General features: G+C 44.1%; 49 protein-coding genes, 6 tRNA genes and 1 rRNA gene (1 of these 56 running past the window's edge). 42 read left to right on the top strand and 14 right to left on the bottom strand.

Features of this window, described 5'->3' with window-relative positions:
* From rrf to BM329_RS04490, 3 genes are all read left to right on the top strand, one after another.
* A 5S ribosomal RNA gene (rrf, locus tag BM329_RS15280) occupies positions 1–87 on the top strand; the annotation flags it as partial.
* Positions 88–142: 55 nt separating this feature from the next.
* A tRNA-Asp gene (locus tag BM329_RS04485) sits at positions 143–219 on the top strand.
* A gap of 8 nt (positions 220–227) precedes the next feature.
* Positions 228–303: transfer RNA gene (locus BM329_RS04490), tRNA-Trp, on the top strand.
* A gap of 152 nt (positions 304–455) precedes the next feature.
* Here the strand turns inward: BM329_RS04490 and hdfR are convergent.
* Positions 456–1,292, bottom strand: a complete 837-nt coding sequence (gene hdfR / locus BM329_RS04495; protein WP_092549531.1) for an HTH-type transcriptional regulator HdfR — start codon at positions 1,290–1,292, stop codon at positions 456–458.
* Between the two features lie 116 nt (positions 1,293–1,408).
* Between hdfR and BM329_RS04500 the strand changes: the two genes are divergently transcribed.
* Positions 1,409–1,747, top strand: coding sequence for a MaoP family protein (locus BM329_RS04500; RefSeq protein WP_092549534.1), 339 nt, complete (start codon positions 1,409–1,411; stop codon positions 1,745–1,747).
* A 56-nt stretch (positions 1,748–1,803) separates the two neighbouring features.
* On the opposite strand, the gene BM329_RS04505 is transcribed toward BM329_RS04500, so the two are convergent.
* Positions 1,804–3,330 (bottom strand): YifB family Mg chelatase-like AAA ATPase, encoded by a 1,527-nt coding sequence (locus BM329_RS04505; protein ID WP_092549537.1) that lies wholly within the window; start codon positions 3,328–3,330, stop codon positions 1,804–1,806.
* 602 nt (positions 3,331–3,932) lie between these two features.
* Here BM329_RS04505 and ilvL point away from each other — a divergent pair.
* The 6 genes from ilvL to ilvA all read left to right on the top strand — a co-directional run bounded on the left by ilvL (position 3,933) and on the right by ilvA (position 10,506).
* A complete protein-coding gene (gene ilvL / locus BM329_RS14365; protein ID WP_143101210.1) occupies positions 3,933–4,028 on the top strand; it encodes an ilv operon leader peptide in 96 nt (31 codons plus the stop codon).
* A gap of 137 nt (positions 4,029–4,165) precedes the next feature.
* Positions 4,166–5,812, top strand: a complete 1,647-nt coding sequence (gene ilvG / locus BM329_RS04510; protein ID WP_092549540.1) for an acetolactate synthase 2 catalytic subunit — start codon at positions 4,166–4,168, stop codon at positions 5,810–5,812.
* Positions 5,809–6,066, top strand: a complete 258-nt coding sequence (gene ilvM, locus BM329_RS04515; RefSeq protein ID WP_092549543.1) for an acetolactate synthase 2 small subunit — start codon at positions 5,809–5,811, stop codon at positions 6,064–6,066. The genes ilvG and ilvM overlap by 4 nt, the downstream gene beginning before the upstream one ends.
* A gap of 24 nt (positions 6,067–6,090) precedes the next feature.
* Positions 6,091–7,017: a branched-chain amino acid transaminase gene (locus BM329_RS04520; protein ID WP_092549546.1), complete on the top strand. Its 927-nt coding sequence runs from the start codon at positions 6,091–6,093 to the stop codon at positions 7,015–7,017.
* 88 nt (positions 7,018–7,105) lie between these two features.
* The gene (gene ilvD, locus BM329_RS04525) at positions 7,106–8,956 is read left to right on the top strand and encodes a dihydroxy-acid dehydratase (protein WP_092549549.1); all 1,851 of its coding nucleotides are present in this window, start codon (positions 7,106–7,108) and stop codon (positions 8,954–8,956) included.
* A 2-nt stretch (positions 8,957–8,958) separates the two neighbouring features.
* Positions 8,959–10,506, top strand: coding sequence for a threonine ammonia-lyase, biosynthetic (gene ilvA / locus BM329_RS04530; RefSeq protein WP_092549552.1), 1,548 nt, complete (start codon positions 8,959–8,961; stop codon positions 10,504–10,506).
* A gap of 210 nt (positions 10,507–10,716) precedes the next feature.
* Here the strand turns inward: ilvA and ilvY are convergent, their stop codons facing one another.
* Entirely contained in the window at positions 10,717–11,598 is an 882-nt protein-coding gene (ilvY, locus tag BM329_RS04535; RefSeq protein WP_092549555.1) for an HTH-type transcriptional activator IlvY, read from the bottom strand.
* Positions 11,599–11,891: 293 nt separating this feature from the next.
* On the opposite strand from ilvY, the gene ilvC reads away from it, so the two are divergent.
* Positions 11,892–13,370, top strand: coding sequence for a ketol-acid reductoisomerase (gene ilvC / locus BM329_RS04540; protein ID WP_092549558.1), 1,479 nt, complete (start codon positions 11,892–11,894; stop codon positions 13,368–13,370).
* 52 nt (positions 13,371–13,422) lie between these two features.
* Here the strand turns inward: ilvC and BM329_RS04545 are convergent, their stop codons facing one another.
* Entirely contained in the window at positions 13,423–14,538 is a 1,116-nt protein-coding gene (locus BM329_RS04545) for a class II histone deacetylase (RefSeq protein ID WP_092549561.1), read from the bottom strand.
* A gap of 310 nt (positions 14,539–14,848) precedes the next feature.
* Between BM329_RS04545 and rep the strand changes: the two genes are divergently transcribed.
* Positions 14,849–16,879 carry a DNA helicase Rep gene (gene rep / locus BM329_RS04550; protein ID WP_092549563.1) on the top strand — a complete coding sequence of 677 codons (2,031 nt, stop codon included), beginning with the start codon at positions 14,849–14,851 and terminating at the stop codon, positions 16,877–16,879.
* A 60-nt stretch (positions 16,880–16,939) separates the two neighbouring features.
* Here the strand turns inward: rep and BM329_RS04555 are convergent, their stop codons facing one another.
* Both BM329_RS04555 and rhlB read right to left on the bottom strand, forming a co-directional pair.
* Positions 16,940–17,215 (bottom strand): hypothetical protein, encoded by a 276-nt coding sequence (locus tag BM329_RS04555; RefSeq protein ID WP_092549566.1) that lies wholly within the window; start codon positions 17,213–17,215, stop codon positions 16,940–16,942.
* A gap of 45 nt (positions 17,216–17,260) precedes the next feature.
* On the bottom strand, positions 17,261–18,544 hold the full coding sequence (gene rhlB / locus BM329_RS04560) for an ATP-dependent RNA helicase RhlB (RefSeq protein WP_092549569.1): 1,284 nt from the start codon (positions 18,542–18,544) through the stop codon (positions 17,261–17,263).
* A gap of 150 nt (positions 18,545–18,694) precedes the next feature.
* Here rhlB and trxA point away from each other — a divergent pair, with 150 nt between their 5' ends.
* The 19 genes from trxA to BM329_RS04665 all read left to right on the top strand — a co-directional run bounded on the left by trxA (position 18,695) and on the right by BM329_RS04665 (position 36,924).
* A complete protein-coding gene (gene trxA, locus BM329_RS04565) occupies positions 18,695–19,021 on the top strand; it encodes a thioredoxin TrxA (protein WP_092549727.1) in 327 nt (108 codons plus the stop codon).
* A 789-nt stretch (positions 19,022–19,810) separates the two neighbouring features.
* Positions 19,811–21,070 carry a transcription termination factor Rho gene (gene rho, locus BM329_RS04575; protein ID WP_092549572.1) on the top strand — a complete coding sequence of 420 codons (1,260 nt, stop codon included), beginning with the start codon at positions 19,811–19,813 and terminating at the stop codon, positions 21,068–21,070.
* A gap of 392 nt (positions 21,071–21,462) precedes the next feature.
* Entirely contained in the window at positions 21,463–22,551 is a 1,089-nt protein-coding gene (gene wecA / locus BM329_RS04580; RefSeq protein WP_092549575.1) for a UDP-N-acetylglucosamine--undecaprenyl-phosphate N-acetylglucosaminephosphotransferase, read from the top strand.
* A gap of 30 nt (positions 22,552–22,581) precedes the next feature.
* The gene (wzzE, locus tag BM329_RS04585) at positions 22,582–23,652 is read left to right on the top strand and encodes an ECA polysaccharide chain length modulation protein (RefSeq protein ID WP_092549578.1); all 1,071 of its coding nucleotides are present in this window, start codon (positions 22,582–22,584) and stop codon (positions 23,650–23,652) included.
* A gap of 169 nt (positions 23,653–23,821) precedes the next feature.
* A complete protein-coding gene (gene wecB, locus BM329_RS04590) occupies positions 23,822–24,952 on the top strand; it encodes a non-hydrolyzing UDP-N-acetylglucosamine 2-epimerase (RefSeq protein ID WP_092549581.1) in 1,131 nt (376 codons plus the stop codon).
* The gene (gene wecC, locus BM329_RS04595) at positions 24,949–26,211 is read left to right on the top strand and encodes a UDP-N-acetyl-D-mannosamine dehydrogenase (protein ID WP_092549584.1); all 1,263 of its coding nucleotides are present in this window, start codon (positions 24,949–24,951) and stop codon (positions 26,209–26,211) included. Before wecB ends, wecC begins: the two co-directional genes overlap by 4 nt.
* Positions 26,208–27,293: a dTDP-glucose 4,6-dehydratase gene (rffG, locus tag BM329_RS04600; RefSeq protein ID WP_092549587.1), complete on the top strand. Its 1,086-nt coding sequence runs from the start codon at positions 26,208–26,210 to the stop codon at positions 27,291–27,293. Before wecC ends, rffG begins: the two co-directional genes overlap by 4 nt.
* Positions 27,294–27,311: 18 nt before the next feature.
* A complete protein-coding gene (rfbA, locus tag BM329_RS04605) occupies positions 27,312–28,187 on the top strand; it encodes a glucose-1-phosphate thymidylyltransferase RfbA (RefSeq protein ID WP_092549590.1) in 876 nt (291 codons plus the stop codon).
* A complete protein-coding gene (gene rffC / locus BM329_RS04610; protein WP_092549593.1) occupies positions 28,171–28,896 on the top strand; it encodes a dTDP-4-amino-4,6-dideoxy-D-galactose acyltransferase in 726 nt (241 codons plus the stop codon). The genes rfbA and rffC overlap by 17 nt, the downstream gene beginning before the upstream one ends.
* A 1-nt stretch (position 28,897) precedes the next feature.
* The gene (gene rffA, locus BM329_RS04615) at positions 28,898–30,028 is read left to right on the top strand and encodes a dTDP-4-amino-4,6-dideoxygalactose transaminase (RefSeq protein WP_092549596.1); all 1,131 of its coding nucleotides are present in this window, start codon (positions 28,898–28,900) and stop codon (positions 30,026–30,028) included.
* 1 nt (position 30,029) lies between these two features.
* Positions 30,030–31,280 (top strand): lipid III flippase WzxE, encoded by a 1,251-nt coding sequence (gene wzxE, locus BM329_RS04620; protein WP_092549599.1) that lies wholly within the window; start codon positions 30,030–30,032, stop codon positions 31,278–31,280.
* On the top strand, positions 31,277–32,383 hold the full coding sequence (locus BM329_RS04625) for a TDP-N-acetylfucosamine:lipid II N-acetylfucosaminyltransferase (protein ID WP_092549602.1): 1,107 nt from the start codon (positions 31,277–31,279) through the stop codon (positions 32,381–32,383). Before wzxE ends, BM329_RS04625 begins: the two co-directional genes overlap by 4 nt.
* Positions 32,380–33,807 carry an ECA oligosaccharide polymerase gene (gene wzyE / locus BM329_RS04630; protein WP_092549606.1) on the top strand — a complete coding sequence of 476 codons (1,428 nt, stop codon included), beginning with the start codon at positions 32,380–32,382 and terminating at the stop codon, positions 33,805–33,807. Before BM329_RS04625 ends, wzyE begins: the two co-directional genes overlap by 4 nt.
* The gene (wecG, locus tag BM329_RS04635; protein ID WP_092549609.1) at positions 33,794–34,531 is read left to right on the top strand and encodes a lipopolysaccharide N-acetylmannosaminouronosyltransferase; all 738 of its coding nucleotides are present in this window, start codon (positions 33,794–33,796) and stop codon (positions 34,529–34,531) included. Before wzyE ends, wecG begins: the two co-directional genes overlap by 14 nt.
* A 357-nt stretch (positions 34,532–34,888) precedes the next feature.
* Positions 34,889–36,256 carry a bifunctional threonine/serine APC transporter ThrP gene (thrP, locus tag BM329_RS04645; RefSeq protein ID WP_092549615.1) on the top strand — a complete coding sequence of 456 codons (1,368 nt, stop codon included), beginning with the start codon at positions 34,889–34,891 and terminating at the stop codon, positions 36,254–36,256.
* 165 nt (positions 36,257–36,421) lie between these two features.
* Positions 36,422–36,498: transfer RNA gene (locus tag BM329_RS04650), tRNA-Arg, on the top strand.
* 130 nt (positions 36,499–36,628) lie between these two features.
* Positions 36,629–36,704 (top strand) — tRNA-His (locus tag BM329_RS04655).
* Positions 36,705–36,719: 15 nt separating this feature from the next.
* Positions 36,720–36,806, top strand: a tRNA-Leu gene (locus tag BM329_RS04660).
* Positions 36,807–36,847: 41 nt separating this feature from the next.
* Positions 36,848–36,924 (top strand) — tRNA-Pro (locus tag BM329_RS04665).
* 710 nt (positions 36,925–37,634) lie between these two features.
* Here the strand turns inward: BM329_RS04665 and hemY are convergent.
* The 4 genes from hemY to hemC are packed head-to-tail and all read right to left on the bottom strand — an operon-like array spanning position 37,635 to position 41,744.
* Positions 37,635–38,840 carry a protoheme IX biogenesis protein HemY gene (gene hemY, locus BM329_RS04670; RefSeq protein WP_092549618.1) on the bottom strand — a complete coding sequence of 402 codons (1,206 nt, stop codon included), beginning with the start codon at positions 38,838–38,840 and terminating at the stop codon, positions 37,635–37,637.
* Between the two features lie 2 nt (positions 38,841–38,842).
* Positions 38,843–40,045: a uroporphyrinogen-III C-methyltransferase gene (gene hemX, locus BM329_RS04675; RefSeq protein ID WP_092549621.1), complete on the bottom strand. Its 1,203-nt coding sequence runs from the start codon at positions 40,043–40,045 to the stop codon at positions 38,843–38,845.
* A gap of 20 nt (positions 40,046–40,065) precedes the next feature.
* Complete coding sequence (hemD, locus tag BM329_RS04680) at positions 40,066–40,806, bottom strand: uroporphyrinogen-III synthase (RefSeq protein WP_092549624.1); 741 nt, start codon at positions 40,804–40,806, stop codon at positions 40,066–40,068.
* Positions 40,803–41,744 (bottom strand): hydroxymethylbilane synthase, encoded by a 942-nt coding sequence (gene hemC / locus BM329_RS04685; RefSeq protein WP_092549627.1) that lies wholly within the window; start codon positions 41,742–41,744, stop codon positions 40,803–40,805. The genes hemD and hemC overlap by 4 nt, the downstream gene beginning before the upstream one ends.
* A 628-nt stretch (positions 41,745–42,372) precedes the next feature.
* Here hemC and BM329_RS04690 point away from each other — a divergent pair.
* A complete protein-coding gene (locus BM329_RS04690) occupies positions 42,373–44,973 on the top strand; it encodes a class I adenylate cyclase (protein ID WP_245759008.1) in 2,601 nt (866 codons plus the stop codon).
* Positions 44,974–45,059: 86 nt separating this feature from the next.
* On the opposite strand, the gene cyaY is transcribed toward BM329_RS04690, so the two are convergent.
* The gene (gene cyaY, locus BM329_RS04695; protein ID WP_092549633.1) at positions 45,060–45,380 is read right to left on the bottom strand and encodes an iron donor protein CyaY; all 321 of its coding nucleotides are present in this window, start codon (positions 45,378–45,380) and stop codon (positions 45,060–45,062) included.
* A gap of 78 nt (positions 45,381–45,458) precedes the next feature.
* On the opposite strand from cyaY, the gene lptM reads away from it, so the two are divergent.
* From lptM to corA, 7 genes are all read left to right on the top strand, one after another.
* On the top strand, positions 45,459–45,638 hold the full coding sequence (gene lptM / locus BM329_RS04700) for an LPS translocon maturation chaperone LptM (RefSeq protein ID WP_092549730.1): 180 nt from the start codon (positions 45,459–45,461) through the stop codon (positions 45,636–45,638).
* A gap of 37 nt (positions 45,639–45,675) precedes the next feature.
* Positions 45,676–46,500, top strand: coding sequence for a diaminopimelate epimerase (gene dapF / locus BM329_RS04705; protein ID WP_092549636.1), 825 nt, complete (start codon positions 45,676–45,678; stop codon positions 46,498–46,500).
* Positions 46,501–46,548: 48 nt separating this feature from the next.
* Positions 46,549–47,253, top strand: a complete 705-nt coding sequence (locus tag BM329_RS04710; protein ID WP_177216184.1) for a DUF484 domain-containing protein — start codon at positions 46,549–46,551, stop codon at positions 47,251–47,253.
* Positions 47,250–48,164, top strand: coding sequence for a tyrosine recombinase XerC (gene xerC / locus BM329_RS04715; protein WP_092549642.1), 915 nt, complete (start codon positions 47,250–47,252; stop codon positions 48,162–48,164). The genes BM329_RS04710 and xerC overlap by 4 nt, the downstream gene beginning before the upstream one ends.
* Positions 48,164–48,880, top strand: a complete 717-nt coding sequence (gene yigB, locus BM329_RS04720; protein ID WP_092549645.1) for a 5-amino-6-(5-phospho-D-ribitylamino)uracil phosphatase YigB — start codon at positions 48,164–48,166, stop codon at positions 48,878–48,880. The genes xerC and yigB overlap by 1 nt, the downstream gene beginning before the upstream one ends.
* Positions 48,881–48,947: 67 nt before the next feature.
* The gene (uvrD, locus tag BM329_RS04725; protein WP_479688366.1) at positions 48,948–51,113 is read left to right on the top strand and encodes a DNA helicase II; all 2,166 of its coding nucleotides are present in this window, start codon (positions 48,948–48,950) and stop codon (positions 51,111–51,113) included.
* Positions 51,114–51,201: 88 nt separating this feature from the next.
* Entirely contained in the window at positions 51,202–52,152 is a 951-nt protein-coding gene (gene corA, locus BM329_RS04730) for a magnesium/cobalt transporter CorA (RefSeq protein ID WP_092549648.1), read from the top strand.
* Positions 52,153–52,343: 191 nt separating this feature from the next.
* Here corA and rarD read toward each other — a convergent pair whose 3' ends face one another.
* The 3 genes from rarD to BM329_RS04740 form a co-directional block, all read right to left on the bottom strand.
* On the bottom strand, positions 52,344–53,243 hold the full coding sequence (rarD, locus tag BM329_RS04735; protein WP_092549651.1) for an EamA family transporter RarD: 900 nt from the start codon (positions 53,241–53,243) through the stop codon (positions 52,344–52,346).
* Positions 53,244–53,378: 135 nt separating this feature from the next.
* Positions 53,379–53,519: a hypothetical protein gene (locus tag BM329_RS14655; protein WP_177216185.1), complete on the bottom strand. Its 141-nt coding sequence runs from the start codon at positions 53,517–53,519 to the stop codon at positions 53,379–53,381.
* Positions 53,512–53,997, bottom strand: coding sequence for a thioesterase family protein (locus BM329_RS04740; RefSeq protein WP_092549654.1), 486 nt, complete (start codon positions 53,995–53,997; stop codon positions 53,512–53,514). Before BM329_RS04740 ends, BM329_RS14655 begins: the two co-directional genes overlap by 8 nt.
* Before the next feature lie 351 nt (positions 53,998–54,348).
* Here BM329_RS04740 and recQ point away from each other — a divergent pair, with 351 nt between their 5' ends.
* The 3 genes from recQ to yigL form a co-directional block, all read left to right on the top strand.
* Positions 54,349–56,175 carry an ATP-dependent DNA helicase RecQ gene (recQ, locus tag BM329_RS04745; protein ID WP_092549657.1) on the top strand — a complete coding sequence of 609 codons (1,827 nt, stop codon included), beginning with the start codon at positions 54,349–54,351 and terminating at the stop codon, positions 56,173–56,175.
* Positions 56,176–56,323: 148 nt separating this feature from the next.
* Positions 56,324–57,322 (top strand): lysophospholipase L2, encoded by a 999-nt coding sequence (gene pldB / locus BM329_RS04750; protein WP_092549660.1) that lies wholly within the window; start codon positions 56,324–56,326, stop codon positions 57,320–57,322.
* 21 nt (positions 57,323–57,343) lie between these two features.
* Positions 57,344–57,671, top strand: partial view of a sugar/pyridoxal phosphate phosphatase YigL gene (gene yigL, locus BM329_RS04755; protein ID WP_092549662.1) — the 5' portion only. Its footprint extends 473 nt past the window's final position; the window shows 328 of its 801 coding nt (coding positions 1–328); its start codon is at positions 57,344–57,346; its stop codon lies off the right edge, out of view.

Raw genomic sequence — 57,671 nt, forward strand, 5'->3', positions numbered from 1 at the left:
TGACCCCATGCCGAACTCAGCAGTGAAACGCCGTCGCGCCGATGGTAGTGTGGGGTCTCCCCATGCGAGAGTAGGGCACTGCCAGACAATTATTTAACAGCCGTTGCCGGCACAAAAGGCAGCAGGGCTAAAGAAATTCGGTGGTGCGGTAGTTCAGTTGGTTAGAATACCGGCCTGTCACGCCGGGGGTCGCGGGTTCGAGTCCCGTCCGCACCGCCACCGTATTTAGGGGCGTAGTTCAATTGGTAGAGCACCGGTCTCCAAAACCGGGTGTTGGGAGTTCGAGTCTCTCCGCCCCTGCCAGTTAACAACTAAGTAATAATTTGTTTAGCTTTCAGATTAATAGCCCAGCTAATTTTAGCTGGGTTTTTTCTTTTCTATTATTTACCGCGTAATTCTAAGAATTTTGCGTGAATGACCTTTCCTGATCACTCTATCTCCTCTCAAAGCCAGTGTCAGGCAGTTATGGGCGCTTTTTCAACAGGAATTTTTAGTAACTGTTGGATAAGCGCTTGTTGGTCACTGTTTTGCAGCCAGACTGCGTATAATGGTCGTTCTATCAGTTCGTTATTAGGTGAAGATACGAGTTTTGGATATTCTTCTTGCCAATGTATAGGTAGGAAGGTTGCTGCATTTACACTATCCAATAACTCTCTGGCAATATGTGCAGATGTGGTTGTGATGATAGGAGGATGATCATTTTTTAAGATCTGTTGTTCCTGATGATGAAAATCTGCACCCCATTCTAATTTGATGTAATTTTCAATACCTTTCTCAAGGCTATGTTGAGTTGTTGATAAAACAAGCTGAATATTACCGATTAACTGACTTTGGAATTCATCCATTTTTGGGGGTTCTGTAGTAATTAAGAGGTCTAATTCACGAGAATGCAATTGCTTGACTAGTGACTGACGTGTAGAAACCAGAGATTCAATCCTCGTTTCTTGATGGAGATGGTAAAACTTATTTAACCAAGATGTCAGATAACCTTCCCAAAGGGATGCTGTAGAGCCGATAGAGAGTTCGGTATGCTGAGCAACGTAATTGATTTCTTTCTTCGCTAACTGCCAAGTATTCATTAGCGATTCTGCATAGGGTACAAGACGTTCTCCGGCCGCAGTTAGGCGGATATTATTGCGATGCCGTGTGAATAAATTGGTACCCAACTGATTTTCTAGTTGACGGATCCGAAAGCTAACAGCGGATTGTGTTAGATAAAGCGATTCAGCTGCCCGACCAAAGTGACGAGTCTTACTGACTTCCAAAAAGGTTTTCAGTAATTCAGTGTCCACATGCATCTCCAATAGTTTTTGTCGTTAAGATTTAAATATTTTGTTTTACAGAATGTCAAGCCTCCCTAATACTCCGCGCCATAATTAGTATGACATTAGAGTTAGGAGTGTGTCAGATGGCTGAAAGCTTCATCTCGACTAATCGTTTTTTTGATAATAAAAACTATCCGCGTGGATTTTCCCGTCATGGTGATTTCACCATCAAAGAAGCCCAATTATTAGAACGTTATGGTCATGTGTTTAATGAATTGGATCTTGGTAAACGTGAACCGCAAACAGAAGAAGAAAAACTGTTTGTTGCGGTTTGCCGCGGTGAACGAGCACCAGTAACAATAGAAGAAAAAATATGGACTAAGTATTTGACAAAAATCAGTCGTCCAAAACGTTTTCATACTCTTTCTGGCGGAAAACCGCAAATAGACCCAGCAGAGGACTATACCGATAATGATGATTAATACCATCATTGATATTATAATCATCCATCAGGAGGGGCAAAATGCCCCTTTCTTATTTATCCAGCTTGTTTCTGTAGCTGAATAAGTAACCTATCCATACTTCGGTAGCTGAGTGCTTCCATAATGTCTGGCTTTTCTATTCTTTTTTGTTCTTTTAAGTCTGCAATTGTACGAGAAACTTTGAGTATTCTATGCCAAGCTCGTATGGATAGCCCTAATTTCAATAAAGTATTTTCCAGAAAAACTGCATCTTCCATTTTCAATTTGCAAATATCTTCAGTTTTTTTGCTGTTGAGGGAAGCATTAATATGTCCGCACCGTTCAATTTGTATTTTTCTGGCCATTTGTACACGCTTTTTGACATCATGGCTACTTTCTCCATATTTTGCTGATGAATGACTTAAAATGCCTGGAGGAAGCAGCGGAACTTCAATAGAAAGATCAAACCGATCTAAAAAAGGACCTGAAAGTTTAGAAAGGTAACGTAGCACCTGTTGCGGGGTACTTCGGTTATGCAAACCTTGATGATAGCCTGTTGGGCTTGGGTTCATGGCAGCAATAAGTTGAACCATAGCGGGGAAACAAACTTTTGCTCTTGCTCGGGATATTACTATCTCACCGGATTCTAGTGGCTCACGTAAAGCATCAAGAACACTTCGGTTGAATTCGGGTAATTCGTCCAGAAATAATACCCCATTGTGTGCAAGAGAAATCTCTCCTGGCCTCGGTATTGAACCTCCACCTACTAAAGCTGCCATTGACGAACTATGATGAGGTGCCCTAAATGGGCGTGTATGCCATTTTTTTGGATTCACTGAATGCCCGACTAGACTATTGATTGCAGCGACCTCCAGAGCTTCCTGATGCGTTAATGGGGGTAACAGGCTGCATAAACGGCAGGCAAGCATGGTTTTGCCTGTTCCCGGGGGACCAAGTAGTAAAAGATTATGACCGCCAGCGGCAGTGATCTCTAAAGCTCGTTTGGCTTGTTCCTGCCCAATAATATCCTGCATATCCAAAATAGATGGTTCAGTCTGTAATTCAATGGATGAAGGTGAGGCTAGGCTGGCGTTTTTTTCTTTAAAGAAATGACAGACTTGAAGTAAATGTTCTGCCATCAATGCTTCGTTTTGGGACAAAATAGCTAGTTCAGTGTTATTTTCTGAAGAGAGAATAAGTTGTCTTCCTGCCCCTTTGGCACTCAGTGCCGCAGGGATAGCTCCCATGACCCGCCGTATTTCGCCAGAAAGCGCTAACTCCCCTAAAAATTCGTAATTTTGGAGTTTATCTGTTGCGATTTGCTCTGATGCTGCCAATATCGCGATGGCAATAGGAAGATCATATCTTCCACCTTCTTTGGGGAGATCTGCGGGTGCCAAATTAACGGTGATCCTTTTGGGTGGATAGGTAAAACCACTGTTGAGAAGTGCACTTCTTACCCTATCTCGGGCTTCTTTCACGGTGGTTTCAGGTAAGCCAACGAGGGTCAGGCCGGGTAATCCATTACTGATATGCGCTTCTATTGTCACGATGGGGGAATCGATACCAATTGTTGCCCTGGTATGAATAATGGCAAGTGTCATGATGCTCTCCTTAGCAAGAAAGCTAATATCATGAATCGATAAAAAATAATAAAAAGTAGCCTTTTGTTATTTTGCGAGGAGATTCGTAAATATATCTATTGTTATAGTTATTCTGACAGTTATTTTGTAATTCTAATTAAATAGTAACTTAATGTTATCTATGAATAATGAAATTGAATAAGATCTTTCTGATAAAGCAACATAGCACTATTTTTATGGTATAACGGGTAAATTATTTAATCAGCTAAACATATAAATTTATCTTCTGTTATATTCGAGTGTATTTTGTTAATTATGATAACTATTAATAAACAAAATTGGTTTTAATTATGTTTTGTGTGATAACGTTAGTTAATAGACGATTAAATCGTTTTTTATAATTTTACTTATTAATTATTTTATTAAATAGATAGTTACCTGTTATTTCTGAGTGTAAAGCGAGAAAAATTCAGTGGATTCATCTACTTTCTTATCTATCTAAATGAAAAGTATAAATAAAAATAATTTTGTTGCGAAAAAATAAAAATAATTATTGTCAACAATCATGGAAAGTGATAACTCTTAAATATACGTCAAGCATACGAGTTAAAACGAACAGTATTATGAACACTTTTGTCCTAGTGATTAGCCTAATTATTGAGAGTGTGGTGGTGATTATCCCACCGTGCGGGGCTGCACTTGGACGAAGGAAGGCTTAAACTAGAAAAACAGCCAGATTTCAAAAAACCCCGCACCGAAAGGAGCGGGGTTTTTTTTTTGGCACTTTGGATAGACACATAAACATAACAAAGCATCACAACAACCAACCACAGTGTAAACATAACGGGAGATGGCAATGAACGGTGCACAGTCGGTTATAGAAGCGTTACGAGAGCAGGGGATTGAAAAAGTTTTCGGTTATCCTGGTGGAGCTATCATGCCAGTTTATGATGCCTTGTATGACGGAGGAATTGAGCATGTACTATGTCGTCATGAACAAGGGGCTGTTATGGCTGCAATCGGTTATGCAAGAGCAAGTGGTAAGCCGGGGGTCTGTATTGCAACATCAGGACCCGGTGCAACTAACTTAATCACTGGATTGGCTGATGCTTTGTTGGATTCTGTTCCTGTTGTTGCTATCACCGGTCAGGTGAGTTCTGAATTTATAGGAACGGACGCTTTTCAGGAGATTGATATTTTGGGAATGTCCCTTTCTTGTACAAAACATAGCTTTCTCATTGATTCGCTCGAAAGAATCCCCCAAGTTATGGCTGATGCTTTTACGATTGCCATGAGTGGTCGCCCGGGACCTGTTCTGGTTGATTTACCGAAAGATATCCAATTAGCCCAAGGTGATTTTTCACCATACCTGGTATCGGAACCCCAAAAATTATCTCTTCCTAAACAAGAGATTGAACAATCCTGTCAACTGCTGGCATCGTCTGGTAAACCCGTTTTGTACGTGGGAGGAGGTGTTGGTATTGCTGGCGCAGTACCTGAATTACGCCGTTTTGTTGCGGAAACAGGAATACCGGTTGTTTCCACATTGAAAGGTTTGGGGGCTGCGGATTGTGAACATGATTGCTACTTAGGAATGTTGGGAATGCACGGCACCAAAGCCGCCAACTTAGCTGTTCAATCCTGTGATTTATTGATTGCTGTCGGTGCTCGTTTTGATGATCGGGTGACGGGGAAATTGAATACTTTTGCGCCTAATGCCAAAGTCATTCATTTAGATATTGATCCTTCTGAATTCAATAAATTACGTCAGACTCATGTTTCATTATTAGGCGATTTAAAAACCTTGTTACCTCATTTACAGCAAACTTTATCGATTCAAAACTGGCAACAAGAAGTAAAACAATTAAAAAGTGAACATGTATGTTGTTACGACTATCAAGGTGAAAAAATTTACGCACCATTGCTGCTGAAACAAGTTTCTGAGCGTGTGCCATCCAGCACCATAATCACAACTGATGTTGGGCAACATCAGATGTGGACTGCTCAACACATGACATTTAGCCAACCAGAGAATTTCATCACCTCAAGTGGATTGGGCACGATGGGGTTTGGTATTCCAGCCGCAATTGGCGCACAGATGGCTCGCCCGGAAGATATGGTTATCTGCATATCTGGTGACGGCTCTTTTATGATGAATGTTCAGGAGTTAGGCACGATCAAGCGTAAGCAGTTGCCAGTTAAGATGATCTTACTGGATAACCAGCGTCTGGGCATGGTTCGTCAGTGGCAGGAACTATTTTTTGAAGAACGTTATAGCGAAACGATCTTAACGGATAATCCCGATTTTCTGACGTTGGCACGCGCTTTTGATATTCCGGGGCAGCACATTACTGATAAGTCACAAGTAGATGATGCCTTGAATGCTTTATTCAGCAGCGAGGGTGCATATTTATTACACGTATCCATTGATGAATTAGAGAATGTCTGGCCGTTGGTTCCACCAGGCGCAAGCAACGCAACCATGCTGGAGAAGTCATTATGATGCAACATCAACTTGCTATTCAGGCGAAATCTTGCCCTGAAATTTTGGAGCGAATTCTGAGAGTTACCCGTCATCGTGGATTTCAGGTATGTGCATTGAATATGGATCATATAACAGATAGTGATAATGTAAGCATTGAACTCACAGTATCCAGCCAGAGTTCCGTCAATTTACTATTTTCTCAACTGATGAAATTAGTGGATGTTGCCAGGGTCGAGATCAAACACAAAGAATCACAATTAATAAGCGCATAGGGCGCAATGAAAGGAAAACTGAGAATGACAAAGCAAGCTGATTATATTTGGTTCAATGGGGAAATGGTGCCTTGGGCAGATGCGAAAGTTCATGTTATGTCCCACGCCCTGCATTATGGCACTTCAGTGTTTGAAGGAGTTCGTTGCTATGACTCTCACAAGGGACCAGTAATTTTCCGTCATCGTGAACATATGCAGCGCTTGCATGACTCAGCAAAAATTTACCGTTTCCCTGTGAGCCAGAGTGTTGATGAGTTAATGGAAGCATGTCGTGCGACACTCCGTAAAAATAAATTAGTCAGTGCTTACATTCGCCCGTTGGTATTTATTGGTGATGTCGGAATGGGGGTAAATCCTCCCGCAGGCTATAAAACCGACATTATTATTGCGGCTTTCCCTTGGGGAGCATATCTCGGGGAAGAAGCTTTGGATCAGGGCATTGATGCGATGGTTTCTTCATGGAGCCGCGTAGCAGCAAATACGATCCCAACAGCTGCAAAAGCGGGGGGCAATTATCTTTCTTCTTTGTTGGTGGGAAGTGAAGCCCGACGTCATGGTTATCAGGAAGGTATTGCACTGGATGTGCATGGTTACATTTCAGAAGGAGCGGGTGAAAACTTATTTGAAGTGAAAGATGGAATTCTATTCACACCTCCATTCACTTCATCTGCCCTGCCTGGGATCACGCGTGATGCCATCATCAAATTGGCGCAAGATCTTGGTTTGGAAGTATGTGAACAGACTCTTTCCCGTGAATCACTCTACTTGGCGGATGAAGTATTCATGACAGGGACTGCGGCGGAGATCACACCGGTTCGTAGCGTTGACGGTATTCAGGTTGGCATTGGCAAATGTGGCCCTATTACCAAAAAAATCCAAAACGCGTTTTTTGGCCTGTTTGATGGTACGACAGAAGATAAATGGGGTTGGTTGGACCCGGTTAATTCTTAATAAAAATATAAAATTCCACAGGCGATCGTTCCCCGCCTGTGCTGATTGCTGAAGTTAATTAGATAAGACAGATATGGGAGTAAAAATAATGCCTAAATACCGTTCTGCCACAACAACACATGGTCGTAATATGGCGGGGGCCCGCGCCTTATGGCGAGCGACAGGTATGACTGATGCTGATTTTGGGAAACCGATCATTGCAGTTGTTAACTCATTCACTCAGTTTGTGCCGGGGCACGTACATCTGCGCGATCTTGGCAAATTGGTGGCAGAACAGATAGAGGCATCAGGAGGAGTTGCAAAAGAGTTCAATACGATTGCCGTTGATGATGGTATTGCGATGGGGCATGGCGGAATGCTTTATTCACTGCCTTCGCGTGAATTGATCGCTGACTCGGTAGAATATATGGTCAATGCCCACTGTGCTGATGCGATGGTCTGTATTTCTAACTGCGACAAAATTACACCGGGGATGCTGATGGCATCTCTGCGTCTGAATATTCCGGTTATTTTTGTTTCCGGAGGCCCAATGGAGGCGGGTAAAACTCGCCTGTCTGATCAGATAATCAAACTGGATTTAGTTGATGCCATGATTCAGGGAGCCAATCCGAATGTCAGTGATGAACAAAGTGATCAAATTGAGCGTTCGGCTTGCCCGACATGTGGTTCTTGTTCGGGGATGTTTACCGCAAACTCAATGAATTGTCTGACCGAAGCGCTGGGGCTTTCTCAGCCCGGTAATGGTTCATTGCTTGCTACGCACGCGGATCGCAAGACCCTATTTATCAACGCAGGTAAACGCATTGTTGAACTGACTAAACGTTACTATGAAAAAAATGATGATAGTGCCTTACCACGTAATATTGCGACTAAAGCGGCATTTGAAAATGCGATGATACTGGATATTGCGATGGGCGGCTCAACTAATACCGTTTTACATTTATTGGCAGCAGCTCAGGAAGGAGAAGTCGATTTCACAATGGCAGACATTGATCGTCTGTCTCGTCAGGTGCCTCATTTATGCAAAGTCGCTCCAAGTACCCAAAAATACCATATGGAAGATGTGCATCGTGCTGGTGGTGTGATGGGTATTCTTGGTGAACTGGATCGGGCAGGGCTTTTACACCGCAATGTGAAAAATGTTTTGGGATTGGATTTACCACAAACTTTGACACAGTACGACATCATGCTAACAACAGATGAAGGAGTGAAGAGCATGTACTCAGCCGGGCCGGCAGGAATTCGTACAACTCAGGCCTTTTCGCAGAGTTGCCGTTGGCCGTCGCTGGATACTGATCGTGAAGAAGGGTGTATTCGTGAATATGCGCATGCTTACAGCCAAGATGGTGGATTGGCGGTTCTGTTTGGCAACATTGCTATGGATGGTTGTATCGTCAAGACTGCGGGCGTGGATGAAGGAAGCCTGACTTTCAGAGGCTTGGCCAAAGTTTATGAGAGTCAGGACGACGCAGTAGACGCAATACTGGGCGGAAAAGTGATAGCGGGAGATGTAGTTGTCATTCGCTATGAAGGCCCGAAAGGGGGTCCTGGAATGCAGGAAATGCTCTATCCAACGACTTATTTAAAATCGATGGGATTGGGTAAAAGTTGTGCATTGATCACTGATGGCCGTTTTTCAGGAGGAACATCGGGTCTGTCCATTGGTCATGTTTCCCCTGAAGCGGCGAATGGTGGTTTGATTGGGCTGATTCAGGATGGCGATATCATCAATATTGATATCCCAAATCGTAGAATTCAGTTGGATGTGAATGACTCAGAACTTGCTGCGCGTACACAGGCCGAATTATCTCGCGGGGATAAGGCATGGACACCGAATTACCGTGAACGTCAGGTTTCTTTTGCACTACGCGCCTATGCTTCATTGGCGACCAGTGCTGACAAAGGCGCAGTGCGCGATAAAACCAAGCTGGGGAATTGATTGTGGCGGTTTATCCTCTTAATACAGAACCAAAAGGGGCGGAATATCTCAAAGCCGCATTGAGTGCACCCGTTTATGATGTTGCTCAAGTTACCCCGTTGCAGGAAATGAAAAAAATCTCGGCCCGTTTAGATAATACAATTTTAGTTAAACGGGAAGACCGTCAGGTAGTGCACAGTTTCAAATTGCGTGGTGCATACGCAATGATTGTGGGTTTGACGGAAACTCAAAAATCCAAAGGTGTCATTACCGCTTCTGCCGGCAATCATGCGCAAGGTGTTGCGTTATCAGCCAGTAAGGTTGGTATGAAAGCCATCATCGTAATGCCAATAGCTACAGCGGATATTAAAGTCGATGCCGTGCGTAGCTTTGGCGGAGAAGTGTTGTTACACGGTGCGAATTTTGATGAAGCGAAAGCGAAAGCAATCGAGATGGCAAAAGAGCACGGTTACACTTTTGTACCCCCTTTTGATCATCCTGCCGTGATTGCGGGTCAGGCAACATTGGCGATGGAATTATTACAGCAGGATGTCCACCTTGATCGCATTTTTGTGCCGGTGGGTGGTGGTGGATTAATTGCGGGTGTCGCTGTTCTCATCAAACAACTTGTACCAGAAATGAAGGTCATCGGTGTGGAAGCCGAGGATTCTGCCTGTTTGAAAGCAGCATTGGAAGCGGGGCATCCAGTTGATTTACCTAGAGTTGGGCTATTTGCGGAGGGCGTGGCAGTTAAACGCATTGGCGACGAAACATTCCGTTTATGCCAGCAATATGTTGATGATGTTATTACGGTGGATAGTGATGCGATTTGTGCTGCCATGAAAGATATCTTTGAAGATGTCAGAGCGATTGCGGAACCTTCGGGTGCATTGGCATTGGCGGGCCTGAAAAAATATGTCCAACAACATCAGATTCAGGGAGAAAGACTGGCACATATTCTTTCTGGCGCTAATGTGAATTTTCATGGCTTGCGTTATATTTCTGAACGCAGTGAACTGGGAGAACAGCGCGAAGCCTTACTGGCAGTCACTATTCCTGAACAAAAGGGCAGTTTCCTGCATTTCTGCCAGATATTGGGTCCTCGTGTTGTGACCGAATTCAGTTATCGCTATTCGGATGTCACTGACCTGAACAAGGCCTGTATTTTTGTGGGTATCCGATTGAGTCGCGGGAATGCTGAGCGTTGTGAAATCATTGAGGTATTAAAAGTATCGGGATATCAGGTGGCTGATTTTACCGATGATGAAATGGCGAAATTGCATGTCCGTTACATGATAGGCGGCAGGCCAGCAAAGCCATTGCAGGAGCGGTTGTTTAGTTTTGCCTTTCCTGAATCTCCGGGGGCTTTATTGAAATTTTTACAGACGCTAGGCACACATTGGAATATCACTTTATTTCATTATCGTAGTCACGGCACAGATTATGGTCGTGTATTAGCAGCTTTTGAGCTTTCAGAGCCGGAAATATGTTTTGATCGTCATTTGGACATGCTGGGCTATGAATATCATGATGAAACTCATAACTCTTCGTTTAAATTATTTTTGACTTAAGCCACCAATCGCAAAATAGCTCTTTTGATACGAGGGCTATTTTGCCCGATTATTGCGTCGTCAGTATTATTTAACCAACGATTTAGCACCAGAATATCTGGAGAGGTGTTTGATAGTAAACAGTGGACGAAATAATCTGCCATCAAACGGGTTGTTTCTGATTCGAGGTAAGTAATATCAGATGAAACACTCAATTTACAGTTTCTGAAGCTATAACAGATCCCAAAATGCTTTAACCAACGGTTCATTCAAGCGCTTGCTTAGTGTACAAACTCCCAATTCAAATGGCTCAACCAACGAAATATTTTCCAGTAATGAGACACGGTTACGTACAGGTTCAGGACTATTTTCGATAACAACTGCAGGGATCAGGGCAGTCCCACAGCCCAATGCCACCATAGAAACAATCGCTTCATGGCCGGAAACTGTTGCGTAAATAACAGGATGCAGGATCTTATTCCGGCGAAACCAAAGTTCAATGCGCTTACGTGAAGGCCCATGTTCAGGCAGGATAAACGGAACAGTATTCCAGTCTGGCTGCTCTTGTATTGCAAGCGTTTTCACCGCACAAGGCAGAGAGGGGGTAATTAATACTAATGGTATTTCACCTATTTTAGTAAAGCTGACATTATCAGGCAGTTTTTCTGGCTTTCCTGCAATGCCTAAATCGGCGGCATCAGATTGGATCCTATCAACGGCATCTGCGGCATCTCCCGTTGTCAGTTTAATTTCCACCAAGGGATGCTCTGCCCTGAATTTATCCAACACTTGCGGAAGATGGCTATACGCAGCAGTCACCGAACAGAACAGACGTAATTCTCCCGTCAGTGATGGGCTTTGATGATTTAATGAGTTCTGTAGCTGCTTATATTGCAGGAGCGTTTGTTGGGCAAATTGTTTGAGCTGCTCACCGGCAATAGTGAGTTTGACTGTTCGGTTATCTCGTAGAAAGAGCGGATGCCCCAATAATTCCTCAAGGCGCTGTATTTGGCGTGAAAGCGTGGATGGGCTGACATGCATGGCCTTGGCAGTTTGCCCAAAATGACAACTTTCCGCAAGGTGTAAAAATAGTTTTAACTCACGTAGATCCATCGCTTTTTAGCCTTTTGCCCAGAGATTTTTGTTGTAAGAAGGTATATTGCATAAACTGCAAGATAGTCTTGTGAATATATCAATTTAAGCAACGGCTTTCATGTCATATATTGCTTTCATACATATTGATTTCATACAAATGACCTCACAGACAGGGTCAAGAAAAAATAAAAAATAGTTGCTGCATATAATTAATATGCGAAGCACAAAACAAACGAAGCGCAAAACAAATAAGCAAACACACAAATCATATGAAAAATAAATCATATGAAAAAATAAACATCGGAGTAACCATGACTAATTATTTTGATATGTTGAATTTACGCCAGCAATTGGCGCAATTAGGCAAATGTCGTTTTATGGCGCGGGAAGAATTTGCTGACGAGGCGGGATATTTAAAAGGCAAAAAAGTGGTGATCGTCGGTTGTGGTGCGCAAGGGCTAAACCAAGGGCTTAACATGCGTGATTCTGGTTTAGACATTGCCTATGCCCTGCGTAAGGACGCGATTGCAGAAAAACGCGCATCATGGCGCAAGGCAACCGAAAATGGTTTCAAAGTCGGTACTTATGAAGAGTTGATTCCACAGGCCGATCTTGTTATCAACTTGACACCGGACAAACAGCATTCAGCGGTAGTTCAGGCTGTTCAGCCCTTAATGAAAGAAGGTGCTGCGTTGGGTTATTCCCATGGCTTCAATATTGTTGAAGTGGGCGAGCTGATACGCAAAGATATCACCGTTGTGATGGTTGCTCCTAAATGTCCGGGGACAGAAGTTCGTGAAGAGTATAAGCGTGGATTTGGTGTTCCCACTTTGATTGCCGTGCATCCAGAAAATGATGCGAAAAGTGAAGGAATGGCGATCGCAAAAGCGTGGGCTGCTGCAACAGGTGGTCATCGTGCAGGTGTTCTGGAATCTTCTTTTGTAGCGGAAGTGAAATCTGACCTGATGGGTGAGCAGACCATTTTGTGTGGCATGTTACAGGCTGGTTCTCTGTTATGCTATGACCAATTGATTGCTGATGGTGCTGAACCGGGCTATGCAGGGAAATTAATTCAGTTTGGCTGGGAAACTATCACCGAAGCTTTGAAACAAGGCGGGATTACCCTGATGATGGATCGTCTCTCCAATTCGGCTAAACTGCGTGCTTATGCTCTTTCTGAGCAATTGAAGACGCTCTTAGCTCCGCTGTTCGAAAAACATATGGACGACATTATTTCTGGTAAATTTTCTTCCACAATGATGACTGATTGGGCGAATGACGATAAAAATTTGCTGACCTGGCGTGAAGAAACAGGAAAAACACCATTTGAAAATTATCCTGAGTACAATGGCAATATCGGTGAGCAGGAATACTTTGACCACGGTGTACTGATGATAGCGATGGTCAAGGCTGGCGTGGAACTGGCATTTGAGACGATGGTGGATTCCGGCATTATTGATGAGTCTGCTTATTACGAATCTCTGCATGAATTGCCGCTGATTGCAAACACTATTGCCCGTAAACGCTTATATGAAATGAACGTAGTTATTTCCGATACTGCGGAATATGGTAATTATCTGTTCTCTTACGTTGCCGTTCCATTACTGAAAGAAACCTTCATGGCGACGCTGCAAGCCGGGGATTTAGGAAAATCAGTTGCAGATTGTGGTATCGACAATGCCCAGTTACGTGATGTGAATGAAGCGATCCGCAACCATCCGATTGAAGTTATCGGCCATACTTTACGTGGCTACATGACTGATATGAAACGCATCTCAGTCGGCGGATAATAAGTTATTTATTCTGCCCGGTGAAATAACATCGGGCAGAATATTTCCGACTCTACAAACCAAACCTTGATTTCAATTCATCAATAGCTTGACGCTGGAACATTTCGAATCTTTCTTTTGGCTGCTGCAATTGAATTGCATTGAGTATAGGATCGTTGACTTCAGTACGAATACCACTTAACTCTTCCATAACGGCTAAACCACAGAAAGGGACATAAGCTTCGGTGTATCCTCCCTCATGAACCATAACCAATTTGCCATGACATAACTCATCTGCTGCCTGTTGTATTTTGTGAGTCATTTCGCGGAAACTGCCACTATGCAGTTGCATTCGAGCCAGAGGATCGTAAGCATTAGCATCATATCCGCAGGCAACAATAATCAATTCAGGTTGGAAACGTTGCAAGGCAGGGAGTACAATCTGCTCCACGGCATAGAGATAACTATTGTGTCCAGCGCCGGCCATTAATGGAATATTGATATTGAAACCTTCTCCTTCACCCGCACCGATATCATTTTCGCCACTGTAACCTTCGGGATAACAGCCATCCTGGTGTAGTGAAATAGTCAAAACATCATCACGTTCCCAGAAAATATGCTGAGTTCCGTTACCGTGATGAACATCCCAGTCAATCACAGCAACTCGTCCAACACCAACTTTTTCCTTTGCGTGTTCAATGGCAAGAGCAATATTGGCAAGGAAGCAGAAACCCATCGCTCGATCAGGCAGACAGTGGTGACCGGGCGGACGGGAAAGGCTGTAAGCATTATCCAATTCACCATTCAACACGACTTCTACTGCTGCATAGGTAAGCCCGGCAGATAATTTGGCAATTTCATAGCTGCCTTGTCCCATCGGTGCTTCAGGCCCCAATATTCCTCCGCCATTATCACTCATAAACTTAAAACGCTGTAAATACGCTTCGGTATGAACCAGCTTTAATGTTGCATCATCAAGAGGTTCAGCACTACGTAAGTATAGAGAACGATTTAAACCGGAAACATCCATTAAGTTTTTCATTCTGCGTTTGGTTTCGGGGGATTCGGCATGCCCAGTATTACTGGGTGGTTGTACCCACCTACCAACGGGAAATGTGACGACATGTTGTAATGCAGAATTGTGCCAGAAACAAAGTTCATCAAAGAAAAAGCCTGTCTTACGTTGCATTAATATCCTCCTTGTTACCGATTTAAATGGCTTTCATAATAGTGATACACACTTATGAGGTACCCTTACTCCTCGCAGCGCGAAGAGTAGGGAAGAAGTGATCTACAATTTTAAATTGTTACTTAATGTTAATAAGAATAATAATTGTTATAACACTAATGAACTTAAGAAAATGTTATGTATTTCAATTAATAGAAAAAACAGTTTTATTCTGGCGGCTGTATAAAATAAAGAAAACCGCCTCTTAGCCTGGCTTTCTGCTACAATTTCGTTCCCTGAACTTTCATCCTGATATAATTTTCGAAACAATATGCAATTAAATCCAAGCCAACAACAAGCGGTTGAATTTGTAACGGGGCCTTGTCTGGTTCTGGCTGGGGCAGGTTCTGGCAAGACCCGGGTGATTACTAATAAAATTGCCCATTTAATCCGCAATTGCGGTTATTTGCCTCGCTATATTGCAGCGGTCACCTTTACCAATAAGGCGGCCCGCGAGATGAAAGAGCGTGTATCGCAAACCTTAGGGCGCAAGGAAACGCGAGGGTTGATGATCTCAACTTTCCACACCTTGGGCTTGGAGATCATCAAGCGTGAATATAAAGCTCTGGGTATGAAGAGCAATTTTTCGTTGTTTGATGATCACGATCAGATGGTTTTACTGAAAGATCTCACGGCAGATCTGTTGGAAGAAGATAAGGATTTATTGCAAAAGCTTATTTCCAGTATTTGTAACTGGAAGAATGAATTAATTCCACCAGAGCAGGTGATCAGGAGGGTTCGTACGGCGCAGGAGCACCAATTTGCAGAGTGTTACCGTCGTTATGATTTACATCTGAACAGCTGTAACGTTCTTGATTTTGATGATCTGATTACCAAACCTACTCTGTTGTTAATGCGTGATGAAGAAGTCAGGGAGCGCTGGCAGAATAAAATTCGTTATCTGCTGGTGGATGAGTATCAGGATACGAATACCAGCCAATACCAATTGGTGAAATTGCTGGTGGGCAATCGTGCTCGTTTTACCGTGGTCGGCGATGATGATCAGTCCATATATTCATGGCGTGGTGCCCGTCCACAAAATTTGATCCTGCTGAAAGAAGACTTCCCGCAGTTGAATGTGATCAAACTGGAACAGAATTACCGTTCATCAGGACGAATATTGAAGTCAGCTAATATTCTGATAGCCAACAACCCCCATGTATTTGAGAAAAAACTCTTTTCAGAATTGGGCTATGGTGATCCCCTCCGAGTGATTGAAGCCAACAATGAAGATCATGAAGCTGAGCGGGTAGTGGGAGAACTGATCGCCCATCACTTTATCAATAAAACAGAATATAAAGATTACGCCATTCTTTATCGTGGTAATCATCAGTCCCGTATCTTCGAAAAAATGTTGATGCAAAACCGGATCCCTTACCGCATTTCGGGAGGGACATCGTTTTTTTCTCGGCCTGAGATCAAGGACTTACTCTCGTATCTGCGTGTTTTGATTAATCCAGAGGATGACAGCGCGTTTTTGCGTATCGTCAATACACCACGGCGAGAAATCGGGGCGGTGACAATCCAGAAGTTAGGTGAGTGGGCGAATCAACGTAACAAGAGTTTATATCAAGCCAGTTTTGATTTTGGACTGGAGCAGTATCTGACAGGACGTGGTTTGGCTGCATTGCAGCGTTTTACTCACTGGATGGATGAAATATCCAAACAGACGGAGTGTGAACCGTTATTGGCTGTAAGGGACTTACTGCGTGGTATGGATTACGAAAGCTGGCTATATGAAACTTCCCCCAGCCCGAAAGCGGCTGAAATGAGAATGAAAAATGTCAATCAGCTTTTCACTTGGATGAGCGAAATGCTTGAGGGAAATGACTTGAATGAATCAATGAGCCTTTCTCAGGTAGTGGCGCGCTTTACTCTGCGGGATATGCTGGAGCGTGGGGAAGAAGACGAAGAGCTGGATCAGGTTCAGCTGATGACGTTGCATGCTTCCAAAGGGCTGGAATTCCCTTACGTTTTTCTGGTTGGCATTGAAGAGGGGTTGTTACCACATCAGAGCAGTATTGATGAAGATAACATTGAGGAAGAGCGCCGTTTGGCTTATGTCGGCATTACCCGTGCGCAGAGAGAACTATTTTTTACTCTGAGCAAAGAGCGTCGTCAGTATGGTGAATTGATCCGCCCTGAGCCAAGCCGATTCTTGCTTGAGCTACCACAAGATGATCTGGATTGGCCACAAAGTAAACGCGTGGTTAGTGCGGAAGAGCGAATGAAACAGGGGCAGTCGCGTCTTGCAGATATTAAATCACGTTTAGGGCTTGGTCAGAAAAACGTAGGTAAGTAAGTACCTGTCCCTTTAGTTATTCTGTATTCTTAATGAATACAGAATAACTAAAGTAAAAGCTTAATCTAAACAGGGATTATTTTGTTCTTCAAGGAACAAAGACCACTGAACATAACCCTGCCATTTTATTTCTTGCTGTAATGCTTCTGCCCTGAGAGGATGCTGCATCTGTGCCTGCTCAGTATCCAATTGAGAACGTTGTTGAATATTGTGCAAGGTTCTTGCACGAATATCTTGTCCAATCGGTAAAAATCCGGATACTTCACGGACAACCAGCATATGGAAACTGTTTGAGCCTAAATCGATAGCAGCATAGAGCGAAGAAAAACCCAGCATAGTATTTATTCCGACATACATGTGTTATTTCAGCGCCGTATTGTATTAACTCGGACGTTGACGGTTGCGTGTTGGATTTCCACGGCGCGGCATATTAGAGCGGCGTGGGTGTCCCCCTGAGCGTGCGCGATTACGGCGCTTAGGAACTGGCAGATCTTGTAATAACGCATCACTATTATATTTGCTGACCGGGATTTGGTGCTGGATATACTCTTCAATGGCCGGCAAGTTCAATACATACTCTTCACATGCCAGGCTGATAGAATGCCCACTTTCTCCGGCGCGCCCTGTCCGGCCAATACGGTGAACATAATCTTCACAGTCATCCGGCAGATCATAGTTAAATACATGTGTCACCGACGGAATATGCAGTCCACGGGCGGCAACGTCGGTAGCCACCAAAATATCCAGATTACCCAGACTGAATTCCTCAAGAATACGCAGGCGCTTTTTCTGGGCGACATCACCTGTCAGAAGACCGACACGATGACCATCAGCAGCCAGATGGGCCCAAATATCTTCACAGCGGTGTTTGGTATTGGCAAAAATAATGCAGCGATCAGGCCACTCTTCTTCCAGCAACGTCTGTAACAGACGCATTTTTTCTTCATTGGAAGGGTAAAATAGCTCTTCCTGAATGCGGTGCCCTGTTTTTTGCAGGGGTTCTACTTCCACATATTCAGGATTATTCATCTGTTCAAATGCCAATTCACGCACCCGATAAGATAGTGTTGCAGAAAAGAGCAGATTCATTCTTTCCGTAGCTGCCGGAATGCGGCGGAACAGCCAGCGAATATCTTTGATAAAACCCAAATCGTACATGCGATCTGCTTCATCGAGCACGATGACTTGAATCGCACTAAGATGGATATGACCTTGTTTTGTATAATCGATCAAACGACCTGTTGTGCCAATGACGATATCAACGCCAGATTCCAGCACCTTAAGCTGTTTATCATAGCCGTCGCCGCCGTAGGCAAGACCCATTTTTAATCCAGTAACTTCCGACAATTCTTCTGCGTCAGAGTATATCTGGACAGCTAATTCGCGGGTAGGTGCCATAATCAGCGCTCTTGGCTGATTGATTTTACGTTCTTTCCCCACAGGATGAGTCAATAAGTAATGAAAAGTAGACGCTAAAAATGCCAGCGTCTTGCCTGTTCCGGTTTGTGCTTGTCCCGCAACATCTCGGCCTTCGACAGTAAAAGGCAATGTTAGCGCCTGTATTGGCGTGCAGTTGGAAAACCCTTTTTTATCAAGAGCTCCCAAGACCTTGGGGTGCAATGCGAAGTCGGAAAACTTCTTTTCTGTCAAATGTGTTTTGCTCATAGTGTGGTAAGAATATCAGTTAACTATTGCTTTAAGAAAGTGTATCCGCTGAAATAAAGACACCCTAGTGTTGGTTAAGGTACACTGACACTGTAAAAGATTTTACTTTTGGAGCAAAAAATGAATGAAAAAATTGTGAACGATGAAGTTGTGAATGCAGGTATCGTTCATTTGGCTGACAGTGATTTCAACGAAGATAAACTGAATGTAAAAGGTCCTGTCCTCGTTGAATTTTGGGCTGAATGGTGTGGCCCTTGTAAAATGATTGCTCCTATTTTGGATGAAATCTCTTCAGATTTTGCTGGTAAACTGAAAGTTGCTAAGCTGAATGTCGATGATCACACTGAAACAGCACCAAAATTCGGTATTCGCGGTATCCCAACAATGATTCTGTTTAAAGATGGTGAGAAGGTTGCGGTAAAAGTGGGCGCACTGTCAAAAACTCAACTGAAAGCGTTTTTGGAACCACACCTTTAATTTAGAGTCAGGTCACAGTAATTACGGGCGTTTAGCATATAGGATGATTTATCTTATTGACCGCTAGACGTCTGCTACGAAGCATGGTAAGTTAGCGATTACATGCTCGTATAAAACATTTCATGAGTGAATTTTTTATTTGATATAAAGGTTTATTGGTGTAAAGAGTTGACATTATGCATGTTGCATACTAAAAAACCTGTAGTATCTGATAAATCTGTTATTTCTGGATCACCTGAAGTATCTGATAGCATATCGCATTTGGTAAATTCGCTGAGTCTATATACAGGATATTTAGTATATGGCTTAGTTCGCTGATAGCGTTCTGATACTGAACATCTCTAAGCAGGATGTTTTTGTAGTTATAATTTTTATATACCCAATGGATTTCAAGATGCAGCGCGACGGCAAGGGAATGAATCCCCAAGAGCATAGCTAACTATGTAACTGGGGTGAGTGAGCGCAGCCAACAAAGCTGCAACTTGAAAGACGACGGGTATAGTTATAAACAGTGCTCATACCAAGATAATGCTTATGCTGAGATAGTTTTTATTTGAAATAGTTCTTATTATTGAAACTAACCACGTTTCGTTATTATCTCAGTCGTGTTTTGACAGTTTGTCAGTCTTATTTTGCAATCAATCTGAGTACTTCAAGTTACTGCCTTGTAATATAAATATGTTAGAAGGTTTTATTCGTTTCTGGTACAAATAAACAGGCACCGATAACGTTGCCATACCATTCACGTTCAGAGTTCGAGATATACCCCGAGTTAAAGAACCCACCATTATGAATCTTACCGAATTAAAGAATACGCCAGTATCTGAGTTGATTACTCTTGGCGAAAATATGGGGCTGGAAAATCTGGCTCGTATGCGTAAGCAAGACATCATTTTCTCTATTCTCAAACAACACGCAAAAAGTGGAGAGGATATTTTCGGAGATGGTGTGCTGGAGATATTACAGGATGGATTTGGTTTCCTCCGCTCCGCAGACAGTTCTTACCTTGCAGGTCCCGATGATATTTACGTTTCTCCTAGTCAAATCCGCCGTTTCAACCTCCGTACCGGTGATACCATTTCAGGGAAAATCCGCCCACCAAAAGAAGGTGAACGCTATTTTGCCCTGCTGAAAGTTAATGAAGTTAACTTTGACAAACCTGAAAATGCCCGCAATAAAATCCTGTTTGAAAACCTGACTCCGCTTCATGCCAATAACCGTCTGCGCATGGAACGTGGTAATGGTTCTACTGAGGATTTGACCGCTCGTGTGTTGGACTTGGCTGCTCCGATTGGTCGCGGTCAACGTGGTTTGATCGTTGCTCCACCAAAAGCGGGTAAAACCATGCTGCTGCAAAATATTGCAGCTAACATTGCTCATAACTACCCAGACTGTGTTCTGATGGTACTGCTGATTGATGAGCGTCCAGAAGAAGTGACCGAAATGCAGCGTCTGGTAAAAGGCGAAGTCATTGCTTCAACTTTTGATGAACCAGCTTCTCGTCACGTTCAAGTGGCTGAAATGGTGATCGAAAAAGCAAAACGTCTGGTTGAGCATAAAAAAGATGTCATTATCCTGCTGGATTCCATTACCCGTCTGGCTCGTGCATATAACACCGTCGTTCCTGCATCCGGTAAGGTATTGACTGGTGGTGTGGATGCGAATGCCCTGCATCGTCCAAAACGTTTCTTTGGTGCTGCACGTAATGTTGAAGAAGGTGGTAGCCTGACCATCATCGCCACTGCGCTGGTTGATACTGGTTCCAAAATGGATGAAGTTATTTACGAAGAATTTAAAGGTACAGGTAACATGGAATTACACCTGTCCCGTAAAATCGCTGAAAAACGTGTTTTCCCTGCTATTGATTATAATCGTTCTGGAACACGTAAAGAAGAGCTGCTCACTGTACAGGATGAGCTACAGAAAATGTGGATCCTACGTAAAATTATTCACCCAATGGGTGAAATCGATGCGATGGAATTCCTTATTAACAAACTGGCTATGACAAAAACAAACGAAGAATTCTTCGACTTTATGAAACGTTCATAGTTCCTTGAGTGAATTAACAGTTTTGTGAATAAATTGATAGCCCTGTAAAAGGGAATTCATAACACAGCAAAATTAGCTACTTTGTTAAAACGTCACATTTTTGTGGCGTTTTTTTATCCATCTTTTTACAGGTTAGCTGAAATGGCATATATATTGCTTTGTTGAATGGTTGGCTGAATATTTTACTGAACTAATACCTTAAGAATGGTTAGTAAATAATGATTGTTCATATCTATTCTATGGTTAGAGCGAGTGAGTATTACCATGCATTGATTTCCTATACACGGTAGGATGTCTAGTGTTAATACTAAACTTATGTATCCGTTGTCATAACTATCCATAAGTTAAACAATATAGATAACTTACCATTATTTTTGCAGAGAGCTGTTATTGTGAATATCCCCAGCATGAGTGTTGAAATTTTTTGCGTGTTTATATTTTCGTTTGTGTTTTTGTTCGTGGCACGCAAGATGGCAAAAAATATCGGTCTGGTCGATAAGCCGAATCACCGAAAACATCACCATGGCTTAGTCCCTTTGGTGGGGGGAATATCTGTTTTTCTCGGAGTCTGTTTTGCATTTGCTATAACCAGAGAGTTTATACCACATAAATGGTCATATCTGGCTTGTGCAACGGTATTGGTTTTTATCGGTGTATTAGATGATCGTTTTGATATCAGTGTGAAGATTCGCGCAACCATTCAGGCTCTGGTTGGTATCAGTATGATGTATTTTGCGGGCCTTAAGCTTGAAAGCTTAGGTAATGCTTTCGGTCCATGGGAAATGACACTGGGACCATTCAGCTATGTTATGACTTTATTCGCTGTCTGGGCCGCCATTAATGCTTTCAACATGGTGGATGGCATTGATGGCCTTTTGGGTGGATTATCCTGTGTTTCTTTCGGTGCGCTAGGCGTTTTATTGTACGAAAATGGTAATACGGGACTCGCATTTTGGTGTTTCACGGTTATTGCAGGAATATTACCTTACATTTTTTTCAACCTTGGGTTACTCGGAAAGCGTTTCAAAGTATTTATGGGGGATGCAGGAAGTACTCTAATTGGCTTTACCATTATCTGGTTACTGACGGAAGCGACTCAAGGAGAAAACCGTCCTATTAGCCCTGTGACGGCATTATGGATCATCGCCATCCCATTAATAGATATGGTTGCCATTATGTATCGTCGATTGCGCAAGGGGATGAGTCCGTTTTCTCCGGATCGCCAGCACATTCATCATCTGGTTATGCGTGCTGGTTTCACCTCTCGTCAGGCATTTGTCTTGATTACTTTGGTGGCAGGTTTGTTGGCATCTGTTGGAATTATTGGAGAACGGTTAAGTTTCGTCCCTGAATGGGTGATGTTGGCATTATTTTTGCTTGCATTTGTGCTGTATGGCTACTGTATCAAACGAGCATGGCGGGTAGCCCGTTTTATCAAACGGTGCAAACGTCGCATGCGTCGGGAAGCAAGTCATCATTAATATATTGACTTATCAAAGAGGTTTTGTGCAGTGATAAACTCAGAAACGAAATCTAAACAGGATCAACCTGCTATAGAGTATGAGTTGGATGTTCGTGCGTTATGTCGTGCTCTATGGAAAGGAAAGATATGGATTATCGCACTGGCAATGATTTTCGCTGCCGTCGCTCTGATTGTATCGTATCTGATGCAGCAAAAGTGGAGCGCAACCGCTATTGTAGACTTACCGACAACCAATAATTTGGGTAGTTATTATTCTCAACAACAATTTTTGCGCAATTTGGATACTCACATCAATGCCTCGCCAGAGGCACAATTGCCGACTATACCGGATGGTGCATATAAAGAATTTATGACGCAGGTGGCAGCGTATGACACTCGTCGCGAATTTTGGCTTCATTCTGATTATTACAAACAGCGCAAGGAAGGGAGAGCCAAAGCGGATGCTGTATTGCTGGATGAATTGATCAATCATATTCATATCATGCACAGTGATGGCAAAAATGTGCAGAATGACAGTATTAAATTGACAGCAGAAATGGCTGCCGATGCCAATCAGCTTCTACGCAAATATATTGCGTTTGCTAATCAGCGGGCGAGCGAACATCTGAATAATGAAATAAAAGGTGCATGGGCGACGCGTACCCAGTCGATGAAAGCGTTGGTCAAACGTCAGGTGATGGTGGCCAAGGCAATGTACACACGCGAATTGAATGTGTTGCAGCAATCACTGAAAGTGGCAGAGAAGCAAGGTATTCACCGTAATCAAACAGACATTCCTATCGAAGAGTTGTCAGAATCCAAAATGTTTATGTTGGGTACATCATTGTTACAGGCTCAGATTGAAACATTAGAAGCTACTGGTGCCAACTACAGCATCGATTATGATCAGAATATAGCGATGCTGGCGACATTGAATGTCGGTCCAACCCTGCAAGACACTTTCCAAACTTACCGTTATCTCAGAACCCCTGAGGAACCCGTTAGCCGGGATAGCCCCCGCCGTGTTTTCATGATGGTTATGTGGGGCGCTGTTGGCATGTTGTTTGGTGCAGGTTTTGCCCTGGTAAGGCGTCAGCGTTCCATCAGTTCAAATAAATAGCCGTATTTAAATAACTCATAGATTTTATTTAAGGTAATAGGAAAATAATGACTGTTTCCGGCAGCCTGCATTTTGTATGCGGATTGGTCGGAAGCAGAGATAGAAATAGCAATTAACCATGCCTTTTCTTAGAGTTATCTACAATGATTGACAAAATGAGAGAGCCACTGTGAAAGTGTTGACTGTGTTTGGTACTCGGCCGGAAGCCATTAAAATGGCGCCGTTGGTACACGCATTGTCTAGGGATGCTGCCTTTGATGCAAAAGTGTGTGTTACTGCTCAGCATAGAGAGATGCTGGATCAGGTTTTGCATTTGTTTGGGATAACGCCTGATTTTGATCTCAATATCATGCAAAAAGGGCAGGATCTTACGGATATTACATGCCGGATCTTGCAAGGTATAAAGCCTGTACTGGAAGAATTCAAACCAGATGTAGTGTTGGTACATGGTGATACCACGACGACCATGGCAACCAGTCTGGCCGCGTTCTATCAGCATATTCCGGTCGGCCATGTTGAGGCAGGGTTGAGAACGGGAGATTTGTATTCCCCGTGGCCGGAAGAAGCTAACCGTAAGATCGCCGGGCACTTGGCAATGTACCATTTTGCCCCGACGGAGAATTCTCGGAATAATCTTTTAAGAGAGTTCATTGCAGAAAACCGAATTTTTGTTACGGGCAATACGGTGATTGATGCTCTGCTCTTGGTACGTGACCGTATCATAAATGATAAAACGATGTATGGTCAGCTTGCGGGACTTTACCCTTTCATTGACCCGAATAAGAAGATCATTTTGGTGACAGGCCACCGTCGTGAGAGCTTTGGTAAGGGGTTTGAGCGTATTTGCGAAGCATTGGCGCAGATTGCCAGAACACATCCTGATGTTCAGGTTGTTTATCCTGTTCATTTGAACCCGAATGTGAGTGAACCCGTTAAACGTATTCTGCATAACATTGATAACGTTATTTTGATCAAACCGCAGGATTACCTGCCATTCGTCTATCTGATGAACCATGCCTACATAATCTTGACGGATTCAGGAGGAATTCAGGAAGAAGCCCCTTCTTTGGGAAAACCTGTGCTGGTCATGCGTAATACTACTGAACGACCGGAAGCAGTAGATGCAGGTATTGTGCGATTGGTTGGGACAGAAACCCAGACTATCGTTGCAGAAGTGACTCGTCTATTAAGGGATGACATCGCCTATCAACAAATGAGCCATGCCCATAACCCTTATGGTGATGGCCAGGCTTGCCAGCGAATTCTTGAAGCATTGAAGAAAAATCAGGTGACATTATGAGTTTTGGAACAATTTCTGTGATCGGCCTTGGTTATATTGGTTTGCCCACCGCAGCGGCATTTGCCTCTTGCCAAAAGAGGGTCATCGGTGTTGATGTCAATCAACATGCCGTAGAGACGATTAACCGTGGCGCGATTCATATTGTTGAACCTGATTTAGATAAAATTGTAAAGGTTGCGGTCGAGGGAGGCTACCTGAAAGCCGTGACTGCACCACAAGCTGCGGATGCTTTCTTGATTGCTGTACCTACTCCTTTCAAAGGGGAGCATGAACCGGATATGGCTTATGTGCGTTCTGCTGCTGAATCAATAGCGCCAGTCTTGAAGAAAGGTGATTTGATTATTCTGGAATCGACTTCGCCGGTTGGAACGACAGAACAAATGGCTGAGTGGTTGGCTGCGGCACGCCCTGATCTCTCATTCCCTCAACTGGCAGGCGAGAACTCAGATATTGATATCGCTTATTGCCCTGAGCGTGTTTTGCCGGGTCAAGTGATGGTGGAATTGATCAAAAATGATCGGGTGGTGGGAGGTATGACAGACAAATCATCCCGCAGGGCAAGCGAACTGTACAAAATATTCCTTGAAGGCGAATGTGTGATCACCAATGCCAAAACAGCGGAGATGTGCAAGTTGACTGAAAACAGCTTCCGTGATGTCAATATTGCCTTTGCCAACGAACTCTCTTTGATCTGTGCTGAGCAGGGAATCAATGTTTGGGAACTGATCAGTCTGGCAAACCGTCATCCCCGCGTAAATATCCTGCAACCCGGCCCAGGAGTAGGAGGGCACTGCATCGCAGTCGATCCGTGGTTTATCGTATCCCAGAATCCTGAACAATCCCGCTTGATTCATACTGCTCGTTTAGTAAATGATAGCAAGCCACGTTGGGTGGTTGATCAAGTAAAGGCTGCAGTAGCTGACTGCCTGACAGAGAGTGGCAAACGGGCGAATGAGGTCAAAATTGCCTGTTTTGGTCTGGCCTTTAAACCGAATATTGATGATTTACGTGAAAGCCCTGCGGTTCATATCACTGAAATGGTTGCACAGTGGCATGTGGGGCAAACCGTGGCTGTCGAACCTAATGTGCATGAACTGCCCAAGTCGCTGAAAGGTTTAGTGGAGCTGATAGATGTGGTGCAGGCATTGGAAGAGGCTGATGTTTTGCTGATGCTGGTAGATCACAGACAGTTTAAAGCCATTGGTGGTGATGCAGTAAAACAAAAATGGGTTGTTGATACAAAAGGAGTCTGGCGTTGAAACGAATTCTTATTACAGGTGGCGCAGGTTTCATCGGCTCCGCAGTTGTTCGCCACATAATCAACGAGACTGAAGACAGTGTCGTCGTCGTCGATAGTCTGACTTATGCCGGCAATCTTGAGTCATTGGCTCCGGTTGCTGCTCATCCTCGTTATACATTTGAGCAGGTTGATATCTGCCAGCGTGACGAGTTAGATCGCATGTTTCAGCAATATCAGCCGGATGCCGTCATGCATCTGGCAGCAGAAAGCCATGTTGATCGTTCCATTGATGGCCCTGCGGCTTTCATCGAAACCAATATTATTGGTACTTATACTTTGCTGGAAGCGGCGCGTGCATTTTGGCAGCAGCTGGATCAGGAAAAACAGTTGGCATTCCGTTTCCATCATATCTCAACAGATGAAGTCTATGGTGACTTACACGGCGAAGACGGTTTCTTCACTGAAACTACGCCTTATGCTCCGAGCAGCCCTTATTCTGCTTCAAAGGCTTCCAGTGATCATCTGGTCAGGGCATGGCATCGCACCTATGGTTTACCGACCGTAATCACCAATTGTTCGAATAACTACGGGCCTTATCATTTCCCGGAAAAACTGATCCCATTGGTGATTCTGAATGCGCTGGCAGGTCAGCCGTTGCCGGTTTACGGCAAGGGAGAACAAATCCGTGACTGGTTATATGTGGAAGATCACGCCCGGGCGTTGTATTTGGTCGTAACCAGAGCTGAGTCTGGCGAAACCTATAACATCGGTGGACATAACGAGCGCAGAAATATCGATGTCGTGGAAACGATTTGTGAATTGCTGGAAGAACTTTGTCCTGAAAAAAGATGGCCTGAAAGACCCGAGTGTATTATGCATTACCGGGATCTGATTACCTATGTGGCAGATCGTCCGGGGCATGACATGCGTTATGCCATTGATGCAGCAAAAATTGAGCGCGAACTGGGTTGGATGCCACAGGAAACATTCGAATCCGGCATTCGCAAAACTGTACAATGGTATCTGGAACATGAGAACTGGTGGCGCAGGGTGCAAGATGGTTCTTATGCAGGAGAACGTCTTGGGCTGGGAAATGAATAAGCCCGTCAGGGGGAGAACATGAAAGGAATTATACTGGCGGGAGGTTCTGGCACTCGCTTATACCCAATAACCCGCGGTATTTCAAAACAGCTATTGCCCATTTATGACAAGCCGATGATTTATTATCCGCTATCAGTTTTAATGCTGTCGGGTATACGCGATATCCTGATTATATCCACACCGGAAGATTTACCTGTTTTTAAACGGTTATTGGGCAACGGTGAGCAATTTGGCATCAATCTCAGCTATATAGAGCAACCTTCTCCTGATGGCTTAGCACAGGCATTTTTGATTGGTGAAGAATTTATTGGTGATGATGCATGCTGTTTAGTTCTCGGAGATAATATCTTTTTTGGTCAGTCATTTAGCCCGAAACTGCGAAGTGTGGCAGCACGCAAAGCCGGGGCTACTGTCTTCGGTTATCAAGTAATGGATCCTGAGCGGTTTGGTGTCGTGGAATTTGATGAGCAATATCGTGTGCTTTCCATTGAAGAAAAACCGGTGCAGCCTAAATCCAACTGGGCGGTGACCGGACTCTATTTTTACGACAACAAAGTGGTGGATTTTGCTAAACAAGTGAAACCTTCCGCCCGTGGTGAACTGGAAATCACCAGCATTAATCAGATGTATCTGGAATGCGGTGAATTGAGTGTCGAATTATTAGGGCGTGGTTTTGCGTGGTTGGATACCGGCACTCATGACAGCCTGATTGAAGCCAGCACTTTTGTTCAGACAGTCGAAAAACGACAAGGTTTCAAAATTGCCTGTCTGGAAGAGATAGCATGGCGCAATGAGTGGTTGAATTCGGAACAGATCAAAGCGGCTGCCGTAGACTTGTCAAAAACAGGTTACGGCAAATATTTAATGGATTTGCTCAATGTCTATTCACGCTAATCTTGAACCACTGGTTTGGGATAGCCAGTTTTTTGGTTTGTCCACCGCCCGCCTGAATTTATCACCTGAAGCGGCAGTGGTAATAACCTCCCATCTGGATAAATATGCACTGGTGCAGGCAAAGGTGCCTGCCCAGCAGACGGCGATTATTGATGAACTGTCTGTTCTGGGCTTTTCTCTGGTAGAAGGTGAGGCAGATTTACTGTTATCGCTTGATGCCGGGGGATTGGCAGGTACTCAAACCGGACAAAATTCAGCTTCAGAACTCATTACTGCAAAACCACAAGATATACCTGCATTGAAAGCGGTTGCGGAGCAGGTATTCAAGGCAAGCCGCTTCCGCGCGCCGTGGTATCAAACGGGTGACAGCGGCCGGTTCTATGCGATGTGGGTTGAAAAAGCGGTTTTGGGCACATTTGATCACGAATGCCTGCTTATCAATAATGAATACGGTCAAATGATGGGATTCGTCACCTTACGAGATATCGGTAGCCATGAAGCGCGTATTGGCTTACTGGCAGCCGTACCAGACAATCATCATCAAGGAATTGGGAAAAAATTAATGTCGGTGGCGCAGCAGTGGTGTCATCATCATCAGATTCAGCAGCTGAGAGTGGCAACACAAATCAGTAACATTGCTGCCTTGCGTCTTTATACACGTCGTGGTGCCATCATCGAGAGCACCGCATATTGGTTATACAGAGGATGAAATGATTCCATTTAACAAACCACCGGTAGTCGGCACTGAACTGGAATACATGAAACAGGCGATAGCCAGTGGTAAATTGTGTGGTGATGGTGAATTTACCAAACGTTGTGAAACGTGGATGGAACAGCGCTTTGGTTGCCCGAAAGTGTTGCTGACACCTTCTTGTACAGCCTCACTGGAAATGGCAGCTATTTTGCTGGATATCCAGCCGGGTGATGAAGTTATCATGCCGAGCTATACCTTTGTTTCGACTTCCAACGCTTTCGTCCTGCGTGGTGCAACCATTGTGTTCGTGGATATCCGCCCTGATACCATGAATATTGATGAAACCCACATTGAAGCAGCCATTACAGAAAAAACCCGAGTTATTGTACCAGTGCATTATGCGGGTGTAGCCTGTGAAATGGATACCATCATGGCATTGGCGGAAAAATATAATCTGTATGTGGTTGAAGATGCGGCACAAGGCATCATGTCTACCTATAAAGGCCGCGCTCTGGGTACGATTGGGCATATTGGTTGTTTCAGTTTTCATGAAACCAAAAACTACTCAGCGGGTGGTGAAGGCGGTGCAACATTAATTAATGTTAAATCCTTAATAGAACGAGCTGAAATTATTCGCGAGAAAGGCACCAATCGGAGCCAGTTTTTCCGTGGGCAGGTAGATAAATATACTTGGCACGATATCGGTTCCAGCTATTTGATGTCTGACCTGCAAGCGGCTTACCTGTGGGGACAGCTGGAAATTGCTGAGAAAATCAACCAACGCCGTCTGGCTTTATGGGATAACTATTATCAGTCACTGAAACCACTGGCAGATGCCGGGCATTTGATTTTGCCAATTGTCCCGGAAGGTTTGGAACACAATGCCCATATGTTCTATATCAAGCTGAAAGAGATTGAAGAACGTAGTGAATTCAGTCGTTATATGAAAGAGCATGGTGTCCTGAGTGTTTTCCACTATGTTGCACTACATACTAGCCCAGCAGGTGAAAAATGTGGTTATTTCCACGGTGAGGATCGTTTCACGACGCGTGAAAGTGACCGTTTAGTTCGTTTACCGATGTTCTATAACATTACCGACGAAGAGCAGCAGGTTGTAATAAACCGCATCAAGGAATTTTTCGCCTGATATGTCACTGGCTAAAGCTTCTGTCTGGACTGCGGGTTCCACACTGATCAAAATCGGTGTGGGATTGCTGGTCATTAAACTGCTCGCCGTGTCTTTTGGTCCAACAGGTGTGGGGCAAGCAGGTAACTTCCGCCAACTCATTACCGTACTGGGGGTGTTGTCTGGCGCCGGCATTTTTAATGGTGTTACCAAATACGTTGCGGAATATCATCAGCAACCAGAAAGGCTTAAATCTGTATTGGGTACATCGTCCTCGATTATTCTGGGTTTTTCGACCCTTCTGGCAGTAATTTTTCTCTTGTTCAGTGATGCCATCAGTGAGGGATTATTTGGTTACAACCGTTACAAAACGGTTGTGCAGGCACTCGCATTTATTCAAATGGGGATCGCATACGCCAACTATTTTCTGGCAATCTTGAAAGGTTTCAGAGATGCTCAAGGCAATGCACTTGCCATTATTCTTGGCAGTTTAGTCGGTGTGATTGCTTATAGTCTCTGCTATTGGTTGGGAGGCTATGAAGGGGCATTAGCAGGGTTGGCCTTGGTGCCCGCACTGGTGGTTTTACCTGCGGGGATGATGATCCTGCATCGCAAGGTTATTGCCTTTTCGGCATTGAAACCCATGTGGGATCGCGCTATTGCGAGCCATTTGGGAAAATTTACCCTGATGGCGCTGTTGACTTCCATGACTCTGCCAGTCGCTTATATCATGATGCGAAACCTGCTGGCAGCACGTTATAGCTGGGAAGAGGTTGGAATTTGGCAGGGAGTAAGCAGTATTTCGGATGCTTATTTACAATTTATGACTGCATCTTTTACTGTCTATCTTTTGCCGACACTCGCTCGTTTGGAAAGTAAGCAAGAAATCAGCCGCGAAATTGTGAAAGCGCTGAAATTTGTTTTACCTGCCGTGGCGGCGGCCAGCTTCTCAGTCTGGTTGTTGCGTGACTTTGTCATTTGGCTGTTGTTTTCCGATGAATTTACCGTGATGCGGGATCTGTTTGTATGGCAGTTAGTGGGGGATGTGCTGAAAGTGGGTGCCTATGTTTTTGGTTATTTGGTGATAGCGAAAGCTGCTCTGCGTTTTTATATACTGGCTGAAATCAGTCAATTTTTTCTGCTGACGGGGTTCTCCCATTGGTTGATACCGATTAACGGCGCATTGGGGGCGGCTCAGTCATATATGGCAACTTACATTGTTTATTTCATTCTTTGTTGTAGCGTATTTATTATTTATCGCAGGCGAGCATGACAACCCTAATTCACGTTTTGGGATCGGATATCCCGCATCATAATCAAACGTTACTGAATTTTTTTAATGACGTTTTGACCCGAAAAATGAACTTCCCAGTCAAACCGTGTTTTATGGTGGTATCTAAAGACCACACATGGCTATCAAATTATCCTAACTTGGCAATCTCGGTGTATGACAGCAAATCTGCTCTGTCACGGGCAGTGATCGGGACAGCACAAGGAAACAGAACAACCCGTTTCTTTTTCCACGGTCAGTTTAATGCTGCTTTATGGATAGCCCTATTGATGGGTAAAATTAAGCGACATCAATTTTTGTGGCATGTATGGGGAGCTGATTTATATGAAGAATCCCGCCAACTGAAATTCCGTTTGTTCTATTTGTTTCGTCGTTTGGCACAAAAGCGGGTAGGGCATATTTTTGCCACGCGCGGTGATCTTCAGCATTTTTTCCAGCATATTTCCCGTTATTCTGAGCAGTCAAAATCAGATGCGCCATCATCATTACTCTATTTCCCAACCCGCATGGACTCTGCGCTCACGGTAACGGAAAAAATACTCGCTCCTGAAGGGGTCACTATCTTATTAGGAAATTCAGGAGATCAATCCAACCGCCATATTGAAGCCTTACATAAGATCCAACGCCAGTTTGGTGATGAGGCGCGGGTCATCATGCCAATGGGTTATCCCGATAATAACCAAGCTTATATCCACCGTGTGGAGCAAGCCGCATTGTCACTGTTTCCAGAGCAAAATGTCCGTATCCTGAAAAATCAAATGGCATTTGGCGAATATTTACCATTGTTGCACCAATGCGATTTGGGTTATTTCATTTTCAACCGCCAGCAGGGTATTGGAACACTCTGTTTGTTGATTCAATTTGGTATTCCGTTTGTTTTGAGCCGCCAGAATCCATTCTGGCATGATTTAAGGGAACAGCAGGTTCCTGTTCTGTTTGATGGTGATGAACTGAATAAACTCTGGGTGCAGGAAGCACAGCGTCAGATGCTGTCCCTCGATAAAAAGGCGATAGCCTTTTTTGATCCCAATTTTATTGAGGGGTGGAAAGCTGCCCTATCGGCAGCATCTGGAGAGTATCAATGACCTTGACACAATTCGGTGGGTTACTTGTCGTTTACGTGATCTCGCTGGTCTTTATCCTGACTTTGACGTATCAAGAATTTCGGCGTGTCCGCTTTAACTTTAATGTTTTCTTTTCCTTGTTGTATCTGCTGACATTTTATTTTGGCTTCCCGCTGACGAGCATATTGGTTTTCAAGTTTGATGTACAAGTTGTGCCAGTGGATGCTTTGCTGCATGCAATGTTAGCGTCAGGCTGCTTTTATGCTATTTATTATGTCGCTTATAAAACCCGGCTCAGTTATAAAATCCGCAGTAATAGTGATATAGAATCAGAAACACCCTCTGCTGTGGTATCGCGCAGGCCCTTGTTTACCATGAATCGGGTGGAAACTAATCTGACCTGGCTGTTACTTGCTGGTATTGCTATCGTTACAGTGGGTTTGTTTTCTATGCAGAATGGTTTTTTGCTGTTCAAATTGCAGTCTTACAGCCAGATATTTTCCAGCCAAGTTTCCGGTGTGGCACTCAAGCGATTCTTCTATTTTTTCATCCCTGCCATGTTGGTGGTATTTTTCCTGAAACCGACCAAAATTCGTTGGTTGTGCTTCCTGGTAGGAACGGTAGGGTTTGGGATTCTGACTTATGTGATAGTCGGGGGAACACGGGCTAACATTATTATCGCGTTTGCACTGTTCTTGTTTATTGGCATTGTCCGTGGTTGGATTACGTTGTGGATGTTGTTTGCAGCAGGTGGCATGGGGGTCGTTGGCATGTTCTGGCTGGCCTTGAAACGCTATAGCCTGGACGTGAGTGGCGCAGAAGCTTTTTATACTTTTCTGTACCTCACCCGGGATACTTTTTCGCCGTGGGAAAACTTGGCGCTGTTGCTGGATAATTACAACAAAATAGATTTTCAGGGGCTGGCACCGATTGTCCGTGATTTTTATGTCTTTATTCCCAGCTGGTTATGGCCAGAGCGGCCTGGTTTGATCTGGAATACGGCTAATTACTTTACGTGGGATGTGCTGAATAATCATTCTGGCCTTGCTATTTCACCAACGCTGATTGGCTCGCTTGTGGTTATGGGGGGAGTATTTTTTATCCCTTTGGGGGCGATTATTGTCGGTTTTATTATCAAATGGTTTGATTGGATCTATGAAACAGGAAAACAGGAAAGTAATCGCTATAAGGCGGCGATTTTACAAGCCTTCTGTTTTGGTGCAATTTTTAACATGATCGTTCTTGTCCGAGAGGGTGTGGATTCTTTTTTTTCTCGTGCTGTGTTCTTTTGCATTGTATTTGGCCTCTGTCTGGTTGTGGCTAACTTACTGTATTGGTTATTTGAAAGCGCCGGGCTGATTCGAAAGTTAGTTGTCAGTAATTTGACTACTCCACAAAAAACATCTGTTGTTTTGGATGTAAGGAAGAAAAATGGTGTTAAATAACATTCCTAAATATTGCATTCGTGGCCTCAATATCTGGGGATTTCATAATATGTCGAATTTCCTTGATCATCTTTTTCAGGATGGGCAGGTAAAAACAGGCACATTGGTTGCGATCAATGCAGAAAAAGTCCTCACGGCAGAACAAGATAATGCACTGAATATGTTGCTGGATGAGGCTGAATACCTATATGCAGACGGGATTAGCATTGTCCGTGCCATTCGTCGTAAATACCCTGATGCAGATGTATCGCGTATTGCAGGTGCGGACTTGTGGGAAGCCTTGATGGAACGGGCTGGTCTTGAAGGAACCCCCGTCTTTCTGGTCGGCGGGAAACCAGATATCTTGGCTCAAACTGAAAGCAAATTACGTACTCAGTGGAACGTCAATATTGTGGGTAGTCAGGATGGTTATTTTACGCCAGAGACGCGTGATGCGGTGTTTGAACGAATCCATGCCAGCGGTGCAGCAATTATTACTGTGGCCTTGGGGTCACCTAAACAGGAAATCTTCATGCGTGATTGCCGCAGGATACATCATGATGCTCTGTATATGGGCGTTGGTGGAACGTATGACGTTTTCACCGGACATATCAAACGTGCCCCGAAAGTTTGGCAGAATTTAGGCCTGGAATGGCTGTATCGTTTGCTTTCACAACCAAGCCGTATCCGCAGGCAAATTAACTTATTAAGATTCCTCGGTTATTATTACGGAGGGAAGCTCTAGCCCAGTAATGCTTCTGTTTTAATCCTGCTGCTTCAATGATGTGTTATTCATATGCAGCAGGTTTTCATCTCACTTCTTATTTTTTGTCCGGTCGGCTTCTTTGTATTTGTCAAAACGGAATTTGGCAAAAACGTGAAATAATCACCTTGTTGGCAGATCAAAAAATTACCATGATTGAGTTATTTTTCCCGATTACGGTGCCGAATCAAGCTGGCATTGTTCCAATTTTATAATTTTTTATTTCACTGATCGGCAAAACGTGTTTTGATCCCAGCCTTTTTTACAATGATTGATTATCAATGCCTGTATTTTTTCTGTTTGCAAATATAAACATCATAAAAGTGGATAGGGAGTTTTATGAGTGATTCAAAACAGAGCCTGCAAAGGGGACTTGAGGCACGTCATATTGAACTGATTGCGCTGGGTGGCACTATCGGTGTAGGGCTGTTCATGGGTTCAGCAAGTACTTTGAAATGGGCTGGACCTTCTGTTTTACTGGCCTACATTATTGCTGGGCTTTTTGTCTTTTTTATCATGCGTTCAATGGGGGAAATGTTGTTTATTGAACCTGTAACAGGTTCATTTGCTGCGTTCGGGCATAAGTACCTTAGCCCGTATTGGGGGTGCCTGACTGCGTGGGGTTACTGGTTCATGTGGGTCTCAGTGGGGATCTCGGAAATCACAGCCATAGGAGTATATGCCGAATTCTGGTTCCCAGAACTGCCTCAGTGGGTTTCTGCGTTGGCTGCGGTCGGATTGGTTGCCTTGGCAAACATGGCCGCCGTGCGACTGTATGGTGAATTGGAATTCTGGTTTGCCATGATCAAAGTGACGACGATTATCGTGATGATCCTGATTGGCATCGGTTTGATTTTTTTCGGTTTAGGTAATGACTGGCAACCTATCGGGTTGGATAATCTGACCTCACACGGTGGTTTTTTCTCCGGTGGTTGGAAAGGATTTTTATTTGCCCTTTGTATTGTTGTCGCCTCCTATCAGGGGGTTGAATTGGTGGGTATCACCGCAGGTGAAGCGAAAAATCCACAGGTCACGATTAAAAAAGCGATCAACAATATCCTATGGCGTATTTTGATTTTCTATGTCGGCGCTATTTTTATTGTTGTGACGTTGTTCCCGTGGACAGAAGTGGGTGCACATGGGAGTCCGTTTGTGATGACTTTTGCCAAAGTGGGTATTGTTTCCGCGGCCGCAGTCATTAACTTCGTTGTTCTGACGGCTGCACTTTCAGGATGTAACAGTGGAATGTACAGTGGTGGCAGAATGTTGTATGCCCTGGCGCAAAACCGTCAATTGCCAGCATCACTGCTGAAATTGTCAAAAAATGGGGTGCCGGTGAAATGTATAGCAATCACTATCGGCTGTTTGATCGCGGGTTCTAGCCTGAATTATATCATCCCAAACCCACAGTCGGTCTTTGTGTACGTTTATAGTGCCAGCGTATTGCCCGGCATGGTGCCATGGTTTGTCATTCTGGTAAGTCAGTTACGTTTCCGTAAGCATCATGAGGAAGCCTTAAAGCAGCATCGGTTCAAATCGATCCTGTTCCCTTATGTCAATTACCTGACGTTGATTTTTCTGTGTTGTGTCTTGGTCGGCATGGCGATTAATCCAGATACACGTTTCTCACTCATGGTCGGGGGCGCATTTTTGTTGCTTGTATCGTCAGCCTATTGGTTTATGAAACTGATTTGCAGAAAAAATTAAATGAATTTTTAAGGCTGATTATTAACCAGTAAAATCAGTTGCGGTGAAAAATGATGTCTTTATCAGCTAAATGAACAAAGCGTAATCAAACGCATCATTTCTTTTAAAAAATCGCTGGACAGTACGACATTAAATCCGTACTATCCTCCACCGCAACGGCGTTAAGCGCCCGTAGCTCAGCTGGATAGAGCGCTGCCCTCCGGAGGCAGAGGTCTCAGGTTCGAATCCTGTCGGGCGCGCCATTTAGAGCGTGCAAGAGCAGTGGCAATGAGTTATCGTGGTGAAATACGTTGTAAAGTAAGCAGTATTTAAAAAAGCAGTATTTAAAAAGATAGTAGTAAAGATAGTAGTGTAGTAAAGATAATAGTTATGGTGGCTATAGCTCAGTTGGTAGAGCCCTGGATTGTGATTCCAGTCGTCGCGAGTTCGAGTCTCGTTAGCCACCCCATCTTTTTTATGAAACGCGAGGGTGGCGGAATTGGTAGACGCGCTAGCTTCAGGTGTTAGTGTTCTTACGGACGTGGGGGTTCAAGTCCCCCTCTTCGCACCATAAAAAAGAGATTTAGAAAGGCAATTTAGAAAGACATAGTTCGGCGAGTAGCGCAGCTTGGTAGCGCAACTGGTTTGGGACCAGTGGGTCGGAGGTTCGAATCCTCTCTCGCCGACCAGATTCTGAGGAAGCCCCGCAATAGCGGGGCTTTTTCTTCTTTCTTCTTTCTTCTTTCTTCTTCTTTATTTCTTTTCCTGCCTATAAAACGTTTTATTTTCTCGTCTATTCCCCTTCGATTTCTTTATATTGTTTTAACGGTTATTTTTAAGTGATGTTGTATTTCAACGACAAACCATGTTCCAAATGTCTCAAATAGAAGACATTTAAATTATTGATTTTAAATGTATATTATCAATGGGCTTGCGGAGCGTCTCAAATGAGAGACGGTATTTTTGATATGTCCTAGTGAAAGCAAAATGTTGATAACGGAAAGTCAGTTACTGCCTGGATAAGAAGGATTTACTTTGAGTGAACAAGTTGGCATGTTAAATGCATTACTAAAACTTGTAGATGCTCATCCCACTCCTTATGACAGTATTCTCTTCATAAACCTGGGGATGATGCAGAGCTGATTGTCGGTGCCTATGGTCCACGTTATAGATGAGTAAGTATCACTGTCTTTTCATCACAAACCGGACACAACGTTGAGTGAGGCACCATCCGTCTGTAGACCTGATTGTATTTATACACCTGTCTTTTTGATAGGTGTTTTTTTTGTCTACAGGAAGTGGAGATTGCTTTTCAACCAGATTATGGTGGTGGAACCACGGCTAACGATTCAAGGCGAATCTGAATATTTATCGTTAGCCGAGGGATAAATAATACGTCTTATGCTTCTGCGTTGCTATCGCGTTTCAGTGTCAGCATAAAGCCTTTTCTACGTGTTTGGGTGGCTTCTTCGCGTTTCTGCAATTTATCGAGTGCATCGGCAAGCCATGCGTAATCATGAGCATCTGGCCGCTGAGCAAGGGCTGCCTTAAACGCTGTTTCAGCACTGATCCATTCACCATGATGTAGTGCAACTTGCCCCATAGTACTGTTGAGCAAAGGTGTTGTACCATGTTGTTTTAACAGGTGAACGAGGGTTTTTTGCACGGCTTCGGTATCATTCGCCTTAAGATGTGGAATTAATAGCAGGAGGCGCTCGTCATATTGCTGCTTTAATCCATCCAGAATGATTTTTTGGGCAGTATCGTGCTCATTGCATTCAATCAAATGTTCGGCCATAGAGACTTGCAGCACGATATCATGTCGGATTTTCCGGCTTTGGTCTTTCCACCAGACTTTCAGCCCTGTGCAGCCTTTTTCGGCGATAGTTTGATTCATTAATCCAACATAGGCCTGCTGCCGTATTTCATGCATTTTGTCTTCATTATGCAGTTTGGCCTTCATCATTGAAGGCAAGATATCAATCAGAGATTGATAAGCCCCTGAAAGTGAATAAGCCCGCTCAGCTAATCGCAATGCTTCAGGATGACGGGGAGCCTGATTCAGCAGTTTATCCACACCATTGCGTGCCGCATGAACTTCACCTTGTACCAATTGGATACGTACACGGGAAATATCGACAGGAAGTTGATCTTTTTCAGCAACTTCTGCGGCTCGTTCAATATATTGGTTGGTACGGAAATAATCCCCGCGCTGCTGGGCGGCTTCTGCTGCCAGTAAATAGTTCACGACAGGATATTCGGAATGGTCAATATTGCGTGTCATCAGATGTTCAGCCTGCTTAAAGTCCCCTTCAGCGAATTTCAGCAGTGCTTGTCTGGTTTGTGAACGAGCCCGATTACGTTGATGTCCACCAAAGATCCAACTATGCGTGGATGAGCTGGTACGTTTTAATCGACGATAGCTCCAGCCGATGAAAATCAGCAGAAACTGTAACAGGAGGAACATAATTACCAGAGCAGTAATGCTGGTGGTGATATTGCGATTGTCCGTCTGGATCAAAACATATCCTTGATGCCCGGACATTACAGGACCAAGTACGATACCCACAATGAGGATAATGAAAAGTAATAATACTTTCAGCATGATCAACTCTCCTCAACGGATATTTCTGCCTGACCAGATTTTTCTATTGTGATCGGCTGCTGCGGTGGCATTTCTGGTTTAGCGTGAGGTTTATCTTCTGCTTTTTTCTGTACAGAATGCGGTAAATTATAGATACGCTTACGCACTAAATCCGCCAATATCGGCTGGCTGCTCAGTTGCTCAGGAACCTCAATAGAAAGTGGTCGTTGTACCAGTAATTTAATGTTTTTTAAGAAAACTACTGCATCTGGAGTTGAGGTATCAAAATAAGCCGTTACCCATTCTCCAACGTGTTCTAATGCGTCTTTATAAATTTTACTCTGATGGCGGGGAACTGATTGTGCTGCAATTAGCAGCTTAGAACGGATGTTTTCACGCAGATAAATATTCTGATTAGGTGCCAGCAACGGTTCTTTACTGTTATCACGAGGCACGATAGTAATGAAATTATCCATAAAGCTGTGCCAGCTATTCGTCAGATTTTCACGCCAGTCAGAGAGCGAGGATGTGACATCATGGTTGTTAGCCACCTCTGGCCCGGTTTTTTTCACTTCATCAGCCAGACGCAAGTGATCAACTTGGTTGGATAATTGATTCAGAGTCAGGATAATGCCATCCAGATCGAGTTGTTTTATTTTGGTCAGATCATCAATATCAATTCTGATCGCTGTGCGGGCGTAATTTAGGCTGGGATCATTCATTTCAGCAAGATTCTGGTCAGCATCTTTCAGCAAGGCAATGGCTGTAGGGACATCTTGTTCACTCCATATTTTTCGGCCCGCCATTTTAACCAGAGCACTTGCTTGAGCCAGTCGCCAGTTTTCGATATCTGTATTTGAAATTGCCGAAACACGGGTTTGAAGTGTGACTATATGGTTATCTAGCTGCTGGTGTTTATCTTTGGCTTGTTGTAAGGAAGTTTTTAACTCTTCTAGATCAGTGTCAAAATTTTGTTTATCGGCAGACTGCTGCTGTGCCAGAGAGGTTAATTGCTGCTGCAAAGCGGCATTTTCTGTTCTCAAGGCCACATTCTGTTGTTTATTGTGATAATAAATATAAAAACCACCAACACCGATTGCCAAAAAAATAGCGATTGAGAGAGTATGACCCACCCACCCATAGCGTTCGGATTTATGGAGAGCCGTTTCAGGCTGCTGAGGGCGTTTTGTCTCAACCGCATCGGTGGATTGCTTTTGTTCCGTCATAATGGACATCCCATCTTGGTTTATTCCAGCGCCTGCATTAAGGCGTCATTATCTGCACTTTTGGCTACTTTTATCACTTGCCAGCCCAATGAGCGAGCGATATCGGCAAGGCGTTCGCTGACCACAATCAGGCAGCAACCCAATAACCACGCTTTTCCATCGCGATCAGTTACTAAGTTATATAACAGTTGCAGCATTTCGCCACTTGTTACGACGATGGTTTTTATACCATATTGCTGCCAGTGACGACTGAAATTGGCAGCATGGTATTTGACTGGTTGTCGTGAATAACATTCACAGTAATCCACGTCTCCCCCCCGTATTCTTAATGTAGAGGTAATCACTTCGCGACCACCATTGCCCCGGAGCAATAGCACCTTTTTATTACTCATTTGCTGTAATGAGGGGAGTTGCAGTAAATCTTCGCTGGTTTCACCTTTCTCAGACCAAAAAATTTTCAGTCCAGTTTGTCGCTGAAACAGCAGGGAAGTTGATTTGCCAATACCATAATAAGATAGCTTATCGGGCCATAACTGGTCTTCTTGAATAAGCTGCTCATTGGCATAATGAACGGCATTTTTTGATAACAGGAAAACCAGATCTCCCGCCGACAGCCATTGCATTTTTTGTGACAGCAATGGCAAATCCGCCCCCGGATAAATTTCAATGAGCGGCACACTGAAGGCTATTTTTCCCACAGTTTGCAATCGCTTGACCAACTCCTCTCCTGAGGGGGCAGGGCGGGTGATCAGAATACTCATTCAGATAAATTCCTCTGATATACGCAGGTCAGAATCTGACGCGCGCCTTTTTCCAATAATTCCTCTGCCAATTCCACTCCAGACTGACGGAACTCTTCTGGTGATACCACTCTTTCACCACGTACGATCACCGAGCCATCAGGTGCACCAACTAGCGCCCGCAGCCAGATTTTATCTTCCTGCCAGATGGCATAACTGCCAATCGGTACCTGACAGCCTCCTTCAAGGCGGGAATTCATGGCGCGTTCAGCCAGAACACAGATTTCCGTTCTGGCGTGATTCAAAGGTTCCAGTAACTCGCGGGTTTGCTGATCATCAAGCCGACATTCAATGCCTACTGCACCCTGGCCGACAGCCGGCAGCAATAATTCCGGTGCCAATGGCATGCGGATTCGCTCTTCCAGCCCCAGCCTTTTCAGACCAGCAGTTGCAAGGATAATGGCATCATAATCGCCGTTATCGAGTTTGCTTAGACGAGTACCGACATTTCCGCGCAAGTCACGGATCACAAGATCTGGACGTAGCTGACGGAGCTGACACTGGCGGCGTAAACTGGATGTACCAACAATACTTCCTACGGGCAGGCCATCGAGAGAGGCGTATTCTACTGAAACAAAAGCATCCCGTGGATCATCTCGTTCGCAGATTGTGACCAACCCCAAACCGTCGGGAAATTCGACAGGGACATCTTTCATGGAGTGGACGGCAATATCAGCTCGTTTTTCAAGCAGTGCCAGTTCCAGTTCTTTAACAAACAGCCCCTTGCCACCTACTTTTGCTAATGGTGTATCGAGGATAATATCACCGCGGGTTACCATTGGTACTAACTCGACTTTCAGTTCGGAATGAAAATGTTCCAGTTGCTTTTGAACATAGTGGGCTTGCCATATAGCCAATGGGCTTTGGCGAGTAGCGATGCGAATGGTTTTCATTGTCATGAATAATTATATTAAGCATGGCGGATTTTTAGCCGCCAGTTAGCCACTAATAAGTGAGAAAATAGTGTCAGTTTTAACATTTCAATGGTTTTTTTTCCAGTGATGCGAACGCCAGAAAAAAAGCTAAATAGTCTACGGATATACAGTTTATAAGATAAAAAGAATTTTAAATATTAAAATAATATTTTATTTAAATAGAGAAAATAAACAAACAGATTGATTTAAAAGCAAATCAGTATTTAGAGTTTAACTTGATGATAAAAAACTGCGGATAATATTTAACAATAAAAAATATTATTTGAGGGGATATTTATAGAAGCCTGATGTTTTACAATGCCTTGCATCCTTTATATGAAAAATAATCAACTACAATGCTTATTATAAAAAACAAATCACGATATCTATTTTGTGATTAACTTAATATTTTACAATGAGTTAATTGTGTTTTAGCTATTGCAGGGGAGGCGAAAAGGTGGTACTGCGTACTTTACGCTTCGACTGCAAGGTGTTAAATTGATCACGTTTCCGACAATAAGTTTGTAAAAATAATTTTAAATAATCTTGCTTTGACAAGTTATTGGAAACAGGGGACCACTGTGGGCACTGGAACAGATATCAGGCGAAACTCTTGTATCTCTATATTGAAACGCTGAAACAGCGACTGGATGCAATTAACCAACTTAGGCTAGAGCGCGCTACTAACTCAATGAGTGCTGCTTTTAAGCAAGTTTATAGTTTAATTCCAGTATTATTACATTATCATCATCAAATGATGCCAGGTTATATCAAAAACAACGTTCCTCATGGAGTTTGTTTTTTTACGCCTGATGAATCACAGCAGTTTTGGATTAGTGATCTGGAAGGCCAGCTTTCTGGTGTCTTATCATATAATTCCAATGGTGAATTGCCGATTACGGGAATTTATTCAATGGGCAGCACCTCCTCAATCGGGCAAAGCTGTTCCTCTGATATTGATGTTTGGGTTTGTCACCAATCTTGGTTGGATCATGATGAAAAAGCACTACTGGAACAAAAATGCTCTTTGATAGAACAGTGGGCCGTTTCGCTTGGTATTGAAGTCACTTTTTTTCTGATTGATGAAAACCGCTTTCGCCATAATGCCAGTGGCAGCCTTAATGGTGAAGATTGTGGTTCCACCCAACATATCCTTTTACTTGATGAATTTTATCGCACAGCGGTCTGTATGGCTGGTAAACGTTTGCTGTGGGCGATGGTTCCGGTGGAAGAAGAAGCACACTATGATGAATATGTTCTTTCCCTCTATGCCCAAGGTGTTCTGACACCAAACGAGTGGCTGGATCTGGGGGGCTTGGGTGAACTGTCAGCAGAAGAATATTTTGGGGCGAGTCTTTGGCAGCTTTATAAAAGCGTAGACTCACCTTATAAAGCGGTATTGAAAAGCCTGTTGCTGGAAGCCTATTCATGGGAATACCCTAACGGCAAACTGTTGGCAATGGAAATGAAACAATATTTCCATGATGGCGCGATTGTTTCCTTTGGTCTTGATGCTTATAGCATGATGCTGGAGCGTGTCACTCGTTATCTTACCGCTACGAATGATCTCATCCGTTTGGATTTGGCGCGCCGCTGTTTTTACCTGAAAGTGTGTGAAAAATTGCTGGAAAATCAAGATGATAAAGGTTGTACAGGATGGCGTCATCAGATTATATTTCAGTTAGTAACTGATTGGGGGTGGGATGACAGTAAATTGGCTATGCTGGATAACCGTAATTCATGGAAAATTGAGCGAGTGCGTGAAGCCCATAATGAATTGCTCGATACCATGATGCAAAGTTATCGCAACCTGATCCGTTTTGCCCGCCGTAACAATTTAAGCGTCAGTGCCAGCCCGCAGGATATTGGTGTATTGACCCGCAAATTGTATGCGGCTTTTGAAGCCTTGCCCGGTAAAGTGACGCTGGTGAATCCTCAAATATCCCCGGATTTGTCAGAACAAGATCTGACTTTCATTTATGTTCCTCCGGGGCGTGTAAACCGCAGTGGCTGGTATCTTTACAATCATGCCCCAACGATAGAATCGATCATCGGTCATCAACCTCTGGAATATAACCGTTATCTGAATAAGTTAGTGTCCTGGACATATTTTAATGGTCTATTAACTAAAGAGACCCAGATTCATATGCATCACGGGGAAACTCAGTGTGACAGGCATAAACTGTGTGATTTGGTGAATGATATTGCTACCCATTTTCCGATTCGTTTACCTGCACCTACGCCAAAAGCGTTATACAGTCCTTGTGAAATTCGCCATTTGGCGATCATCGTCAATTTGGAAAAAGATCCAACAGCCGAATTTTCCAACCAAGTTGTTCATTTTGATTTAAGGAAGCTGAATGTTTTCAGTTTTGGTGAATCACAGCAATGTTTGGTGGGTAGCATTGACTTGTTGTATCGCAATTCATGGAATGAAGTGAGAACTCTGCATTTCAGTGGTGAGCAATCGGTATTAGAAGCACTGAAGACAATATTGGGCAAAATGCATCGGGATGCAGCACCTCCGTCTGGTGTCGAAGTTTTCTGTTATAGCAGACACTTGCGCGGGCTTATCTGTACCCGTATCCAGCAATTAGTTTCAGAATGTATAGAGTTACGCCTGTCCAGTAATCGCCAAGATCTCAATCGTTTTAAGGCGTTGCGTATTTCAGGCCAAACATGGGGTTTATTTTTCGAGCGGTTAAATGTTTCGGTACAAAAATTGGAGAATGCTGTGGAATTCTATGGTGCAATTTCCAATACCAAGCTACATGGTTTGCCTGTAAAGATTGATACCAAGGAAAAACACTTGCCGTCTGTGATAGACGGGTTTGCCTGTGAGGGTATTATCCAGTTTTTTTTCGAAGACATTGAGCAGAAACAAGGGTTCAATATCTATATCCTTGATGAGTCAAACCGGGTGGAAATTTATTCGCATTGTGAAGGTAGTAAAGAAGAATTGGTGCGTGATATCAGCCGTTTTTATTCCTCTTCGCACGATCGTTTTACTTATGGTTCCAGCTTTATCAATTTCAACTTACCGCAGTTCTATCAAATTATTAAGAAGGGCGAGCGTACACATGTAACTCCATTCGTGAATGGTACGTTCCCATTGGATGATTCGGAAGCCAAGGATACAAGGTTCAATCTTGATGGGCACCTGGAAGGGGCTTGTGGGGCACATGATCCTTACCGTTCTTTATATCACTATTGATATTAAGAACAGGTAATAAACATATTCAGAGTAAGGAATTAAGCGCCTTATTTTTCAGGCGCTTGTTTTGTAAAAATAAAAGGCAATCACGAAAACTGGAATGACTTGCCACTTTGTTCTGTAATGGCTTGAGCCAGCACAGAGATAAAGCCATTACTGCTACGGTCACAAACCCACTGGTTATCCCGATAGTCAAAATGATAACCACCATTCTTAGTTGCCAGCCAGATCTGATGGAAGGGTTCTTGGCGGTTAATGATGATTTTGCTACCGTTTTCAAAACTGAGAGTCATCACGCCACCATTGGTTTCACAGTCAATATCTGCATCCCCATCGTAATTATCCAGTTGTTCTTCAATATGAAATATCAATTGATCGGCCAATTGATGAAATTCGCTATCGTTCATGTTTATTTCCTATTTGCTTTTCAGGGCCTAGCTGCGATTATAGAGAGTATTGGCGCATGAATCACAGGCATTAATATGATGAAAAAACAACTCCGTTGGTCACTGGCCATCATAACATTACTCTTTCTGGTTGGTTGTGGCTTGAAAGGCCCCCTGTATTTTCCACCTGTTGAGACATCAGATGCACACCCCTCTGTAAAAAAGGTGGATACAGTACAACCAGCAGATGCGAAGCAACCTATTATAGGTGCCCAATAATAACGAGTCGGTAATGTGATTGAGATTGGGGTCGTATATGCAGTTCTCCAAAATGCATGGTCTTGGCAATGACTTTATGGTCGTTGATGCAGTAACCCAGAATGTTTATTTTTCTCCAGAGTTAATCTGCCGTCTGGCCGATAGGAATACGGGGATAGGCTTTAATCAGCTTTTGGTTGTTGAAGCTCCCTATGATCCTGACTTAGACTTCCACTATCGCATTTTTAATGCTGATGGTAGTGAAGTTTCCCAATGTGGCAATGGGGCACGTTGTTTTGCTCGTTTTGTTCGCCTTAAGAAGCTGACGAATAAACGCGATATCAAAGTCAGTACGCGGGCCGGTCAGATGGTATTGAGCATCACAAATGATGATCAAATCTGTGTCAATATGGGAGAACCAATTTTTGAGCCGCAGCGCGTTCCCTTTCGTGCCAATAAGGCTGAGAAAACTTATATTATTCGTGTAGCTGAACGTACGGTGCTTTGTGGTGTAGTGACAATGGGAAATCCCCACTGCGTAATACAGGTTGAAGATGTGGACACCGCCGAAGTGGACGTACTGGGATCGGTGTTGGAAAGTCATGAACGTTTTCCTGAGCGGACGAATGTTGGCTTCATGCAGATAATGAGCCGTGGCCACATTCGATTGCGTGTTTTCGAACGTGGTGCTGGTGAGACTCAGGCCTGTGGCAGTGGTGCATGTGCGGCAGTGGCTGTAGGTATTCAGCAAAACCTGCTGGATAATCAGGTGCGGGTTGATCTTCCGGGCGGTTCTCTGCAAATTCACTGGGATGGGCCGGGTAAACCGCTCTTTATGACAGGGCCTGCAACCCACGTTTATGACGGTATGATTCATTTGTGATTGATTCAGTATTTATTGGGTCATTCTTGAAATATGGGGCACTGGAAAATGGGTGAAAAAAACGATCCATTGCATATTGAAAACAGGTTGAATGATCAAACAGTAGTGGATTATTTGCTGAATAATCCCGATTTTTTTATCCGCAATGCCAATATGGTCGAGAGGATACGCGTTTCCCATCCAGCGCGTGAGTCCATCTCTTTGATGGAATGGCACATGAATCGTCAGAGGAAACGTATCCGTTATCTGAAAGACGATTTTATTCATTTGATGGAGCAGGTTAAACAGAATGAAGTGCTGTTTAGTCATCTATTGCAATTACTGTCCGACCTATCTGGTGCCAAGAGTTTGCAGGATTTTCTCTCCTGTCTGAGTTCATGGTCAAAAACATTGGGGTTAAGTAACAGTTACATTCGGCTGTTCAGTGACAGATGGCGTCTCGGCGCACCACTGAACTCTCCAGAATTGGCAATTTCCCGCTATACTTTTGAACCTGTACGCATTAAGCGGTTCGGGGATGGTAATCATTATCTTGGGCCATTACACGGCCCAGAAATTTTGTTGTTGATGCCACAGGCGCGTCATGTTGGCTCGGTGGCGATTTCCCTTTTAGGATCACAAGGGAATTTGGGCATGGTAATTTTCAATAGCCATGATAAACAACATTATCACGATGGCATGGGAACTGACCTTCTCGATCAATTGGCGGAGCTGTTGCCAGGATTATTGTCCCGCTGGATTGAACGCATATGACTCAGCTAGTCGATCTTCTGTTAGAGCCTGTGGACGCTTTCTTGCACTACTTGCGGGTTGAGCGGCGCTTAAGTCCCTTAACGATCACCAATTATTGTTACCACTTGGCGGTTATGGCGGAAATGTCATTAGAAATGGGGATACGTGAATGGCAGGAGCTTGATCCTGCTAAAGTCAGAATATTTGCTTCCCGCAGTCGTCGGGCAGGATTGGAATCTGCCAGTCTTGCCTTGCGTCTTTCTGCTTTGCGTAGCTTCCTTGATTGGATGGTTATGCAGGGAAAACTGGGTGCCAATCCCGCTAAAGCTGTCAGTGCCCCCCGTAAAAAACGCCACTTGCCTAAAAATATGGACGTGGATGAAGTAAACCAACTGCTGAACGTCAATTTTAATGATCCTTTGTCAGTACGTGACAGAACTATGCTTGAAGTAATGTATGGGGCGGGGTTACGTTTGTCTGAGCTGGTTGGTCTTGATTGTCACCATTTAGATTTGGAAAGTGGGGAAGTCTGGGTACACGGCAAGGGCAGTAAAGAACGTAAAGTGCCTTTCGGTCGTGTGGCGCAGGAATGGTTGCAGCGTTGGTTGGAAATGCGTGAGCTGTTTGAACCGGAAAGTGACGCGGTTTTCATTTCCAGCAAGAGCGGGAAAAGGATCTCTGCCCGTAATGTACAGAAACGATTTGAACAGTGGGGTATCCGGCAAGGTGTGAACAGCCATATCAATCCCCATAAATTGCGTCACTCTTTTGCCACGCATATTCTGGAGTCCAGTGGCGATCTGCGTGCGGTACAGGAATTGCTTGGTCATGCTAACCTGTCAACAACACAGATCTATACGCATCTGGATTTTCAGCATTTGACCAAAGTTTATGATGTGGCACACCCCAGAGCCAAACGAGGGAAACCATAATGCGTTTTTATCGGCCTCTCGCGCCGTTTTCTGCGATGACATTCGATTTAGATGATACACTTTACGATAATCATCCTGTAATCGATAAAACCGAAAAAGAAGTGTTGTGTTTTATCCGGCAGTACAATATCAAGTTCCGTCACTTTGAACGCGAAGATTTGCATGTATATCGTCAGGCGGTTCTTGAACGGGAGCCTGATATTTACCATGACGTCACATCATGGCGCAGACAGTCTGCGGAACTCATGTTTAATCATCATGGTTTCGATCATCAAGAAACGATTCGGGGCACGGATGAGATTATGGCGTGTTTTATGTACTGGCGTAATCAAATTGCCGTGCCGGAATCGACCCATGACACCTTGTCTGCACTGGCGAAAAAAATGCCGTTGGTTGCGATCACCAATGGAAATGCAGAACCCGCAGCATGTGGTCTCTCCCCTTATTTCGAATTTGTATTGAAGGCGGGAGTGGATGGGCGTTCTAAACCTTGTCCGGACATGTACTATCTGGCGGCAGAACGACTGAATTTGCCCATTAATCAGATCCTGCATATAGGAGATGATCTGAAAACGGATATAGAAGGTGCGCTTTACAGCGGAATGCAGGCTTGCTGGCTCAACATTGAAAATAAAAATCTGATGCAGGAACCTGAGGGGCGTTTAGTTCCACATGTAGAGATTTCTGATTTGGCTTCTTTGATAGCACTGTTATAATTTCAGATTGTAATCTGTATAAAAACTGTATAAAAAAACAGTGCCACTTACACAACTGATGGTAATTATGGACGTTTCTTATCTGCTCGAAAGCCTGAATGATAAACAACGCGAAGCGGTCGCGGCATCCCGTATTAATATGCTGGTGCTGGCCGGGGCTGGTAGCGGTAAAACGCGCGTATTGGTTCACAGGATTGCTTGGTTACTGTCAGTTGAAAATGCCTCCCCGTTTTCCATCATGGCAGTCACGTTTACCAACAAAGCTGCCGCAGAGATGCGTCATCGCATTGAAAACCTGATTGGTACCAGTCAGGGAGGAATGTGGATTGGTACGTTCCATAGTCTTGCTCACCGTTTACTGCGTGCACACCACCTTGATGCAAACTTGCCGCAGGATTTTCAGATCCTTGATAGCGAAGATCAGCACCGCCTGATCAAACGCATTATCAAGGCCATGAATTTGGATGACAAACAGTGGCCAGCCCGTCAGGGCATGTGGTACATCAATGGTAAAAAAGATGAAGGTTTGCGTCCGCCGCATATCGAAAGTTATGGCAACCCGGTGGAAGCGACATGGCTGAAAATCTATCAGGCCTATCAAGAAGCGTGTGATCGCGCAGGGTTGGTGGATTTTGCTGAGCTGCTGCTTCGCGCACATGAACTATGGTTGAATAAGCCGCAGATTTTACAGCACTACCGCGAACGTTTTACTAATATTCTGGTAGATGAATTTCAGGATACCAACAGCATCCAATATGCGTGGATCCGCCTGTTAGCGGGTGATAGCGGTAAAGTAATGATTGTCGGAGATGATGACCAGTCTATTTATGGCTGGCGTGGTGCTCAGGTAGAAAATATCCAGCGGTTTCTCAACGATTTCCCTGGGGCGGAAACCATCCGTTTGGAGCAGAATTACCGTTCCACCAGCAATATCCTCAAGGCAGCCAACGCCCTAATCTCCCATAATAGTGATCGCCTGGGCAAAAATTTGTGGACAGAAGGGAGTGAGGGCGAGCCTATTTCACTGTACTGCGCTTTCAATGAATTGGACGAATCCCGTTATGTTGTTGGTCGTATCAAGCATTGGTTGGATAATGGCGGGGCTTTAAAAGAGTGCGCTATCCTGTACCGCAGCAATGCTCAGTCCCGTGTTCTGGAAGAAGCCTTGTTACAGGTTTCCATGCCTTACCGCATTTATGGTGGTCAGCGCTTCTTCGAACGTCAGGAAATCAAAGATGCGTTATCCTACCTGCGATTAGTGGCAAACCGTCATGATGATTCCGCTTTTGAACGCGTGGTGAATACACCGACACGTGGCATCGGTGACAGAACGCTTGATGTTATGCGTCAAATGGCACGTGATCAGCAAAAAACCTTATGGGAAAGCAGTCTGTTACTGATTCAGGAGAAAGTGCTGGCGGGTCGGGCAGCATCGGCATTACAACGTTTTATTGAATTGATTGAAGCGCTGGAGACAGAAACTCAGGAAATGCCGCTGCATGTGCAGACCGATCGCATTATCCGTGATTCTGGCTTGTGGGCGATGTATCAGCAGGAAAAAGGTGAAAAGGCGCAGGCTCGTATCGAAAACCTTGCAGAATTAGTCACGGCGACCCGTCAATTCAGTTATCAGGATGAAGATGAAAATCTACTGCCATTGCAGGCGTTTCTGTCTCATGCAGCGCTTGAATCCGGGGAAGGTCAGGCAGATGCCTGTCAGGATGCCGTTCAATTGATGACGTTGCACTCGGCAAAAGGTCTGGAATTCCCACAAGTGTTCATTGTGGGAGTGGAAGAAGGAATGTTCCCGAGCCAGATGTCCATTGAAGAAGGTGGAAGATTGGAAGAAGAGCGTCGACTGGCCTATGTAGGTGTCACAAGGGCGATGGAAAAATTGACACTCACCTATGCTGAAAGTCGTCGCTTATACGGAAAGGCAGTGTATCATCGTCCATCTCGTTTTATTGGGGAACTGCCGACGGAATGTGTGACAGAGGTTCGTCTGTGGGCAACAGTGTCCCGCCCTGTCAGCCACAAGCGGCTTGGTACACCCATCAGCACCAATGATAGTGGTTATGCACTTGGGCAACGTGTACGTCACCCCAAATTTGGTGAAGGGACGATTATCAATATAGAAGGCGATAAGGAACATTGCCGCTTACAAATCGCGTTTCAAGGGGAAGGCATCAAATGGCTGGTAGCCGCCTATGCCAGACTTAAAACCGGCCAATAATCCGGTCGAATGTTGACAGGCTTTTTCTTCTAAGCGTAACATTCGCGCCTTACGACAAACGTAGGGAGTTTCAGGAGACTTATGGTACATGCTGAACGCATTTAAATTAGAGAATAATTGCCTGCTCCGCCTTGAATTTGAAGAAGGTGATAAGTTATCCGACTCCATGTGGGTAGATTTAGTTGGATTGGGGGATGATGATCGTCTCCGTGTCCAAAATGAACTTGGGCAAGTTCTGGCAACCCGCACTGAACTGGATGACATTGAAGCATCGGCACGTTTTTTTGAAGATGAAAATGGCATGCACGTCCACTCATTTTTCTACTTTGAAGATGCCGAAGACCATGCTGGTAACTCGACAGTCGCGTTTACCATTCGTGACGGTCGTCTCTACACATTGCGAGAGCGTGAACTCCCTGCATTTCGATTATACCGAATGCGCGCCCGTAACCAGATCATGGTTGATGGGAATGCCTATGAACTGCTTATGGACTTGTTCGAAACCAAAATCGAACAGTTGGCTGACGTTATTGAAAACATTTACAGTGTGCTGGAATCCCTGAGCCGGGTTATTATGGAAGGTAAGCAAGGGGATGAATTCGACTCTGCTCTCTCTAACCTGGCAGAGCAGGAAGACATCGGCTGGAAAGTTCGCTTGTGTCTGATGGATAGTCAGCGTGCTTTGAACTTCCTTGTACGCCGTGCCCGTTTGCCGGCAAATCAGCTTGAACAGGCCCGTGAAATCCTGCGAGATATCGAATCCCTGCTGCCGCACAATGAATCCTTGTTCCAGAAAGTTAACTTTCTGATGCAAGCGGCGATGGGATTTATCAACATCGAACAGAGCCGCATTATCAAAATTTTCTCCGTTGTTTCCGTGGTATTCCTGCCTCCTACGCTGGTGGCATCCAGCTATGGGATGAACTTCGAATTTATGCCGGAACTAAACTGGACATTCGGCTACCCTGCGGCCATCGGGTTGATGATAGCTGCGGGACTGGCGCCTTATCTCTATTTCAAACGGAAAAATTGGTTGTAATAAACCTCTTCAATTCCAGTACAGAACGGTGTATACACAATGGATTTCAAGTTGCATCGCCGACGGCAAGAGGGCAAATCCCCGGGAGTATAGATAGCTATGTGACCGGGGTGAGCGAGCGCAGTCAACAAAGAGGCAGTTTGAAAGACGAAGTGTATAGATATATACGCCCACAGAAGGGCGTATTAGCTTTACTTATTTCCTTTCCGCAAGCGGCGCTGAGTATAAAGCGCATCCAGTGTAAACAGGATCAATGCCGCCCAGATAAACCCAAAAGTAACCAAACGATCTGGACCAATTTTTTCGCCATAAACCAATGTTGCCAGCAAGAACATCAGAGTAGGGGCAAGATATTGGAAAAATCCGAGTGTGGACAAACGCAGATGACCAGCGGCAACGGTGAAAAATAATAACGGCACTGTAGTAATTATACCCGCAGCAATCAATAACAGATTCAGAGATAGGGAGCTATTCAGCATATTGCTGGTTGGTGTATGCGTGAAAAACAGCAGGTAAACCAACGCAACAGGAAACACCCAGATTGTTTCAATCAACATACCGGATTGTGCATCTACTCCCAGTTTTTTGCGAATCAATCCATAAAGAGCAAAAGTTGTTGCTAAATACAGACCAATCACCGGTATAGAGCCAAACTGCCATATCTGGATAAATACTCCCGTAAATGCCAACCCCACTGCGATCCACTGCATGCGACGGAATCGTTCACCAAGGAATATCATGGCGAACAGCACACTTACTAACGGATTGATGAAATACCCAAGGCTTGCTTCCAGCATATGATTATTATTAACTGCCCAAATATAAATCAGCCAGTTACTGGCAATCGTAAAGGCCGTGATGCCTAACAGTAACATGATCTTCGGCTGTTTGATGGCAGTTAAAACCTGATGCCAGTGACGGGTTGCCGTCAGCATCAGCACCATAAAAAAAACTGACCATATAACACGATGCGACACAATTTCATCGGGTGGCACGTGTTGTATTTTCTTGAAGTAGATGGGAGCCAACCCCCAAATAATATAGGCACCCAAGGCATACAGGATACCTTTGACAGTCTGTTGGTTACTCATAATATCCTTGAATGTTTAGATAGTTAAGAAGAGATGCAGGGGTATTCGGCCCATGAACCTATACAATTTGGCATCGGGTAGCATGATTTACAAGTAGTTAATAGCATGAGTAATAAATTAAATTACACCACGTATCTAAATAGCATTTTTTGCTAAATTGCTATGCTCAGGAAAGAAAGAGTTATCTATATTTATATAATCTACCTCTGCTTCATATTTTTCTGTTCCGGCAGTAGTCGCTCCTAAACATAGCTGAGCTATATCATCTTTAGCCAACTAAATAAGTGCCCGTCGCACTGGCAATATGTATCTGTTGTTCATTGTGCAGTTCGATTCTGGCGACTGATACTTTGTTGCCAGCTCGGATTATATTGCCGCTTGCTGTAAATACCTCACCGCGTCCGGGGCGCAGGTAATCCACTCGCAAATCAATGGTGCCCAGTGTCGCCAGTCGCTTTTGTATCTCTGGGATTGTGAGAGTTTCCAGCGTTGTCAGAGCATGGCTTGCACAAACCAATCCTCCAGCAACATCCAGTATAGAGGCGATCGCTCCACCGTGTAGGATCTTCTGAGCTATATTACCGACCAGCTTTTCTTCCTTACGAAATTGCAGTTCTGCGTAGTCTTGTTCGAAACGAAGCAGCTCAAGCCCCAGAAGCCGGTTAAATGGCATCTGATAGATAAAAATTTCACCAATGAGTTTACGGGCTTCTTCCGGTGTTAATGCTTTGTCTGCTCGCAATCTATTTTCCATGAGTCTGTTTCCTGATAATAAAAAGTAAATATTCAGATGTTTAATGAATCTTTATAGTTAATAACTTGTTAAGTCTATGCTTTTATTACTAGCCTTACCAGTCTGTGAAGCATTCCGAAAAACAGTTCATTGAAAAAAACAGACTACAAAAAATAACCATGTAGTGTGTAAAATAAGCGATAATTTTTACTTTATAACTATAAGAATTGCTCCGGCGGTGAGATAGCATGGGGTGGTATAACATGGGTTGATATAACATGGTAGTGAGATATCGCAATGTACAGGCGTTTAGATCGTGTCTGTATTTTTTACGGCCTTTTTTAAGGTTTTTTCTAAAGATTGGGGAAAGGCGTGTCTACCGCAGAACTCATCAGCACGGCATCGCTGGCTGAACAAGCATTACGAAAAACATTCGGATACCAGCAATTCCGCCCGGGACAGCAGCAGGTTATCGACGCCGTTCTTGACGGGCGTGACTGTCTGGTAGTTATGCCAACGGGAGGCGGCAAGTCGTTGTGCTACCAAATTCCCGCACTGGTTAAAAATGGGCTGACGCTGGTTGTTTCTCCCTTGATTTCACTGATGAAAGATCAGGTTGATCAGTTACGGGCGAATGGAGTGGAAGCGGAATGCCTGAACTCAACTCAAAACCGCGAACAGCAATTTGATATTATTCAGCGTTGTCGTCAGGGGAGCATTAAACTGCTCTATATTGCCCCTGAACGGCTGGTGACAGATAACTTCCTTGAGCATCTTCACGATTGGCAGCCTGTTTTACTGGCTGTCGATGAAGCTCACTGCATTTCCCAGTGGGGACATGATTTCCGCCCAGAATACCGGGCGTTGGGGCAGCTTCGTCGCCGATTCACTAATCTTCCCGTGATTGCATTGACAGCTACGGCGGATAAAACTACCCGTCAGGATATTGTGCGTTTACTGGAACTGCATGAACCAATTATCCATATCAGCAGCTTTGACCGTCCCAATATTCGCTATACGTTAGTGGAGAAATATAAACCGCTCGATCAGCTTTGGTCATTTGTTCGTGGTCAGCAAGGAAAAAGTGGGATTATTTACTGCAACAGCCGCACTAAAGTAGAAGAAACAGCGGAGCGCCTGCAAAAGCGGGGGCTTAGCGTCGCATCTTACCATGCGGGATTGGAGAACAACCAACGTGCATGGGTACAAGATGCGTTTCAACGGGACGATTTACAGGTAGTTGTGGCGACAGTTGCATTTGGTATGGGAATTAATAAACCCAATGTGCGTTTTGTCGTGCATTTTGATATTCCCCGTAATATCGAATCCTATTATCAGGAAACCGGCCGGGCAGGACGGGATGGTTTACCCGCTGAAGCAGTGTTATTTTACGATCCTGCGGATATGGCTTGGTTGCGCCGCTGTCTGGAAGAAAAGCAGGCTGGTGAGCAACAAGATATCGAACGGCATAAACTCAATGCTATGGGCGCATTTGCGGAGGCGCAGACTTGCCGGCGTCTGGTACTGCTGAATTATTTCGGGGAAAGTCACCAGACAGCTTGTGGTAACTGTGATATCTGCCTTGATCCTCCCAAGCGTTACGATGGTCTGGTCGAGGCACAAAAAGCGCTATCTTGTATTTATCGCGTTGGACAACGTTTTGGGATTGGCTATATTGTAGAAGTACTTCGCGGCGCGAATAATCAACGCATTAGAGACTTCGGGCACGACAAACTGCCTGTGTATGGCATTGGCAAAGAGCAGAGTCAAGAACATTGGATGAGCGTCTTGCGTCAGCTTATTCATTTGGGATTGATTAGCCAAAACATTGCCAATTATTCTGCATTGCAACTGACAGAGGCTTCGCGGCCAGTGTTGCGGGGAGACGTTCCATTGCAGCTTGCGGTGCCCCGCATCCAAAACTTGAAAAGCCGCAATCAGCAAAACAAATCTTACAGCGGGAACTATGATCGCAAATTATTCGCCAAATTGCGTAAATTGCGTAAATCCATTGCTGATGAAAACAACATTCCACCTTTTGTAGTTTTCAATGACGTTACATTGATTGAGATGGCAGAGCAGTGCCCGATAACTCCGGATGAACTTTTGCTGATTAATGGTGTTGGGCAACGTAAGCTGGAGCGTTTTGGGGACGCATTTATGGCACTTATACGCGATCATTTTGAAGGATTTGAATAACCGAAGAGTACTAATATCCAATAGATTTTGAGCCGCTTGCGGCGGCAAGGGAAATAATCCCAGCCACACAGCTAACTATGTGGTTGGGATGAATAAGTGCCGCCAAAGAGGTAACTTGAAAGATGAAGGAGATAACAAAGGAAGATGAATGGCACCTGAGATATTGAAAGAAAGCTGGTTAAACCGCGAACCTCAGTTCTCTACTTTTACAAATGGATTATTGCTGGATTTCTGGCAAACGAGGAAAGAATGCCAATTTATGGGTGTTGATGATGTGCCGATCCATTATGTCTCCTTTTGTTCCCCTCATCATGACAAAACATTGGTGATCTTACCTGGTCGCAGCGAAAGCTACGTAAAATACTCTGAAGTGGCCTATGATTTTTACCATCTGGGTTATGACATTTTCATTATTGACCATCGTGGTCAGGGGCGTTCAGGGCGGCTGTTGGATGATAGACAAAAAGGCCATGTCGAAGCGTTTGATCATTATGTGGATGATTTTGCCAAATTTGTTGAACTAGAAGTGATATCTCGTCTGCCTCATCGCTGTTATGCTCTTGCCCATTCGATGGGAGGGGCGATCCTGAGCTGTTTCCTGTTGCGTCATAAAGAACCCATTTTTCGTTCGGTGGCATTATGTGCTCCCATGTTTGGAATCAATTTACCGATGCCCCGCTGGCTGGCTAATTTTCTGGTTAATCAAGCTGAACCTAATGTTAAAACACGCAACGCATATGCATTATCAACCGGGCAATGGCGGCCATTACCTTATTTGATCAATATATTAACCCACAGTTATGCGCGTTATCAGCGATACTTACGCTATTATGCTGATTATCCTGAATTGCGCCTTGGCGGGCCGACCTACCATTGGATGCGTGAAAGTATGTTGATGGGCGATTATTTGGTTGAGAATGCAGAGAAAATTCAAATTCCGCTCATTGTGTTGGAGGCGAGTGAAGATAAGGTAGTTAGTAATCGGGAGCTACTGGCTTTTTGCAGATCACGTCAAAAAGCGGGAATGGGAAAAGAAAAACAAAAGTCTCTGGTTATCCAAGGGGCTAATCACGAAATCCTGTTCGAAAAAGATATGTTGCGGGCGAAGGCTCTCAATGCAATTTGTGATTTTTTTGATCAAAACTGATTTAGTTTAGGAACTATAACTATGTATCATGTTGTTGCTTCAGATTTAGATGGCACTTTGTTATCTCCCGACCATAAATTAACGCCATATACCAAGGAAACGCTGAACTTGCTGACAAAACAAGGGGTTCATTTTATTTTCGCGACAGGGCGCCATCATGTTGATGTGAGGCAAATCCGTGATGGGTTGGGTATTGATGCGTATATGATCACCTCCAATGGAGCAAGGGTTCATAATACTCAGGATGAACTAGTCTTCAGCCACAACTTAGATCCTGAGATAGCTCATGATTTATGCCTATTGGAATTTGATAATCCTGATGTTCTGACTAACTACTTTAACAATGATG

The sequence above is a fragment of the Xenorhabdus koppenhoeferi genome (assembly GCF_900116635.1).
Lineage (GTDB): Bacteria > Pseudomonadota > Gammaproteobacteria > Enterobacterales > Enterobacteriaceae > Xenorhabdus > Xenorhabdus koppenhoeferi.

Excerpts from the sequence above, each read along its gene's own strand:
- rhlB (WP_092549569.1), bottom strand. The coding sequence starts at position 18,544 with ATGAGCAAAACACATTTGACAGAAAAGAAGTTTTCCGACTTCGCATTG.
- rho (WP_092549572.1), top strand. The coding sequence starts at position 19,811 with ATGAATCTTACCGAATTAAAGAATACGCCAGTATCTGAGTTGATTACT.
- ilvD (WP_092549549.1), top strand. The coding sequence starts at position 7,106 with ATGCCTAAATACCGTTCTGCCACAACAACACATGGTCGTAATATGGCG.
- BM329_RS04555 (WP_092549566.1), bottom strand. The coding sequence starts at position 17,215 with ATGCTGGGTTTTTCTTCGCTCTATGCTGCTATCGATTTAGGCTCAAAC.
- BM329_RS04520 (WP_092549546.1), top strand. The coding sequence starts at position 6,091 with ATGACAAAGCAAGCTGATTATATTTGGTTCAATGGGGAAATGGTGCCT.
- ilvC (WP_092549558.1), top strand. The coding sequence starts at position 11,892 with ATGACTAATTATTTTGATATGTTGAATTTACGCCAGCAATTGGCGCAA.
- rfbA (WP_092549590.1), top strand. The coding sequence starts at position 27,312 with ATGAAAGGAATTATACTGGCGGGAGGTTCTGGCACTCGCTTATACCCA.
- rffC (WP_092549593.1), top strand. The coding sequence starts at position 28,171 with ATGTCTATTCACGCTAATCTTGAACCACTGGTTTGGGATAGCCAGTTT.
- BM329_RS04710 (WP_177216184.1), top strand. The coding sequence starts at position 46,549 with ATGGGTGAAAAAAACGATCCATTGCATATTGAAAACAGGTTGAATGAT.
- rep (WP_092549563.1), top strand. The coding sequence starts at position 14,849 with ATGCAATTAAATCCAAGCCAACAACAAGCGGTTGAATTTGTAACGGGG.
- wzyE (WP_092549606.1), top strand. The coding sequence starts at position 32,380 with ATGACCTTGACACAATTCGGTGGGTTACTTGTCGTTTACGTGATCTCG.
- rffA (WP_092549596.1), top strand. The coding sequence starts at position 28,898 with ATGATTCCATTTAACAAACCACCGGTAGTCGGCACTGAACTGGAATAC.
- BM329_RS04545 (WP_092549561.1), bottom strand. The coding sequence starts at position 14,538 with ATGCAACGTAAGACAGGCTTTTTCTTTGATGAACTTTGTTTCTGGCAC.
- cyaY (WP_092549633.1), bottom strand. The coding sequence starts at position 45,380 with ATGAACGATAGCGAATTTCATCAATTGGCCGATCAATTGATATTTCAT.
- ilvM (WP_092549543.1), top strand. The coding sequence starts at position 5,809 with ATGATGCAACATCAACTTGCTATTCAGGCGAAATCTTGCCCTGAAATT.
- BM329_RS04625 (WP_092549602.1), top strand. The coding sequence starts at position 31,277 with ATGACAACCCTAATTCACGTTTTGGGATCGGATATCCCGCATCATAAT.
- wzxE (WP_092549599.1), top strand. The coding sequence starts at position 30,030 with ATGTCACTGGCTAAAGCTTCTGTCTGGACTGCGGGTTCCACACTGATC.
- dapF (WP_092549636.1), top strand. The coding sequence starts at position 45,676 with ATGCAGTTCTCCAAAATGCATGGTCTTGGCAATGACTTTATGGTCGTT.
- hemX (WP_092549621.1), bottom strand. The coding sequence starts at position 40,045 with ATGACGGAACAAAAGCAATCCACCGATGCGGTTGAGACAAAACGCCCT.
- BM329_RS04505 (WP_092549537.1), bottom strand. The coding sequence starts at position 3,330 with ATGACACTTGCCATTATTCATACCAGGGCAACAATTGGTATCGATTCC.
- ilvY (WP_092549555.1), bottom strand. The coding sequence starts at position 11,598 with ATGGATCTACGTGAGTTAAAACTATTTTTACACCTTGCGGAAAGTTGT.
- hemY (WP_092549618.1), bottom strand. The coding sequence starts at position 38,840 with ATGCTGAAAGTATTATTACTTTTCATTATCCTCATTGTGGGTATCGTA.
- pldB (WP_092549660.1), top strand. The coding sequence starts at position 56,324 with ATGGCACCTGAGATATTGAAAGAAAGCTGGTTAAACCGCGAACCTCAG.
- ilvG (WP_092549540.1), top strand. The coding sequence starts at position 4,166 with ATGAACGGTGCACAGTCGGTTATAGAAGCGTTACGAGAGCAGGGGATT.
- rarD (WP_092549651.1), bottom strand. The coding sequence starts at position 53,243 with ATGAGTAACCAACAGACTGTCAAAGGTATCCTGTATGCCTTGGGTGCC.
- xerC (WP_092549642.1), top strand. The coding sequence starts at position 47,250 with ATGACTCAGCTAGTCGATCTTCTGTTAGAGCCTGTGGACGCTTTCTTG.
- lptM (WP_092549730.1), top strand. The coding sequence starts at position 45,459 with ATGAAAAAACAACTCCGTTGGTCACTGGCCATCATAACATTACTCTTT.
- yigB (WP_092549645.1), top strand. The coding sequence starts at position 48,164 with ATGCGTTTTTATCGGCCTCTCGCGCCGTTTTCTGCGATGACATTCGAT.
- ilvL (WP_143101210.1), top strand. The coding sequence starts at position 3,933 with ATGAACACTTTTGTCCTAGTGATTAGCCTAATTATTGAGAGTGTGGTG.
- thrP (WP_092549615.1), top strand. The coding sequence starts at position 34,889 with ATGAGTGATTCAAAACAGAGCCTGCAAAGGGGACTTGAGGCACGTCAT.
- hemC (WP_092549627.1), bottom strand. The coding sequence starts at position 41,744 with ATGACAATGAAAACCATTCGCATCGCTACTCGCCAAAGCCCATTGGCT.
- wecC (WP_092549584.1), top strand. The coding sequence starts at position 24,949 with ATGAGTTTTGGAACAATTTCTGTGATCGGCCTTGGTTATATTGGTTTG.
- corA (WP_092549648.1), top strand. The coding sequence starts at position 51,202 with ATGCTGAACGCATTTAAATTAGAGAATAATTGCCTGCTCCGCCTTGAA.
- BM329_RS04740 (WP_092549654.1), bottom strand. The coding sequence starts at position 53,997 with ATGGAAAATAGATTGCGAGCAGACAAAGCATTAACACCGGAAGAAGCC.
- BM329_RS04500 (WP_092549534.1), top strand. The coding sequence starts at position 1,409 with ATGGCTGAAAGCTTCATCTCGACTAATCGTTTTTTTGATAATAAAAAC.
- hemD (WP_092549624.1), bottom strand. The coding sequence starts at position 40,806 with ATGAGTATTCTGATCACCCGCCCTGCCCCCTCAGGAGAGGAGTTGGTC.
- uvrD (WP_479688366.1), top strand. The coding sequence starts at position 48,948 with ATGGACGTTTCTTATCTGCTCGAAAGCCTGAATGATAAACAACGCGAA.
- wecG (WP_092549609.1), top strand. The coding sequence starts at position 33,794 with ATGGTGTTAAATAACATTCCTAAATATTGCATTCGTGGCCTCAATATC.